Source organism: Gardnerella sp. DNF01198P (genome assembly GCF_049244165.1).
Lineage (GTDB): Bacteria > Actinomycetota > Actinomycetes > Actinomycetales > Bifidobacteriaceae > Bifidobacterium > Bifidobacterium swidsinskii.
The window spans coordinates 865,070-922,740 of the sequence record NZ_CP058382.1; the positions used below are offsets into that span (position 1 = coordinate 865,070).

General features: G+C 38.5%; 59 protein-coding genes and 3 pseudogenes (2 of these 62 running past the window's edge). 51 read left to right on the plus strand and 11 right to left on the minus strand.

The annotated features are described in order from the left end of the window. The 30 genes from HXT44_RS03720 to HXT44_RS03865 all read left to right on the plus strand — a co-directional run. Positions 1-18, plus strand: partial view of an HNH endonuclease gene (locus HXT44_RS03720; RefSeq protein ID WP_029600105.1) — the 3' portion only. 342 nt of this gene lie to the left of the window's left edge; the window shows 18 of its 360 coding nt (coding positions 343-360); the start codon falls outside the window, past its left edge; it ends in the stop codon at positions 16-18. Between the two features lie 160 nt (positions 19-178). Continuing rightward, on the plus strand, positions 179-730 hold the full coding sequence (locus HXT44_RS03725) for a P27 family phage terminase small subunit (RefSeq protein ID WP_415702185.1): 552 nt from the start codon (positions 179-181) through the stop codon (positions 728-730). A gap of 11 nt (positions 731-741) precedes the next feature. After that, positions 742-1,527 carry an S-adenosylmethionine synthetase N-terminal domain-containing protein gene (locus tag HXT44_RS03730; RefSeq protein ID WP_421782497.1) on the plus strand — a complete coding sequence of 262 codons (786 nt, stop codon included), beginning with the start codon at positions 742-744 and terminating at the stop codon, positions 1,525-1,527. Positions 1,528-1,541: 14 nt separating this feature from the next. Continuing rightward, complete coding sequence (locus tag HXT44_RS03735; protein ID WP_421782499.1) at positions 1,542-2,777, plus strand: site-specific DNA-methyltransferase; 1,236 nt, start codon at positions 1,542-1,544, stop codon at positions 2,775-2,777. Between the two features lie 98 nt (positions 2,778-2,875). After that, a complete protein-coding gene (locus HXT44_RS03740; protein ID WP_065189400.1) occupies positions 2,876-3,526 on the plus strand; it encodes a virulence protein in 651 nt (216 codons plus the stop codon). After that, positions 3,510-3,674 carry a hypothetical protein gene (locus tag HXT44_RS03745; protein WP_180946780.1) on the plus strand — a complete coding sequence of 55 codons (165 nt, stop codon included), beginning with the start codon at positions 3,510-3,512 and terminating at the stop codon, positions 3,672-3,674. Before HXT44_RS03740 ends, HXT44_RS03745 begins: the two co-directional genes overlap by 17 nt. Positions 3,675-3,838: 164 nt before the next feature. Further along, positions 3,839-4,123: a transcriptional regulator gene (locus HXT44_RS03750; RefSeq protein WP_421782500.1), complete on the plus strand. Its 285-nt coding sequence runs from the start codon at positions 3,839-3,841 to the stop codon at positions 4,121-4,123. A 133-nt stretch (positions 4,124-4,256) separates the two neighbouring features. Next, the gene (locus HXT44_RS03755) at positions 4,257-4,481 is read left to right on the plus strand and encodes a DUF7678 domain-containing protein (protein ID WP_421782502.1); all 225 of its coding nucleotides are present in this window, start codon (positions 4,257-4,259) and stop codon (positions 4,479-4,481) included. Between the two features lie 121 nt (positions 4,482-4,602). Next, positions 4,603-6,195, plus strand: a complete 1,593-nt coding sequence (locus HXT44_RS03760; RefSeq protein ID WP_421782504.1) for a terminase large subunit — start codon at positions 4,603-4,605, stop codon at positions 6,193-6,195. A 10-nt stretch (positions 6,196-6,205) separates the two neighbouring features. Continuing rightward, positions 6,206-7,495 carry a phage portal protein gene (locus HXT44_RS03765; RefSeq protein ID WP_421782506.1) on the plus strand — a complete coding sequence of 430 codons (1,290 nt, stop codon included), beginning with the start codon at positions 6,206-6,208 and terminating at the stop codon, positions 7,493-7,495. Then, on the plus strand, positions 7,452-8,186 hold the full coding sequence (locus HXT44_RS03770; protein WP_421782508.1) for a head maturation protease, ClpP-related: 735 nt from the start codon (positions 7,452-7,454) through the stop codon (positions 8,184-8,186). Before HXT44_RS03765 ends, HXT44_RS03770 begins: the two co-directional genes overlap by 44 nt. A gap of 2 nt (positions 8,187-8,188) precedes the next feature. After that, positions 8,189-9,373, plus strand: coding sequence for a phage major capsid protein (locus tag HXT44_RS03775; protein WP_421782510.1), 1,185 nt, complete (start codon positions 8,189-8,191; stop codon positions 9,371-9,373). Between the two features lie 30 nt (positions 9,374-9,403). Next, positions 9,404-9,682 carry a head-tail connector protein gene (locus HXT44_RS03780; RefSeq protein WP_112928570.1) on the plus strand — a complete coding sequence of 93 codons (279 nt, stop codon included), beginning with the start codon at positions 9,404-9,406 and terminating at the stop codon, positions 9,680-9,682. Continuing rightward, complete coding sequence (locus tag HXT44_RS03785; protein WP_421780633.1) at positions 9,683-10,015, plus strand: phage head closure protein; 333 nt, start codon at positions 9,683-9,685, stop codon at positions 10,013-10,015. Beyond that, positions 10,012-10,392: an HK97 gp10 family phage protein gene (locus HXT44_RS03790; protein WP_410313070.1), complete on the plus strand. Its 381-nt coding sequence runs from the start codon at positions 10,012-10,014 to the stop codon at positions 10,390-10,392. Before HXT44_RS03785 ends, HXT44_RS03790 begins: the two co-directional genes overlap by 4 nt. Then, on the plus strand, positions 10,385-10,723 hold the full coding sequence (locus tag HXT44_RS03795; protein WP_421782512.1) for a hypothetical protein: 339 nt from the start codon (positions 10,385-10,387) through the stop codon (positions 10,721-10,723). The genes HXT44_RS03790 and HXT44_RS03795 overlap by 8 nt, the downstream gene beginning before the upstream one ends. Next, positions 10,707-11,282 (plus strand): major tail protein, encoded by a 576-nt coding sequence (locus HXT44_RS03800; protein WP_421782514.1) that lies wholly within the window; start codon positions 10,707-10,709, stop codon positions 11,280-11,282. Before HXT44_RS03795 ends, HXT44_RS03800 begins: the two co-directional genes overlap by 17 nt. A 17-nt stretch (positions 11,283-11,299) precedes the next feature. Further along, on the plus strand, positions 11,300-11,665 hold the full coding sequence (locus tag HXT44_RS03805) for a hypothetical protein (RefSeq protein ID WP_004117064.1): 366 nt from the start codon (positions 11,300-11,302) through the stop codon (positions 11,663-11,665). A gap of 249 nt (positions 11,666-11,914) precedes the next feature. Next, positions 11,915-14,482 (plus strand): hypothetical protein, encoded by a 2,568-nt coding sequence (locus tag HXT44_RS03810; protein ID WP_421782516.1) that lies wholly within the window; start codon positions 11,915-11,917, stop codon positions 14,480-14,482. Between the two features lie 11 nt (positions 14,483-14,493). Then, positions 14,494-15,147: a hypothetical protein gene (locus HXT44_RS03815; RefSeq protein ID WP_421783214.1), complete on the plus strand. Its 654-nt coding sequence runs from the start codon at positions 14,494-14,496 to the stop codon at positions 15,145-15,147. A 12-nt stretch (positions 15,148-15,159) separates the two neighbouring features. Then, positions 15,160-17,967, plus strand: coding sequence for a phage tail spike protein (locus HXT44_RS03820; protein ID WP_421783216.1), 2,808 nt, complete (start codon positions 15,160-15,162; stop codon positions 17,965-17,967). A gap of 99 nt (positions 17,968-18,066) precedes the next feature. After that, positions 18,067-18,249 (plus strand): hypothetical protein, encoded by a 183-nt coding sequence (locus HXT44_RS03825; protein ID WP_020758812.1) that lies wholly within the window; start codon positions 18,067-18,069, stop codon positions 18,247-18,249. Further along, entirely contained in the window at positions 18,230-18,583 is a 354-nt protein-coding gene (locus tag HXT44_RS03830; protein ID WP_421782518.1) for a toxin, read from the plus strand. The genes HXT44_RS03825 and HXT44_RS03830 overlap by 20 nt, the downstream gene beginning before the upstream one ends. A 168-nt stretch (positions 18,584-18,751) precedes the next feature. Then, positions 18,752-19,171, plus strand: coding sequence for a phage holin family protein (locus HXT44_RS03835; protein WP_004118368.1), 420 nt, complete (start codon positions 18,752-18,754; stop codon positions 19,169-19,171). Beyond that, positions 19,164-20,084, plus strand: coding sequence for a GH25 family lysozyme (locus HXT44_RS03840; protein ID WP_421782520.1), 921 nt, complete (start codon positions 19,164-19,166; stop codon positions 20,082-20,084). The genes HXT44_RS03835 and HXT44_RS03840 overlap by 8 nt, the downstream gene beginning before the upstream one ends. Before the next feature lie 147 nt (positions 20,085-20,231). Further along, positions 20,232-20,639, plus strand: a complete 408-nt coding sequence (locus HXT44_RS03845) for a LuxR C-terminal-related transcriptional regulator (protein ID WP_421782522.1) — start codon at positions 20,232-20,234, stop codon at positions 20,637-20,639. Then, entirely contained in the window at positions 20,626-20,838 is a 213-nt protein-coding gene (locus tag HXT44_RS03850; protein WP_103084287.1) for an SHOCT domain-containing protein, read from the plus strand. Before HXT44_RS03845 ends, HXT44_RS03850 begins: the two co-directional genes overlap by 14 nt. 61 nt (positions 20,839-20,899) lie before the next feature. Further along, positions 20,900-22,495 carry a recombinase family protein gene (locus tag HXT44_RS03855; RefSeq protein ID WP_421782524.1) on the plus strand — a complete coding sequence of 532 codons (1,596 nt, stop codon included), beginning with the start codon at positions 20,900-20,902 and terminating at the stop codon, positions 22,493-22,495. After that, positions 22,465-22,881, plus strand: a complete 417-nt coding sequence (locus tag HXT44_RS03860; protein WP_421782526.1) for a DNA recombinase — start codon at positions 22,465-22,467, stop codon at positions 22,879-22,881. Before HXT44_RS03855 ends, HXT44_RS03860 begins: the two co-directional genes overlap by 31 nt. Beyond that, on the plus strand, positions 22,878-24,455 hold the full coding sequence (locus tag HXT44_RS03865) for a recombinase family protein (protein ID WP_421782528.1): 1,578 nt from the start codon (positions 22,878-22,880) through the stop codon (positions 24,453-24,455). The genes HXT44_RS03860 and HXT44_RS03865 overlap by 4 nt, the downstream gene beginning before the upstream one ends. Before the next feature lie 511 nt (positions 24,456-24,966). On the opposite strand, the pseudogene HXT44_RS03870 reads toward HXT44_RS03865, so the two are convergent. Continuing rightward, positions 24,967-25,062 (minus strand): annotated as a pseudogene (locus HXT44_RS03870) (type I restriction endonuclease subunit R); the annotation flags it as partial. Positions 25,063-25,353: 291 nt separating this feature from the next. Here HXT44_RS03870 and HXT44_RS03875 point away from each other — a divergent pair. From HXT44_RS03875 to HXT44_RS03910, 8 genes and pseudogenes are all read left to right on the plus strand, one after another. Beyond that, the gene (locus HXT44_RS03875; protein ID WP_421782530.1) at positions 25,354-26,175 is read left to right on the plus strand and encodes an SMODS domain-containing nucleotidyltransferase; all 822 of its coding nucleotides are present in this window, start codon (positions 25,354-25,356) and stop codon (positions 26,173-26,175) included. A gap of 1 nt (position 26,176) precedes the next feature. Beyond that, positions 26,177-26,731: an SLATT domain-containing protein gene (locus HXT44_RS03880; protein WP_421782532.1), complete on the plus strand. Its 555-nt coding sequence runs from the start codon at positions 26,177-26,179 to the stop codon at positions 26,729-26,731. Positions 26,732-26,753: 22 nt separating this feature from the next. Beyond that, complete coding sequence (locus HXT44_RS03885; RefSeq protein ID WP_421782534.1) at positions 26,754-28,217, plus strand: RNA-binding domain-containing protein; 1,464 nt, start codon at positions 26,754-26,756, stop codon at positions 28,215-28,217. 65 nt (positions 28,218-28,282) lie between these two features. Then, positions 28,283-28,405, plus strand: coding sequence for a hypothetical protein (locus tag HXT44_RS03890; protein WP_269199234.1), 123 nt, complete (start codon positions 28,283-28,285; stop codon positions 28,403-28,405). 412 nt (positions 28,406-28,817) lie between these two features. Next, entirely contained in the window at positions 28,818-29,378 is a 561-nt protein-coding gene (locus HXT44_RS03895) for a hypothetical protein (RefSeq protein WP_012914150.1), read from the plus strand. A 9-nt stretch (positions 29,379-29,387) separates the two neighbouring features. Continuing rightward, on the plus strand, positions 29,388-30,314 hold the full coding sequence (locus tag HXT44_RS03900; protein ID WP_174182812.1) for a hypothetical protein: 927 nt from the start codon (positions 29,388-29,390) through the stop codon (positions 30,312-30,314). A gap of 431 nt (positions 30,315-30,745) precedes the next feature. Further along, positions 30,746-30,967 (plus strand): annotated as a pseudogene (locus tag HXT44_RS03905) (recombinase family protein); the annotation flags it as partial. A 203-nt stretch (positions 30,968-31,170) separates the two neighbouring features. Then, on the plus strand, positions 31,171-32,571 hold the full coding sequence (locus tag HXT44_RS03910; RefSeq protein ID WP_102155182.1) for a hypothetical protein: 1,401 nt from the start codon (positions 31,171-31,173) through the stop codon (positions 32,569-32,571). 322 nt (positions 32,572-32,893) lie between these two features. Here HXT44_RS03910 and HXT44_RS03915 read toward each other — a convergent pair whose 3' ends face one another. The 4 genes from HXT44_RS03915 to HXT44_RS03930 all read right to left on the minus strand — a co-directional run bounded on the left by HXT44_RS03915 (position 32,894) and on the right by HXT44_RS03930 (position 38,494). Beyond that, positions 32,894-34,546 (minus strand): recombinase family protein, encoded by a 1,653-nt coding sequence (locus HXT44_RS03915; RefSeq protein ID WP_050567752.1) that lies wholly within the window; start codon positions 34,544-34,546, stop codon positions 32,894-32,896. A 71-nt stretch (positions 34,547-34,617) separates the two neighbouring features. Then, on the minus strand, positions 34,618-34,785 hold the full coding sequence (locus HXT44_RS03920) for a hypothetical protein (protein WP_004121940.1): 168 nt from the start codon (positions 34,783-34,785) through the stop codon (positions 34,618-34,620). 18 nt (positions 34,786-34,803) lie between these two features. Next, positions 34,804-35,751: a phage major capsid protein gene (locus tag HXT44_RS03925; RefSeq protein ID WP_004121942.1), complete on the minus strand. Its 948-nt coding sequence runs from the start codon at positions 35,749-35,751 to the stop codon at positions 34,804-34,806. 418 nt (positions 35,752-36,169) lie between these two features. After that, entirely contained in the window at positions 36,170-38,494 is a 2,325-nt protein-coding gene (locus HXT44_RS03930; protein ID WP_004121944.1) for a phage/plasmid primase, P4 family, read from the minus strand. Positions 38,495-38,805: 311 nt separating this feature from the next. Here HXT44_RS03930 and HXT44_RS03935 point away from each other — a divergent pair, with 311 nt between their 5' ends. Next, positions 38,806-39,018 (plus strand): helix-turn-helix domain-containing protein, encoded by a 213-nt coding sequence (locus tag HXT44_RS03935; RefSeq protein ID WP_004121956.1) that lies wholly within the window; start codon positions 38,806-38,808, stop codon positions 39,016-39,018. Beyond that, the gene (locus tag HXT44_RS03940; protein ID WP_004121959.1) at positions 39,018-39,308 is read left to right on the plus strand and encodes a DUF5960 family protein; all 291 of its coding nucleotides are present in this window, start codon (positions 39,018-39,020) and stop codon (positions 39,306-39,308) included. The genes HXT44_RS03935 and HXT44_RS03940 overlap by 1 nt, the downstream gene beginning before the upstream one ends. Before the next feature lie 117 nt (positions 39,309-39,425). Here the strand turns inward: HXT44_RS03940 and msr(D) are convergent, their stop codons facing one another. The 3 genes from msr(D) to HXT44_RS03955 form a co-directional block, all read right to left on the minus strand. Beyond that, positions 39,426-40,889 carry an ABC-F type ribosomal protection protein Msr(D) gene (gene msr(D) / locus HXT44_RS03945; protein ID WP_000420313.1) on the minus strand — a complete coding sequence of 488 codons (1,464 nt, stop codon included), beginning with the start codon at positions 40,887-40,889 and terminating at the stop codon, positions 39,426-39,428. A 119-nt stretch (positions 40,890-41,008) separates the two neighbouring features. Then, the gene (gene mef(A), locus HXT44_RS03950; RefSeq protein WP_000417519.1) at positions 41,009-42,226 is read right to left on the minus strand and encodes a macrolide efflux MFS transporter Mef(A); all 1,218 of its coding nucleotides are present in this window, start codon (positions 42,224-42,226) and stop codon (positions 41,009-41,011) included. Between the two features lie 385 nt (positions 42,227-42,611). Continuing rightward, positions 42,612-42,782, minus strand: a complete 171-nt coding sequence (locus tag HXT44_RS03955) for a hypothetical protein (RefSeq protein ID WP_000873143.1) — start codon at positions 42,780-42,782, stop codon at positions 42,612-42,614. A 579-nt stretch (positions 42,783-43,361) separates the two neighbouring features. Between HXT44_RS03955 and HXT44_RS03960 the strand changes: the two genes are divergently transcribed. The 3 genes from HXT44_RS03960 to HXT44_RS03970 all read left to right on the plus strand — a co-directional run bounded on the left by HXT44_RS03960 (position 43,362) and on the right by HXT44_RS03970 (position 47,200). After that, positions 43,362-45,308 carry a type I restriction enzyme endonuclease domain-containing protein gene (locus HXT44_RS03960; RefSeq protein WP_225791482.1) on the plus strand — a complete coding sequence of 649 codons (1,947 nt, stop codon included), beginning with the start codon at positions 43,362-43,364 and terminating at the stop codon, positions 45,306-45,308. 92 nt (positions 45,309-45,400) lie between these two features. Continuing rightward, a complete protein-coding gene (locus HXT44_RS03965) occupies positions 45,401-46,297 on the plus strand; it encodes a hypothetical protein (RefSeq protein WP_004122116.1) in 897 nt (298 codons plus the stop codon). A 195-nt stretch (positions 46,298-46,492) separates the two neighbouring features. Further along, a complete protein-coding gene (locus tag HXT44_RS03970) occupies positions 46,493-47,200 on the plus strand; it encodes a hypothetical protein (RefSeq protein WP_217431463.1) in 708 nt (235 codons plus the stop codon). A 99-nt stretch (positions 47,201-47,299) separates the two neighbouring features. Here HXT44_RS03970 and HXT44_RS03975 read toward each other — a convergent pair. Beyond that, positions 47,300-47,596: pseudogene (locus HXT44_RS03975) on the minus strand (hypothetical protein); the annotation flags it as partial. 188 nt (positions 47,597-47,784) lie between these two features. On the opposite strand from HXT44_RS03975, the gene HXT44_RS03980 reads away from it, so the two are divergent. From HXT44_RS03980 to HXT44_RS03995, 4 genes are all read left to right on the plus strand, one after another. Then, complete coding sequence (locus tag HXT44_RS03980; protein WP_012914156.1) at positions 47,785-48,645, plus strand: hypothetical protein; 861 nt, start codon at positions 47,785-47,787, stop codon at positions 48,643-48,645. Positions 48,646-49,102: 457 nt separating this feature from the next. Next, positions 49,103-50,404: a YcxB family protein gene (locus HXT44_RS03985; protein ID WP_421782538.1), complete on the plus strand. Its 1,302-nt coding sequence runs from the start codon at positions 49,103-49,105 to the stop codon at positions 50,402-50,404. 343 nt (positions 50,405-50,747) lie between these two features. Continuing rightward, the gene (locus HXT44_RS03990) at positions 50,748-50,921 is read left to right on the plus strand and encodes a hypothetical protein (protein WP_231130937.1); all 174 of its coding nucleotides are present in this window, start codon (positions 50,748-50,750) and stop codon (positions 50,919-50,921) included. Positions 50,922-51,182: 261 nt separating this feature from the next. Beyond that, positions 51,183-52,520 carry an ATP-binding protein gene (locus HXT44_RS03995; protein ID WP_102155180.1) on the plus strand — a complete coding sequence of 446 codons (1,338 nt, stop codon included), beginning with the start codon at positions 51,183-51,185 and terminating at the stop codon, positions 52,518-52,520. A 267-nt stretch (positions 52,521-52,787) separates the two neighbouring features. Here HXT44_RS03995 and HXT44_RS04000 read toward each other — a convergent pair whose 3' ends face one another. Both HXT44_RS04000 and HXT44_RS04005 read right to left on the minus strand, forming a co-directional pair. Further along, positions 52,788-53,120 carry a type II toxin-antitoxin system RelE/ParE family toxin gene (locus HXT44_RS04000; RefSeq protein WP_012914160.1) on the minus strand — a complete coding sequence of 111 codons (333 nt, stop codon included), beginning with the start codon at positions 53,118-53,120 and terminating at the stop codon, positions 52,788-52,790. Beyond that, positions 53,117-53,431 (minus strand): type II toxin-antitoxin system RelB/DinJ family antitoxin, encoded by a 315-nt coding sequence (locus HXT44_RS04005; RefSeq protein WP_012914161.1) that lies wholly within the window; start codon positions 53,429-53,431, stop codon positions 53,117-53,119. The genes HXT44_RS04000 and HXT44_RS04005 overlap by 4 nt, the downstream gene beginning before the upstream one ends. Before the next feature lie 406 nt (positions 53,432-53,837). On the opposite strand from HXT44_RS04005, the gene HXT44_RS04010 reads away from it, so the two are divergent. The 4 genes from HXT44_RS04010 to HXT44_RS04025 all read left to right on the plus strand — a co-directional run. Beyond that, on the plus strand, positions 53,838-54,596 hold the full coding sequence (locus tag HXT44_RS04010) for a hypothetical protein (protein ID WP_012914162.1): 759 nt from the start codon (positions 53,838-53,840) through the stop codon (positions 54,594-54,596). 271 nt (positions 54,597-54,867) lie between these two features. Further along, entirely contained in the window at positions 54,868-55,950 is a 1,083-nt protein-coding gene (locus HXT44_RS04015) for a hypothetical protein (protein WP_421782541.1), read from the plus strand. 426 nt (positions 55,951-56,376) lie between these two features. Further along, positions 56,377-56,589: a helix-turn-helix domain-containing protein gene (locus HXT44_RS04020; RefSeq protein WP_421782543.1), complete on the plus strand. Its 213-nt coding sequence runs from the start codon at positions 56,377-56,379 to the stop codon at positions 56,587-56,589. Then, positions 56,589-57,671, plus strand: the 5' portion of a protein-coding gene (locus HXT44_RS04025) for an adenine-specific methyltransferase EcoRI family protein (protein WP_421782545.1). 201 nt of this gene lie beyond the right edge of the window; 1,083 of the gene's 1,284 nt are visible here — the first part of the coding sequence; its start codon is at positions 56,589-56,591; the stop codon falls past the right edge of the window. Before HXT44_RS04020 ends, HXT44_RS04025 begins: the two co-directional genes overlap by 1 nt.

Genomic DNA, 57,671 nt, shown 5'->3' on the forward strand with positions numbered 1-57,671 from the left:
CGCTGGCATAACAGATAAAAACCACCCCAGGGGCGGTCAAAATCTCTAAAAACCTATTCCCTGGGGAACGGGCGCAGGGTCTCGCGTGCAAAAACAGCGTATTCAAAAGGGTAATAGGCAAAATCAGACACAAAAATTTTTTAATAGTTAAAACTCGCGTGGGAAGGAGGCGAAAAGTTTGCCTACAAAATCAAATAATATCGGCGGTCGTGGCGGCAGACGCGTAGGTGCCGGGCGTAAAAGGAAAGCAGTTGTTGAAAAAGCGAATGACGGAAACCCCGGTGGCAGGCCTTTAAGCGTTCTTGATATTCCGGAGATTGAAGGCGCTGAAATGCCTCAGCCTCACGAGTTTTTATCCGCCACACAAAAAGACGGTACTCAGCTTCAGGCTAAAGAAATTTTTGAAGAAACATGGAAGTGGCTAAAAGACATTGGTGTGAGCAGTAAAGTGCCATCTCCTCTTATTGAACGGTATGCGATGAGCTGTGCTCGTTGGATTCAATGCGAGGAAGTAACCAGTAAACTCGGGTTTCTTTCCAAGCATCCAACCACGGGAAAACCGATACCATCGCCTTTTATCAACATTGGTATTAACTACATGAATCAGGCGGTCAGGCTTTGGAATGAGATTTTCCAGATTGTGAAAGAAAACTGTTCGACTGAGTTTGATGGTGTTTCACCTCAAAACGATTTAATGGAACGCCTGCTTTTAACACGTAAAAACATTTAGGAGAAAAAATTATGATAGAAAAAGTAAATCCAAGTCACCCGGACAAGATTGCGGATCGTATTGCCGGAGCAATTGTTGATCTGGCTTACAAGATTGATGAGAACCCGAAGATTGCTGTTGAAGTGATGCTCGGGCATGGTAAGTGTGCCGTGTGTATTGAAAGCACGGTGATGTTTAAGTTTAAGGATATTAAAAATATTATCCACCGTTTAAGCCCAGGGAAAGTAAAGATTGATATTACGGTCGTGCCACAGGATAAGCATTTAAGCCAAAACCAAAACGGCATGGTTCGCTGTGGCGATAACGGGATTTTTAAAGGCATGCCACTAACAGGCGAGCAGAAGAAACTCTCGGCTATTGCTCGAAAGGTTTATGAAAAGTATCCGTATGACGGCAAGTATGTTCTTGATGGTGAAAAGCTTATCATCTGCCAATCTCACGCTAAACGAGAAGACTTATTGAAAGACTATCCGAATGCGTTTGTTAATCCTTTAGGCGACTGGACGGGTGGTATCAGCGTGGATACGGGAGCGGTTAACCGAAAACTCGGGTCAGACATGGCTTATGCTGTTACGGGCGGCGGACTTCATGGTAAAGATCTTACGAAAGCTGACGTGTCGGTTAACATTTACGCGTTTTTGAAAGCGCAGGAAACCGGCCGGGTGGTTGAGTTTTCTTGTGCTATCGGGGATGAAATGGTTGATGGTAAACCGTATTCGCAGATTGTGAAAATTGCGAAAGATTATATTGACTCGGTGGGTGGTTTTGAAAAGCTGGCTTGCTGGGGTCTTTTCTAACGGGAGGAAAGCTTATGGAAAAAGAAATGCAGTATTATCTGGCTGACGTAAGTGAGCTTATCCCGTATGTGAGAAACGCTCGCACGCACTCTGAGGCACAAGTATCTCAGATAGCGGCAAGTATTCGCGAGTTTGGTTTTCTATCCCCAATTCTAGTGGCGGAAGATAATACGATTCTCGCAGGCCACGGCAGGCTTGCCGCGGCATTAAAACTGGGTCTTAAAAAAGTTCCGTGCGTGAAAGAAAACCATTTAACTGAAACACAAAAGCGTGCTTATATTATTGCGGATAATAAGCTTTCACTTAACGCAGGCTGGGACAATGAGCTATTAGCTGTTGAATTGTCGGAGATTGAAGGAGCTGATTTTAACCTTGATCTTCTCGGATTTGACGAGGCGGAGCTTTCCAGTATTTTTGATGCTGATAAAGACGTAAACGAAGACGATTTTGATGTTGAAAAAGAATTGGAAGAACCATGCTTTTCTAAAACAGGTGACATATGGACGCTTGGCAGGCATCGTGTTATTTGCGGTGATGCTACTAAGTTAGAAACATATAAGACGCTTCTTGAGAATACTAAAGTGAATCTGGTGGTTACTGATCCGCCTTATAACGTGAACTATGAGGGTTCTGCTGGGAAAATCAAAAACGATAATATGGAGGATGATAAGTTTTACCAGTTTCTTTTCAACTCGTTCGTGAACATGGAGCAGGCGATGGCAGATGATGCATCTATCTACGTGTTTCATGCTGACACGGAGGGATTGAATTTTAGAAAAGCATTCCAGGACGCGGGGTTTTATCTTTCAGGTTGTTGTATTTGGAAGAAACCGTCGCTGGTGTTGGGTAGAAGCCCTTACCAGTGGCAGCATGAACCATGTTTGTATGGGTGGAAGAAAAAAGGTAAACACAAGTGGTACGCGGGTAGGAAAGAAACTTCAGTTTGGGAGTTTGAAAAGCCTAAGAAAAACGCTGATCATCCAACCATGAAACCAATAGCTCTTTTAGCGTATCCGATTAAAAACTCGAGTATGACGAACTCGCTTGTGTTAGATCCGTTTGCTGGAAGTGGTAGCACGCTTATAGCCTGCGAGCAGACTGGTAGAATCTGCTACGCTATCGAGCTTGACGAGAAATATTGTGACGTGATTGTGAAACGTTATATTGAGCAGATTGGAAATGATAAGAGTGTGAAAGTTTTAAGAGGCGGTAAAGAATACTCGTTTACTGAAGTATTTACTAACAAGTAAGACTCGTATTTTATATGAAAAATAGTTTACGACCGCTTGATAAAAACCTTCTTTAGAGTGATTTATATATGTACCCGAAAAAACCTAAAGGAGGCAAAATGGAATTAAAATACGGGTTAAAAGGAAAAGATAGGCAGCCGCTTATTAAAGCTATAGAGGATTCTACAGGAGTAAAGGCTGTTTACTTAAAAACTCCAAGTATGTCTTACAAGATAGGTGTTTTCAACATTAGTAAAGATGGTACGGTCACGTGTAGTAGTGAAGAAAATTTAGATGATTTAAAAAACATGTTAGACGCTGACTATGGTATAAGTCTTCCAGTCTGCGCGTGTGATGGTACGCAATATTTTAGTGTTGAGTTTCCTAAAGATAAGGCTGATGTGGTAAAGCTTAAGAAAATACTTGATAATAAGGGCGATCTTATTAAAAAAGCGTTAGGAGTGAACAGTCTTAATATTAAGGAAGAAGATGATAAGCTTATTTTTCCTTGGTTTGAGCAGGCTAACCAACCAGGCTTGGCATCCTATGCGAAGTTTATAAACAGTCTTTGTAAAATGAGCGTGGAAATTAAACGCGTAAATAATAGTAAGCGTGAGACAGTTAACGATAAGTATGCTTTCAGATGTTTCCTTCTTAGACTCGGGTTTATAGGAGACGAGTTTAAACAAGACAGGAAAATTATGCTTTCCCGTTTAGAAGGCTCCTGCGCTTTTAGAAACGGGGGTGAGCGTAATGCTGTATGCGAGTGAAGACCAGGCGTACGAGTTGAGTGAAGACTGTACTACAGGCTCTTTGGTTGAAGAAATTTTCGCGAATTTAGAGCAAGAGAACGAGGTTTTTGTAAAAGCATGTTTTACTGTAGTAGATGATTTTTGGGTGATTATTATTTCAGCATGATTTTAGAAACATTTTAACGGTTTTTAAGAGTAAAAAAATTAGCGAAAACTGGTGGGGAAAAACGTGTAAATACCCGGTGTTTCTTGGCTTAAAAGCTTGCTATTGCGCGCTTTTAGAGTGATATATAGTATCAGCAAAAAGCACAGAAACAAAGGAGAAACCTTATGAAAAAAGAAATCTTACAAAACCTTACAAACGAAGTTAAAACATGCAGACGCTACGCGCTAAACGCAATCAAAAAAGCTGAAGAAGGGAAAATTAGTTCGGCTATCAGCATGCTCGACATTGCACAAACAGCAAAAACCTGCGCCAGTAAAGCTCACGAGGAGCTTTGGAAGGTAAGCGGAGGAAAACTCAACGATACGGAGTTTGAACTGTTTGCGGATGCTGAAACCTTGGACAAGGATATTCAAAAAGCCTACCAAGCGATTAAACAAGCAAGAAACTAAAAACAGAATTGGCAAAAACCAAAGAAAAATCGTGGAATTACCTGCGATTTTTTCTCATTTATGACTTGCTATTAGGTGCTTTTAGAGTGATATATAGTACTAACAAAAAGCACAGAAACAAAGGAGAAAAACCATGTGGGAACAAGATACGCTTAAAGTAGAAGATCAGGTTGTAAGCTACAGCATGAAGGTTTTTGAAGAGCCAAGCGAATATGGGATTAACCAGGGAAGAATTTCCAAGCTTACTTTGAAAAACAATAACAAGGTTATCGCAAACTACGATAGAGGCTGGGATATTATGCCAACAACAAAGCTTGCAAACGAGGCTTTAGAAATGATCCTTGACGCTAGAAACTAGAAACTGAAGTTTTATTAAAAGTAGCAGGGCTTTTTAGGCCCTGTTTCTCGTAGGAAAGATAAGAAATGATGTGGACGCTGAAGGCGTCTTTTTTTATGCCTAAAGAAAGGAGGAGCTTAAGTTGCAAAAATACGAGGTTACTAAGTTTAAAAAAGAAGATTCAACTTATAGTAAGGATTTAGCGGATTATGCTGTAAGTTTTATTGAATGTTTAACGCATACGAAGGGAACGTGGGCGGGTAAGCCTTTTAAGCTCCTTGACTGGCAGGAGCAGATTATTAGGGACTTGTTTGGCGTGGTTAAACCGAATGGTTACCGTCAGTTTAATACCGCGTATATTGAGATACCTAAGAAGATGGGTAAGAGTGAGCTTGCTGCTGCAGTAGCCTTGCTTTTATGCTGTGGGGATAATGAGGAGCGAGCGGAAGTTTATGGTTGTGCGGCGGACCGTCAGCAGGCAACAATTGTGTTTGATGTGGCGGCGGACATGGTTAGAATGTGTCCGGCTCTTAATCGTAGGGTTAAAATTTTAGCTTCGCAAAAACGTATTATTTTCCTACCAACTAACAGTTTCTACCAGGTCTTGTCGGCTGAAGCTTACTCTAAACACGGGTTTAACATTCACGGTGTTGTGTTTGATGAGCTTCACACGCAGCCTAACCGTAAACTTTTTGACGTGATGACTAAAGGCTCCGGGGATGCTCGCATGCAGCCACTATATTTTCTGATTACCACGGCTGGTACGGATACGCATTCAATCTGCTATGAGACGCATCAGAAAGCAGTGGATATTCTCGAGGGTAGGAAAATTGATCCAACTTTTTACCCAGTGATTTATGGTGCAAAAGATTCGGATGATTGGACTGATCCTAAGGTGTGGAAGAAAGCTAATCCTTCTCTTGGGGTTACGGTGCAAATGGAGAAAGTTAAGGCTGCTTTCGAGTCAGCCAGGCAAAATCCTGGTGAAGAGAATGCTTTCCGTCAGCTTCGTCTTAACCAGTGGGTGAAACAGTCTATTCGTTGGATGCCGATGGAAAAGTGGGATGCTTGCGGTTTTCAGGTGAATGAGGAAGAACTTGAGGGCAGGGTCTGCTACGGGGGTCTTGACCTTTCAAGCACCACCGACCTTACCTCCTTTGTTTTGGTCTTTCCACCAGAAGATGAGTCGGATAAGTTTCGTATCCTACCATATTTTTGGGTGCCTGAAGAAACCTTGAGTTTACGCGTGAAGCGAGATCACGTGCCTTATGACGTGTGGGAAAAACAAGGGTTTATTAAAACTACGGAAGGGAACGTTGTTCACTATGGGTTTATTGAAAAATTCATCGAAACTTTAGGTGAACGTTTCAATATTCGTGAGATTGCTTTCGACCGTTGGGGCGCGGTGCAAATGGTGCAAAACCTTGAAAACATGGGGTTTACCGTGGTCCCGTTCGGACAGGGATTCAAGGATATGAGTCCGCCTACCAAGGAGCTTATGAAGCTTACACTCGAGCAGAAAATCGCACACGCAGGGCATCCGGTGCTTCGCTGGAACATGGACAACATATTTATTAGGACAGATCCTGCAGGAAACATTAAATGCGATAAGGAAAAATCAACCGAGAAAATTGATGGTGCTATCGCAACCATCATGGCACTTGACCGTGCTATCAGATGCGGTAATGCAAATACGGAAAGTGTGTATGACAGTCGAGGAATCCTATTCATGTAAGGAGGTGCGTATGAACATTTTCAGTAAGATTTTTAAGAGCAGAGATAAGCCTGAAAACAAGATGTTAGGCGGCGGTTATCGTTTCTTAATGGGTACGTCCTCGTCCGGTAAGAGGGTGAATGAGCGTTCAGCGATGCAGATGACAGCTGTCTACTCGTGTGTGCGTATCCTGTCTGAAGCGGTGGCGAGTCTGCCGCTTCACGTGTATGAGCGGACGAGTACGGGTACGGCTAAAGCGGTTAAACATCCTTTGTATAAGGTGCTTCATGATGAGCCGAATCTTGAAATGACAAGCTTCGTGTTTAGAGAAACCTTGATGACGCATCTACTGTTATGGGGTAATGCTTACGCGCAGATTATTCGAAACGGTAAAGGCGAGGTTTTGGGCTTATACCCTTTAATGCCTGATCGTATGAGAGTTGACCGGGATGAGAGTGGTCAAATTTTTTACGAGTATACGTTAAATGATAGTGATGTTTTAGCGGGTAAAGAAACGAGTGTGAAACTTAAACCCTTTGACGTGCTTCATATTCCCGGTCTTGGTTTTGACGGTCTTGTTGGCTATTCGCCTATTGCGATGGCAAAAAACGCTATCGGCATGGCGATAGCCACGGAAGAGTACGGTGCATCGTTTTTCGCTAACGGTGCTACACCAAGCGGAATCTTGGAATACCCCGGAACAGTAAAAGATCCTCAAAGTATGAGGGATAGTTGGAATAAGGGGTTCTCGGGTTCTAACTCGCATAAGATAGCGATTTTAGAGGAAGGCATGAAGTATACGCCTATTTCTATTTCGCCTAACGAAGCACAGTTTCTTGAGACTCGTAAGTTTCAGATTAACGAGATCGCTCGTATTTTTAGAGTCCCACCACACATGGTTGGTGATTTGGAAAAATCGAGTTTTTCTAATATTGAGCAGCAGTCGTTGGAGTTTGTGAAATACACGCTGGATCCTTGGGTGGCGCGGTTTGAACAGTCTATTACGAGGCGGCTTTTTACTGATAAGGAGAAAGAAACTTATTATGTGAAGTTTAACGTGGATGGTCTTCTTCGAGGAGACTATCAGAGTCGTATGAATGGTTATGCTACCGCTCGTCAAAACGGTTGGATGAGCGCGAACGATATTAGACAGTTAGAAAACTTGGATAAGATTCCCGCCTGTGAGGGTGGTGACTTGTATTTGATTAACGGTAACATGCTCCCGCTTAACCGTGCGGGAGCGTTCGCAAACAGTAGCGGAAAGGAGGAAAAAGGTAATGAGGAAGTTTTGGCAGTGGAAAAATCAGAAGGTCAACAGTGAGAATAATGAGATTTTTGAGAGGACACTGTTTCTTAACGGTACGATTGCTGAAGAATCATGGTTTGATGATGATATTACACCACAACTTTTTAAAGACGAGTTAAACGCTGGTAGTGGAAATATTACCGTGTGGATTAACTCGCCTGGCGGCGATTGTGTGGCTGCGGCACAAATCTATAACATGCTCATGGATTACAAGGGTTGTGTGACGGTCAAGATTGATGGGATTGCGGCGTCTGCTGCATCGGTTATTGCGATGGCTGGCACAAAGGTTTATATGAGCCCGGTGTCAATGCTTATGATTCATAATCCTATGACTGTTGCTTTTGGCAACAGAAACGAAATGGAAAAAGCAATATCAATGCTTGATGAGGTAAAAGAGTCCATTATTAACGCTTACGAGATTAAAACAGGGCTTAACCGTGTGAAACTGTCGCATTTAATGGATTCGGAAACGTGGATGGATGCTAACAAGGCGGTAGAACTCGGGTTCGCGGACGGTGTTTTAACTAGAGGTGAAACCACTGATATTGGCATACCACAAGTTTCAACATTGTATTCGAAAGCAAGCGTGCAAAACACGTTATTGGAAAAAATATCTAAAGCCTGCCGGATAAGCGGTAAGGAAACAAACAATATTAGTGCAGACGATCTTATGGATCGTCTTTTTTTAATCAAAAATTGGAGGTAAACATGATGAACACTATTTCAAACATGGTTGAGAAACGTAACAAGGCCTGGCAGGGTGCAAAAGCTTTCCTTGAGTCTAAACGTGACAAGGACGGGCTTATTTCAGAAGAAGACGCGAAAACCTATGATGAGATGGAAGCGAAAGTGAAAGCTTACAGTATGGAAATTGAACGCTTGGAACAGATGGAAAAAATGGATAAGGAGCTTTCAAAACCAACATCTGAGGCGATTGTTGCAAAACCTATGAAAACAGGTGTGAACCTTGAAAAACAAGGTCGTGCGCGTGACGAGTATAAGCAGGCAATGCTTACAGCTCTTAGAAGTAATTTTAAACGAGTCGATAACGTGTTGCAGGAAGGCGTGGACGCTGACGGCGGGTATCTTGTGCCGGAAGAATACGATAATCGTCTGATTGAAACGTTGAAAGAAGAAAACATTATTCGCTCTCTTGCTACCACGATTACCACTAGTGGAGAGCATAAGATTAATGTTGCGATGAGTGATCCTGCAGCAGCTTGGATTGAAGAAGGCGCAAGCCTTAACTTTGGGGATTCCAAGTTCGCGCAAATCCTGCTTGACGCTCATAAGCTTCACGTTGCAGTAAAAGTTACTGAAGAACTCTTGCATGATAATGCGTTTAACCTCGAGAATCATCTTCTCACATCCTTCGGCATGGCGCTGGCTAACGCTGAGGAAGACGCTTTTCTTAACGGGGATGGCGTTGGAAAACCAACTGGTATTTTCAACAAGAAAGACGGCGGCACGTTCCTTAAAGAAACTACCAGTATTAAAACTGATGATCTGATTGATCTTATTCACGCTTTGAGGCGACCATACCGTAAAAACGCGAGTTTTATTATGAACGATAAAACAGTCGCGAGCATACGAAAACTTAAAGACAATAATGGCGCGTACGTTTGGCAGCCTTCATACCAGGATGATGAGCCGAACAGGATTCTCGGATACCCGGTATACACGTCTGCTTACGCGCCTGAAAACATGGTGGCTTTTGGAGACTACTCGTACTACAACATTGGTGATCGTGGTTCACGCTCGTTTAAAGAGCTTACCGAGCTTTTCGCTGGAAACGGCATGATAGGTTTCGTTGCTAAAGAGCGTGTAGACGGCAAACTCGTGCTTAAAGAAGCAGTACAGATTCTGCCTGTTAAAACAAGCGTAGCAGCTTAAAAGACGGTTAAAAGTTAAGGAGGGGTGTTGATGATAGTTACAGTTGAGGAAGCAAAAAACTATCTTAGGGTGGATAGTCGAGAAGATGATGAGCTTATCAACACCCTTATTCATTCTGCTGAAAAACTCTGCCAGGGAGTAGCTCGTAAAAACGATACTAGTTTGATTAGTGAAAACTTTGACGAGTATCGGCTCGCAGTCTTATACGCTACAGGCTACTTGTATGAGCATCGGGAAGAAGCCGACCACCACGCGCTTATGCTCACTTTACGTTCGATGCTTTTTACTGTTAGAAAAACGGGGTTTTAAATGAGAATAAGTTTATTAAACGAGCGTATTGTGCTGCTTAAAAACAGTGTTGAAGTTGATGAGGTTGGTAATCATAAGATTAAGTGGAGTAAATATTACGAGTGTTACGCCACGGTGAGTGCTGAAAGTCCAATGGAGCAGACTTCTGCGGGAAACGTGTGGGATGAGTCAAAAATAGATTTTACTATCCGCTATTCGAAAGAAACCGCTGCAATATCATCCACCAGGTATCGTGTTATTTTCCGTGATACGGTTTATGAGATTTTAGGTGTTGACCACATGAATTATAAGAAGAAAAGCCTGAAACTTCACTGTAAGAGGTGTAAAAAGTGAGCAAAGTAAGTATTGGCAGCCTCTCTAAAGAAGTTATTAGAGAGCTTAAAACTTACGCGAAAGTTACAACCGGGAAAGTAAAAGAAGCAGTAAAAACCGCTGGTAAAACAGCAAAAGAAGAAATTAACATGACAGCTCCTAAACGAACTGGAGCGTATGCGAAAAGTTGGGCGGTTAAAACATTAAACGAAACAGGCAGCAGGCTAGTTCTCGTAGTGCATTCTAGAAACAAGTATCAGCTTACACACTTGTTAGAGTACGGTCATGCTAAACGAGGCGGCGGACGCGTGGAAGCAAGAGCACACATTGCTGAGGCTGAAAGTAAAGCAGTACGAAGTTTTGAAAAAGAAATAGAGGAGGCGGTTAAAAATGGGTAATCTTTTAAACATTATGAGGGAGATAGGTTTTCCTTTTGCTTACCATCATTTTGCTGAGGGAGAATCCCCTAATCCGCCTTTCCTCCTGTTTTTAACGCCTGCGAGCAGTAATTTTTCTGCAGACGGGAAAACGTATTTTAAAGCAAACGAAGTTCATATTGAACTATACGCAGACTATAAGAATCCCGTGCTGGAAGAACAAGTTGAGGCCGTGCTTGATAGGCACGGCATTTTTTATAACAAAACAGAAGCGTTCATAGAGTCGGAACAGCTTTATGAAACACTCTACATTTTTGAAATGGAGGTAACAATAAATGGGAAACAAGGTTAAATACAATCTTAAAAACGTGTACGCGGCAAAACTTAAAAAAGACGCAGGCGGAAGTTTTAACTATGATACGCCTAAACCTATTCCTGGAGCTGTGAGCATAAGCCTTGATGCGGAAGGTGAATCCTCACCGTTTTACACTGACGGGATTGTCTACTTCAGGTCGACTGCGAACAACGGTTACAGTGGCGACTTGGAAATGGCTCTTATACCTGAATGGTTTAGAACGGAAATATTAAAAGAAAAACTTGATAAAAACGGTGTGCTGGTAGAAAAAGCAACTACCGGTGAAGCGGAAAAGTTCGCGCTTCTTTTTGAGTTTGACGGTGACGTGAACGCTATCAGACACGTTTTATATAACTGTTCAGCAACACGACCGTCTATCGAGTCAGAAACTAAGGAAGACACTATAGAACCGGGTACGGAAACTTTGTCGCTTACGGCTGATCCTAGAGAAGATGGTTTGGTGAAATCTAGGAGTGGTGACACTACTTCAAAAGAAACCTATGAGAAATGGTATAAGAGCGTGTACGTTCCGCAAGTTAACTCGGAAATCAAATAAGTTTTAAAGGAGTAAAAGTGTTAGAAAAAACAGTAAAAGTAAATGGTAAAGACGTGAAGTTTCGTTCTTCCGCCACTATTCCAAGACTGTATCGTATCAAATTCAAGCGTGATATTTTCAAAGACCTATCAAAATTAGAGCAGTCTTTCAAAAACAACGAGGGTGTTTTTGAAATAGCAGATCTTGAAATTTTTGAAAACGTAGCCTATATCATGGCTTATCACGCGGATAATAGTATTCCAGCAAGTATTGATGAGTGGCTTGACGAGTTTGAAATGTTTTCTATCTACGAGATTCTTCCTGAAATTCTAGAACTTTGGGGAGCAAACTTGGAAACTGAAGTAAAATCTAAAAAAAATTTAAAGCAACAACACGGCAAATGACAACCGCGTTGTTTCTTCTTAGATGCACCGAAATTGGGATTAGTATTTTAGAACTGGATCTTTTAACCATCGGCATGATTTTAGACATGTGGACGGAGAAAGCAAACGATAATGTGAAATACGATAAGCTCGCAAGCCAAACAGAATTCGACAGGTTCTAGACGAGAACCAAACATTCTCACATTGCGGTATTAAACAGAAAATCTGAATTTTTTCACGCGTAAATTAAGAGTCAAAGGAGGTGAAGTTATGGCAAGCAGGATTAAAGGTATTACTGTTGAAATTGGTGGGGATACTACAGGCTTAGATAAGTCTTTACAACAGGTTAATTCGACTATTCGCTCAACCGAGCAGTCGCTTCGCGATGTTAATAGGCTTTTGAAACTTGATCCGACAAGCACGCAGCTTCTAAGCCAAAAGCAGGCTTTTTTGCAGAAAGAAATCCAAGAAACGTCTAATAAGCTTAACGTTTTGAAACAGGCGGATAAGCAGGCTAAAGTACAGTTGGAAAACGGGGAGCTTGGTAGAGACAAGTATGATGCGTTGCAGCGTGAGATTGTTGAAACAGAAAATAATCTTGATAGTTTAAAAGAAAAATTAAAACAGGTAGGTAGTGTTAGTTTAACCAAGCTTAGTAGCCAGTTTGATAGTACGAGCAAAAAGATAAAGAAACTAGGAGATGGTATGTCATCTCTTGGTCAAAGTTTAAGCACGAAAGTTACGCTGCCGATTGCTGCTATTGGTACTGCTGGTTTTACTGCTGCAGCAGACTTACAGGATGCTATGGGTGCGACAGAGCAGATTTACGGTAAGTCTGCTAACAAGATGCTTAAATGGTCAGGAAGTTTGAAATCCTATTATGGTATTGCTCAAGGTCAAGCTTTAGAGTATGCGAATACTATGGGCGCGATGTTGAAAAATATTGGTGGGAAAAGTGATGCTGAAGCAGCCGAGATGAGTCAGAAGCTGGTTGCTCTTGCAGGCGACTTGTCTGCTATGTTTGGTGGCACAACCGAGTCTGCTGTTCTTGCTTTAACAGGCGCGCTTAAAGGTAATAATGCGATGCTTGACAATTATGGTATGGGTGTTAACGAGGCGACTATTAAAGCTAAAGCTCTTGCCATGGGTTTGCATGATGGTAGAGGCGCGATGAGCTTGCAAGCGAAACAGGCTGCTACTTTGGCTCTTATTATGGAGCAGACTGCTGACGCTCAAGGGCAGGCTGGGCGTGAAGCCGCGGGCGCTTCGGGTTCTATGAAGATTCTAAAAACAGAGTTGCAGAATATTGCTGCGACTATTGGTAATGTTTTACTTCCCGTCATAACACCATTAATGCAGAAAATTTCAGCATGGCTTTCTAAATTTAAACAGCTTTCTCCAGAAAGCCAAAAACTTATAGTGACACTTGGGTTGATTGCTGCGGCAGTTGGCCCTTTTTTAGTGGTTCTTGGAACGTGTATTTCTAAAATAGGTGTTGCTATACAAGGGTTTTCTAAACTAGCTTTGTTTATAGGTAAAATGTTCGCAAGTTTTACTTCCGGCTCTAGTATTCTTGAAGGGTTAGGTGCTGTTTTAGGTGGAGTATCTGCGCCAATACTCGCGGTTGTTGCGGTTATTGGTGTTCTGGTAGCAGCTTTTGTAACCTTATGGAACACTAACGAAGAGTTTAGAAACAGTGTTATTGCTGTTTGGGAGAAAATTAAGGAAACTTTCACCGGTTTTGTTAATGGTGTTAAAGAAAAACTGTCAAGCCTTGGTATTGATTTTACGAGTATTGTTGAAGGGCTTAAAACAGTGTGGAATGGTTTGTGTGCTATTCTAGCTCCACTGTTTGAAGGCGCTTTAAATTTAAGTTTTACTAGTTTCAAAACTGTTCTTGATTTAATCACAGGCGTTTTAGACGTTTTTATAGGATTGTTTACCGGTAACTGGTCTCAGCTTTGCAATGGTGTAAAAGAAATTTTTACTGCTGTTTGGAACGCGGTTAAAAACACGTTCATAACAGTATTTAACACGTTAAAAAACGTTTTTAACGTGTTTTTGTCTTTCTTTGGCACTAGTTGGAACAAACTGTGGTCGAGTGTGAAAAACTTTTTCATGAATGTTTGGAATAGTATCGTATCGTTTTTCACTAACGTTTTAAACGGTATTAAAAACACGGCAACAAGTGTTTGGAATGGTATTAAAACTGCGATCATGAGCGTGGTAAACGGTATTAAAACAAGCATTTCAACAGTGTTTAATTCAGTAGCGAACATGGTTAAGTCTGTGTTTAACGGTATTAAAAACACGGTTGTGTCAGTTTGGAATGGTATTAAAAACGCTATCATCACTCCGATAGAAGCGGCGAAAAACAAGGTTAAAGCAGTAATCGACGCTATAACAGGGTTTTTCTCTGGCATAAAACTTAGTCTTCCTCATATTAAACTGCCTCATTTTAGTATTAAAGGACAATTCTCTCTTACGCCACCGTCTGTACCGTATCTTGCTATCGACTGGTATAAGAAAGCAATGAACAAGCCGATGCTGTTAAACGGGGCGACTATTTTCGGTGAGAAAAACGGGCGTATGCTTGGCGGCGGTGAAAAAGGCCCGGAAGTGATTATGGGGTTGAATAGTTTAGAAAACATGACCGTTGGAGCAAACACGCAAATGCTTAGTGTTATGAACCAGATTCTAGCGATTATGGACGCGTATTTTCCACAGTTTTCTAACCAGAGTATTGTGCTCGACACTGGCGAACTAGTGGGTGGTATCGCGCACAGGATGGACAGTGAGCTTTTTAAGCTTCAAACAAGAAAAGCAAGGGGGTGGTAAAAGTGTATGGGATGCTAATAAACGGGTTGCATAGTTTTAACGATCTAGGGCTGGTTGCTACAAGCCGTCCACGCATTCAACTTCCAGAACCTAAATTAGAGTATTTGCAAATACCAGGCAGACAGGAAAGTATTGATATTAGTGAAAGTCTTGCCGGTGAAGTGTTATACGAGATGCGTGAAGGCTGTTTTGAATTCATTGTCGCAAACAAAAACAAGTGGAATGAAACATGCCATAGTGTTAAAACGTTAATCCACGGCAAGAGTGTGAAACTGTCTCTTGATGATGAACCATTGTTCTACTATCAGGGTCGAGTGTGGGTTAGTGATTTTAAATCGGATAAAAACTATTCAACTCTCACACTCAACTATAAGCTGCAACCATATAAGTATAGTGTAGATGATTCGGATGGTGTTCACACAATATGGGGTGTGCAAGTAGATGATAAGCGTGAAATAACACTCGTTCACGATTTTGACATGACACTGATTCCAGAATTTAACAACCTGTCATCTAACAGTATGCTACTGGATTCTAATGGTAAAAAGTATGAGATTAAAACAGGTGTTAACCGTTTCCCACAGCTTCGTTCAAAAATAAACATGAGTTTAACATTCGTTGGAAACGGGATGGTAAATATTTCCTATAAAAGGGGGTGGTTGTGAGTGTACAGGATCATGCTTGATGATAATACGATTTACTATCCAAATGATGACAAAGCGGTACTTGATGATATCACGTTAAATTTGGAGCTTAATACTGCAGGAACGTTAACGTTTACTTGCCCGAGTCAAAACCCTTGCTACGAGCTTATTAAAAACCGGAAATCAATAGTAAGCGTGTGGCGTGACGATGAGGAGATTTTCTTCGGCGAGGTTAGAGAACAAGTAAAAGACTTATATGGTAGTAAGAAAGTAACTTGCGTAGGGTTGTTAACTTACTTAGCTGATAGTATTCAACCTCAGAAAGAATACCATGATCAGAGTTCCTACCAGCTTTTAGAAAAACTTTTACAAGCTCATAACAGTCAGGTAGATGATTATAAGAAAATAAGAATTGGTTTCGTCACAGTATCTGACTCGAATGATTCACTCTACAGGTTTACTAATTTCGAGACAACGCTTGAAGCGATTATGGGAAAAATGGTTGAAAAGCTTGGCGGATATTTGCGTCTTAGAAAAGAAGACGGGAAACTTTACTTAGATTACCTGCGTTTGGAGGAAATGGGTAAAGCTACAAGCCAGCATATTAGTTTCGGCTTGAACCTGCTTGAATACGCGGAAAACCTTTCAGCAGAGGATGTTACTACAGCGGTTATTCCTCTCGGCAAAGAGTTGGAAAACGAGAATAGTGAAAACGAGGTTCTTAAAAAGCATGTTGATATTACTTCAATAAACAATGGGAAAAACTATATAGTATCTCGTGAAGCGCAAAAAACATTCGGCTGGGTTTGTAAAGTTGTTAATTTCAATAATGTGACAGTTCCAACTAATCTTATGCGCAAAGCTACTAAATGGTTACAGGATAACCAGTTTGAGCATGTAGAAATAAGCCTTAGCGCGGTTGACTTATCCGAGTTAGGTTTACATTATGCGACGATTAAGTGTGGGGATAGGGTTCGTTGTCTCGCTCCACAATTTGGCATGGATCGTGTGTTTCCTGTAGTAAAACAGACTATACCGATTCAAAAACCAGGCGAAGTTAGAATCGTGCTTGCGAGCAGGATTTCTAAAGGGTATGTGCAAAACGTGTCGCATGCTGTTCAAACGTTAAAAGAAGAAGCGGTTGAAACTAGAAAAATTGATAATGAGCGTGTTAAAGCTGCGATAGATAATATTAAAGCGCAAATGAGATATTCTCAAAGCGGCTATAAGATAAGCGAATACGATAGTAAAGGCATGTGGGTTCGTGACCTTTACATGGATACGCCTGATAAGAACACTGCTACAAAAGTTTTACAGGTTAATATGAATGGTATTGCTGGAAGCCATAACGGTTTTTCAGGCCCTTACAGTACTGCGATGACTCTTGACGGCATGGTGTATGGTGACAGGATTATCGGGCATTCGATTGACGCGGAAAAACTTTCAGTTTCTTACACTTCGCAGGTAGAAAAGCAGATTAGTAAAGCAAAAAACGAGGCTATAAAAGACACTGGTAGGAGGCTTGAAAACTATTACACGATAAGTGAAATCAACACGAAACTGAATGTTACAGACGGTAAGATTGAGGCTGGTGTTGAAAGCGTTAACCATAGTCTTAAACAGAAAAACGGTAACTATTACGGTTCGTATACTCCAAGCCATTTTAACGCTCCTATGAGCTTGTGGCTGACTGATAGTGAAAAAATGCAGCATGTTGGTGATTTTTTCTACGACACGTCAACCGGCTACGCTTACAGGCTTATTGTTAAGCAGGAAAGTTTAGCCGTAAAATTTAATGAGAAGTCGCATACGGAATCAGCTTTTGACGATTTTGTAGACATTTTTTACAAGTATGAGGATAAAATTTACGCTATACCGGGTTTAACTGGTGAAAAAATTTCTGGTGCAACAGTGTTTGTTCCATCAGGCGAGTTTTGGCTACATTTTAGAACTAACTGGTCTCCGTTTGACAATTATGGTTTTAAGATTGATAGCATTAAAAAAGAGTATTCAGGAGAAATTTCAGGATACGTGTCTAAACTGCCTGAAGATATTAACATTATTGAGGTTGAAGGTGAAAATTATCCTGAGTCTGAACACCCGTATAAAGGTGGAACAAGCAAACTGTGGCATTACGTTTCAGCTGACAGCATAAGTAGTTTTAGAACGTTCGCTTGGGCAAGAGTTAAAGATAAAGACATTGAGGCTGCTAAATTCACGGCTGATAAGGCTATTTCTAAACTAACCATAGTAGAAGATTCCATATCTTCAATGGTTAAAAAAGGTGATTTTGGTAGTTTCATGCAGCAAAACTATAACAGTTTCCTTCTCGGGTTTAACCATTCGAGTAAATACGTGCAAATAACACCCGGGCAGATAGAGCTTTACGATGGTGAAGTTGACGAGGATCATAAAAGAGCTGTTTTTGATAAAAATGGGAACAACTTCTACCGTAACGGCGTGTATATTGGCTATGTTGGAACCGGCGAGTGGGAAGAAGATAATTCTCACAAGGGTCTAGTTTTTCATCTTACTAGCGACGGAAAGTATATGGCTTTCGCGCAGCGTAAATCAGCTGATGAAGAAACATACGCTACTATGCTGTGTTTTTCACGTTCACAAAGCATTTATAAAGAGTATGGTATTCACGCTGGATGCAACTTTTACATGCATGGTAACAAGATTATAGATCCTGTTTGGCAAGACGGTGCAGGAGTAGACGCGGATATTAACTATGTGCAGATTATTGAAATGAACCAGGATGGTAAAGCTGCAAAATGGGGTTCTAACGCTCACATGGTGTTTAAAAACGGGATACTCATGAAAGTTAAATACTATTAAAAAACGCGGAAGTGAAGCGCGGAAGTAAACGTTGATGGAAGCGCGGAAGTGAAGCGTTGAGGAGAATTTGTTATAGGGAGAATAAAGGGAGAATTTGTTATGGAGAAACTAATTATTCCCACAAACAAAATAGTGGCTAATAAAGGCACGCGCTCAAAAGACGTGACAGAAAGTATTACAACCCCTGTAGTTGATAATACGAAAATTTTATGCGAAATCAGCCACAAGCTGGATATTATTCTAAAAAGATTGGAGGAGAGTAGTGGTAAAACCGACAATTAGCTACGCGGTAGCTGTGCAAAAATATAAGGCTGAGTTAAACGAAAAAATAGTCGAGTTGAATAAGCAAATACCAATACCTACTTACATGATAGAAGGCATTGTTGCAAGCGTATTATCTGATATGCGTTCGGCGGTGATCGCGGAAAACTCGATGGAATATGAAGCGTATGTGAAACAGTTAGAAGACTATTTTAATTCTAGAGAACGCGAACTTAACGACGAGATTTTGAAAATAAAAGCCGAAAAAGACGAAAAAGATGAAAAAGATGAAGCGGCTGGGAAAGGTGTAAAAGGTGGAATGGTTGGGAAAAGTGTAAAAGGTGGTAAGGAGTAGTCATGTGTTGAAAAATAATATCAGTTGAAATGCTGAAATGTTGAAATGTTGAAATGCTAGGGCAGGTGTGGTTTAAACCATGCCTGCCCTTTTTTATTACTTTCTACTTTTTGTTTTTTGTTTTTATAAGAGTACTGGCAAATGTTAGGAAAACTTGTAAGGAGAATTATGAGAGGATTTTGGAATATTGCTCAACTGGCTTTCACACTGGTAGGCGGCTGGCTGGGATACTTTTTAGGCGGATGCGACGGGCTGATCCTCGCGCTCGTTTTATTTGTGGTTGCGGATTATATTACAGGCGTGATGTGTGCTGTTACGGATAAGAAACTGTCTAGCAGCATTGGTTTTAAGGGCATTTTTAGAAAGGTGCTCATTTTTATGCTTGTTGGTATAGCAAACATTATAGATTTTCATGTTTTGAAGCAAGGAAGCGTGATTAGAACCGCGGTAATTTTCTTCTACCTATCTAACGAAGGATTATCTTTAACCGAAAACGCGGCTCACCTGGGGCTTCCCGTGCCTGAGAAATTAAAAAACGTTTTAGAACAATTACACGACAAGAACAGGAAGGACAATACTCATGAGTAAAAGAGGAATAGATGTGTCAGAATGGCAGGGTGACATTGATTTCAACGCGGTGAAAGCATCCGGTGTTGAGTTTGTGATCATTCGAGCAGGATACGGTATCGGATGCAAAGACAAGTGGTTTGAACAGAACTATCGTAAAGCAAAAACATGCGGTCTTGATGTTGGAGCCTACTGGTATTCGTACGCAAACTCTGGTTTTGAGGCGGCTGAGGAGGCTCAAAGCTGTGTGAACATGCTTTCAGGTAAGAGTTTTGAGTATCCTGTTTACTTTGATTTGGAAGAGAAAAGCCAGCTTAACCGTGGGCGAGCTTTCTGCGATTCGCTGATTACCAGTTTTTGCAGCAAACTGGAAACTTACGGGTATTATGCAGGCTTTTACACCTCGCTTTCAGTAGCTAATAATCTTGTGTCCGCTCATGTTAGAAACCGTTACGCTTTGTGGATCGCACAGTGGAACACGCACTGCAGTTATCAAGGCTCATATGGTCTTTGGCAATACTCGTCAAACGGCAGCGTTCCCGGAGTAGCCGGCAGAGTTGACATGGACTATGCTTACAAGGATTATCCAAGCATTATTAAAAACGCTGGATTAAACGGATATAAAAACGGTGGTTCATACACTGCTCCTCAAACATCAAGTATTGATGATGTGGCGCGAGAAGTTATTAACGGCGCTTGGGGTAACGGAAATGAGCGTAAACAGCGTTTAACTCAAGCCGGATACGATTATGCGAGCGTGCAAAATAAAGTTAATAAGCTTCTTGGTGTTAAAGCCTGTAGAAAGTCAGTTGATGAGCTTGCCCGTGAAGTAATCCGAGGCACTTGGGGTAACGGTAGCATGCGAAAACAGCGTCTAACTCAAGCCGGATACGATTATGATACGGTACAAAAACGAGTAAACGAACTCTTGTAAAACAGTTTGAAACATGTAAAGCCCGAGGCTTGTTCCTACATTGGAGCAATCCTCGGGCTTTTTTTATTTTTTAAGGTTAAATTATCAAGCCAAGAGGTTAAAAAACACTGTTTTTTCTTTGCCTGTGATGTAAGGAGGCACAGGCAAATGAATATAAAAGAAAAACAGCAAGTAATGAAACTTCGTAGTGAAGGGTTTGGCTATACGAAAATAGCTAAACAGTTAAATCTTTCAGTTGATACGGTTAAAAGCTACTGTAAGCGCAACAATCTTGGCGGCGTAAATGTTGGCAATAGCGTTCAATTATGTGATTTATGCGCTAAGCCTGTTAAACAGAATGCTGGTCGTAAAGTTAAACGTTTCTGCTCTGACGCGTGTAGAAACACGTGGTGGAGTAAGCATACACAGTTGGTAAAAAGACAGGCAAACTATGAGTGTGCTTGTCTTAACTGCAAAAATTCTTTTATCTCTTACGGTAATAAGACTCGAAAATACTGCTGCCACGCCTGCTATATAGAACATCGTTTTGGAGGTGAGCATCATGCAAATAAGTAATGATGTTCACGGGCTAAAGGATGTTAAAGCTAGAGCTTGGACAAAAGAGAGTATGCAGGCGGATTTTCGTTTTGAAATAGCCGAAAAACTTACCGCTTCACTCTTTAAAAAAGGGCTTATCAGCGAGCAAGAAAAAGAAAAAATAAGCCGTCTTAACAGGGAAAAATTTCACCCGTTTTACAAGGAATTATTGGGCTAAAAGCTTGATAAACACTGCTTTTAGAGTGATGAATAGTATTAGCTGAAAGTGAGGGGAAATAGTGAAAGAAATAATAAAAATAGACTCTACAATGCGAAAAACTGGTTTTGAGAAAAAGACGCGGGTTGCAGCGTATGCGAGAGTTTCTAGTGATAGTGATGAGCAGCTCCTCAGTCTAGAAGTGCAAAAGGAGCATTACGAAAACTATATTAAGTCTAATCCATGCTGGGAGTATGCGGGACTTTACTTTGACGAGGGTATTAGCGGCACGAAAATCGGTAAGCGTGAAAGTCTTAAACAACTGCTTAAAGACTGTCAGAGCGGTCAGATAGACAGGATTATTACAAAGTCTATTAGTAGGCTTGCAAGAAACACGGTTGACTGTCTTGAAATAGTTAGAAAACTTACCGGTCTTGGTATTTATTTGTATTTTGAGAAAGAAAACATTGATACCGAGCATATGAGTTCGGAGCTTATGCTTTCTATTCTGAGTTCTATTGCGCAAAGCGAGTCAAGATCCATCTCGGAAAACAGCATGTGGTCAATTCAAAAAAGGTTCGAAAATGGAAGCTTCATCATTTCCTGCCCTGCGTATGGGTATAAAAACGAGAATAAGAAAATGATTATAGTTCCAGAGCAAGCCAGGGTAGTAAAAGAAATTTTCAACATGGCTCTTTCCGGCATGGGCGGAAAAGCAATAGCACGAGTATTGACCGATAAAAAGATTCCAACTAAAAAGGGCGGAAGCTGGACTTCAAGTACCGTGAACGCTGTTTTGACTAATAAAACATACACAGGGGATGTGATTTTTCAGAAAACATACACGGATGATAGTTTTAACCGTCATAAAAACTGTGGTGAGAAAAAACAGTATGTTATTGAAAACCATCATGAGGCTATCATCAGTCATGAAACTTTTAATCTTGTAAAAGAGATTATCGCGTGGAGAAGAAATGAAAATAACATAGTATGTGGTAGTGGTAAGTACAATAAGCTTTATGCGTTTTCAGGTAAAATTCGTTGTGGTGAGTGTGGAAGCAAGTGTAAAAGACGAATAATTTATCAACATAATAAGGCGTATGGTATATGGGTTTGTATAACGCATCTTGAAGATATTCATGCTTGTTCACAAAAGTCTGTTATGGAAAGTTATCTTAAAATTTCCTTCCTGCAAATGCTTAACAAGTTCAAAGCAGCATCTGCTCAAATATTAACGCCTTTCATAAAAAGCTTAAGAAACGTGAATAGTAAAGACGGTTTGAACAAAGTTATCGAACTCGAAGAAAAAATAGCTAAATTGCAAGAACAAGAGCAAGTACTCAGTAAGCTTTTAGCCGGTGGCTACATTGAGATGGATTCCTACTATCTAGAAAGCAATCAGCTTAAAACGGAAATAGATACTTGTCTTAAGGAAAAACTTAAGCTTTCTAACAGTTTAAACGGTAACTTAACGCACTTAAACGAGGCGCAAAAACTTCAACGGTTCGTAAGCGTCACAGAAGTATTTAGCGAGTTTAAGGACGAGGATTTTCTAGATTTTGTAGACGATGTCGTAGTTAAAAGCAGAACAGAATTTATTTTTCATTTGAAATGCGGATTGGAATTAGAAGAAGAGGTGAAAGAAACATGGCACGCATCCCATATGGTTACAGAATAGTAGACGGTAAAGCGGTTATAGATGAAGTAAAAGCTCAAGAAGTAAGAGAGTTTTTTCGTTTCTATCTTGAATTTAAAAATATTTCTCAAGCTGCTAAAAAATCAGGTATAAAAAGGGATTGGCCAGTCACGGGCAAAATTCTTAGCAAGAAATTGTATTTAGGAACAGAGTTTTATCCTCAGATTATCGATGAGGATATGTTTAGACAAGTGCAACAAATAAGGCATGAGAATGCTATCAGGAATCATCGTTATAAAGAGCCTAAGCCAATAAAGGAAATTCGGCTTATTACAAGCTACCAGTTAGAAAAGGTAGAAAAGAAATACGATGATCCTTATCGGCAAGCAGTATACGCGTACAGTCAAATCAAGGGAGGTGTAAAATGAGTGCCAACGTTACAATTATTCCACCAAGAAAAATAGCGGGGAATACGGTAGATAAGCATAAAGATAAGCCGAGGTTAAGAGTAGTAGCGTATTGTCGTGTCAGTACTGACAGTGAAGAACAGGCAACAAGTTATGACACGCAAGTTCAGCATTATACGGATTATATTTCAAGAAATCCTCTCTGGGAGTTTGCTGGCATTTACGCTGATGACGGTATTTCAGGAACTAGCACGAAAAAACGTGTCGGTTTCAACGACATGATCCACGATTGCATGAGTGGCAAAGTAGACATGGTTATCACTAAGTCGATTAGCCGTTTTGCGAGAAACACTATCGACTGTTTAAAGTTTGTTAGACAGTTGAAAGACAAAAACATTCCGATCATTTTTGAAAAAGAAAACATCAACACCATGGAAGCAAGCGGAGAACTATTGCTTACTATCATGGCTTCTTTAGCTCAACAGGAATCCGCGTCGCTTTCTCAGAATGTGAAGCTTGGACTTAAGTTCCGCTACCAGGAAGGCAAAGTGCAAATCAACCATAACTGGTTTTTAGGATACACAAAAGACGATGAAGGGAATCTCGTAATTCTTGAAAAGGAAGCAAAAGTCGTAAGAAGGATTTATAGAGAATATTTAGAAGGAGCAAGCCTTAGAGATATAGCGGAGGGCCTTGAAAAAGACGGCATTAAAAACGGTGCCGGGCATTTAAAATGGAATTTATCTAATATTAAAGGCATCTTGCAAAACGAAAAATATATTGGTGATGCTCTTTTACAAAAAACCATCACGACAGATTTTATTAACCATGTTCGTATAAAAAATGATGGAACAGAACCACAGTATTATGTAAAAGATAGCCACACGCCTATTATTCCAAGAGATATTTTCTTTAAAGTTCAAGAAGAAATGGTAAGACGAGCCAACATGTTTAGCGGTGAGGAGAACAAAAAAAGAAGAGTTTATTCCAGCAAGTACGCTTTATCCAGCCTATGTGTTTGTTCTAAATGCGGGGATATTTACAGAAGAATTGCTTGGAACAATCGAGGAGTGCATTCTGTTGTCTGGCGTTGTTGCACCAGAGTGAAAAACGGTCCTAGTGCTTGCGATGCTCCGACAGTACAAGAGAACGAACTGCAGTCTGCTACAGTGAAAGCCATAAACAAGGTGTTTAGTATACCGGATGAAGTATTGGATACGTTGAATAACAATATTAGAGAAATTATCGCGGGCAACAACTTAAGTGAGATTGAAACGGTTGATAAAAAAATTGCAGACAAACAAGCGATACTACTAACCTTGCTTAAAGCTAAAAAAGACTACACGAAAATAGCTGATGAGATTGATGAGCTTAAAGGTAAGAAACAGCAGCTTCTTATAGAAAAAGCAGGTCAAGAAGATGCTAAAAGACGAATCAGAGAAATGGAAGATTTTCTGAAAAATGAACGTCACGATATTAGTGAGTATGATGAGAAGCTGGTAAGAAAGTACATCAAGAAAATAAAAGTTTACGAGGATAGGTTCAACGTAACTTTTAAATCAGAGATTAGTGTGGATGTTGAAAGGGCATCGTAAAAGCCAAAAGAATGTGAGCATTTGAAATGTTACAAAAGTCAGCCTAGGGGGAATCCTCTCTAGGCTGTTTTTATGCTAAACTCAAGCTATTAAGCAAACGTAAACCTTTTAACGATAGCCTTTTCCTATCGTTAAAAAGTGCACCCACTATCCATAGTGTGCACTCAAAAAAGTGTAGCTATACTTGGAGTTCTCTCAATCCACGTCGAGAGTGTTGTATTGATGTCAAAGGCTGATTAGGTGGGTGCAAATTTGCCCTTGTGTAGCAGGGGTTAGCGAGGGTTATCGTTAAAAGGTTTAGCGTATGGCGGCTTTAAGCTGGGTTCTCGCGGTTTTTGAGCGTGATTTTGCTGTTTGAGGAAACATATCAACGCTCTAGGGTCGAGTGCACAGGATGGATAACGTTAAAAAGTGCACCCACTTTGCACCCACCCTGCACCCACCTTGTGGAGTGGGAAAATAAGGTTTAGGCTAATTATCGAAGTGGTTCAATTACGATAATTATGCAAAACTATAGATCTGTTCTATCAGTCCACAGCTCACACTGAGTCATTACTGTTTGAACAGCATCTTCCATACCTTCAGGAGGATAGTGGTGCTCCTTAAGAAACATAAATAACCGACGGAGGGCATGGATGACGCTGTTGCTACTGTAATGCTTCAGTGTGACCTCTGGACGGACAACAATGATATGGAGCATCGGGTAGTTAACTATAGTGAGGTACTGAAAGAGAGTAATAATCAGGAATTGATTATGGTTGCCGAAGACAGAGGAGCTTATGACAATAATAAGTGCTGATACAGCTGATATAACGAAAAGAAGATGTTGTGGTTTCTGGCGGCTTTCGAATAGAGTTTCCTGATAATCAAAAGGCAAAAATGAAATGGAGAAATAATTATGAGTTCAAACGTAATAAGACATGATAACATTATCCCTTTAGTAACGCGTCAAAGCATAGCAAGCAGATATCATACGGTTACGAAAGCTATAAATCAAGAGTTTTGGAATTCAACGAGTGAAACCACACATAGTCTCTATGTTGGTTCTTATGGAAGAAACACAGCAATAAATACAAGCGACATAGATATACTTGTTGAAATTCCGGAAGCTGAATATAATCGGTACTCATATTCTAAATGGAATGGGCAATCTCGACTTTTACAGGCTGTGAAGAACGCGATTGAAACTTCCTATTCAAGAAGCGATATTAGGGCAGATGGTCAGGTTGTTAAAATTGCCTTTTCTGATGGGATGAAATTTGAAGTGTTACCAGCGTTTCCGCAGACAAGTTTGGGTGGTAGTGTTTCATACAAATATCCAGATACGAATATGGGAGGAAACTGGAGAACAACAGATCCTAAGTCTGAGCAAAAAGCAATAAAGGGAAAGAACAGCTCATCTAATGGGTTATTGTGTGCTACTTGTAAGCACATAAGAACGATCAGAGATGATTCTTATTCGAGCTATCATCTGTCAGGAATTTTAATTGATTCCTTTGTATATGTTGCGATGGGAGAATGGCATTTTACGGATGGAGATAGCAATTCCTCAAGCCAACCAATATCGTATGAACAGGCATTACTTAATTATTATAATCATATTCCATGCAACGGAATATCTGCGTCAAGTCTATATGCTCCCGGAAGTGGAATGTCGATTGATACTACAAAGGGATGGGATGTCCTCGGCAAGATCCTAAATAAAATGGTATCGGAGTAAAATGGAAAGTGATAAAAGCTATAGGGCACGATTAAAAAATCAAATAAAGGATGCTTGTGGAAAAGTTATATACACATATACTGCGCATCACAAATTAGCTGATCGACTTGAGAAAGAAAATAAGTATGTGAAGAATGCACAGATTATATTGACCACACTTTCTTCTTGCGGATTTTTTGCCAGCATTATAACAAACAAGGTCATATCGACATGGGTAGGTGGAATTACTGCTGTATTGTCTTTGTGCCTAAATCTATATGCCAAGGAATATAAGATTCAAAATGAAGTAAGCCAGCATCGAAATGCAGCAAATGTGTTGTGGGGTATTCGAGAAGAGTATGTTTCCTTATTAGTTGATTTTGAAGTGCTTGACGATAGTGAGATACAAAAAAAGAGAGATGCTCTTTGTAATAAAGTTTCAGAAGTCAATAATAATTATCCTGCAACTGATGAGAGAAGCTACAGGGCTGCGCAGAAGGCTTTGCAAAAGGAAGAAGAACAGACTTTTAAGGAGAACGAGGTTGATTCCATTTTGCCTAATGGAATTGATAAGTGAATAATCGAAAGGGGTGAGTTATATGATACTCCCTGAAAATTTGATGAATTTGATTCGTCAGGGCGAGGGGCTGACAGTCGAATTCAAAAAATCAACAACAGATATTACGAAGGATGTCTATGATACCGTTTGTTCTTTTTCTAATCGGGATGGCGGTCATATTTTCTTTGGTGTGAAGGATAACGGGACGATTCTCGGTGTTGATAAAGACTGCGTTGAGCAGATGAAGAAAAATTTTGTTACTACGATTAACAATGAGAGAAAAATGTATCCGCCACTCTATTTGACTACAGAGGAATATGAGATCGATGGGCGTATTGTTCTTTATGTCTATGTCCCGGTTGGAAAAACCGTTTACCGCAATGCGGGCAGAATATTTGATCGCAATAATGAGTCGGACATCGATATTACAGATAATGCGGACATGGTTTTCAACCTTTATGCTCGTAAGCAAAGTACCTATTTTGTGAATAAGGTCTACCCTGCCATCCCGGTTTCAAGCCTTCGCCATGATCTTATGAATCGGGCAAGGAGAATGACGAGAGTGAATACTGAGCACCATCCGTGGGTTGACATGACGGATGAGGAGATGCTCAGAAGCTGTGGGCTTATACTTGAGGATCCGGAAACGAACAAAGAAGGTATAACACTTGCGGCAGTCTTGCTCTTTGGTACGGATAACCGTATCATGTCCGTGTTACCTCAGCATAAGACAGACGCTATTTTCAGAGTGTTCAATGTTGATCGTTATGATGACAGGGACGTGGTGATTACAAACCTGATTGAAAGTTATGATCGTTTGATGGAATTTGGAAAGAAGCATCTGAATGATGTTTTTACATTGGATGGTGTCCAGCGGATAAGCGCCAGAGATAAAATCCTGCGTGAGATTATCTCCAATTTGTTGATGCACCGTGATTTTTCCAGTGGATATGTACCGAAGCTTGTCATTGAACGGGATAAGATTACAACAGAGAATGCGAACCTTGCGCATGGGCACGGAAACTTGAATCTGAAAACATTCAGGCCATTTGCAAAGAATCCGCCGATAGCAAAAGTGTTTCGTGAGATAGGTCTTGCTGACGAACTGGGAAGCGGTATGCGCAACAGCTATAAATACACGAAGATGTATTCTGGTGGAGAGCCTGTCTTTACAGAGGCAGATGTTTTTACGACAGTGATTCCTCTTTCTGAGGCGGCAACGGCTACAGTCGGGCCGACCGAAGAACTTGATCCAAGGGAACAAGATAGGGAACAAGATAGGGAGCAAGTAAAGGAGCAAGTTACGATACAAGCTCTCCTTCAATTTTGTATCGTTCCTCGTAGTCGGAAAGAAATGCAAGAATTTATGGGTCTGACCGGTAGAAGAAACTTTTCTGAAAAATATATCAAGCCTTTGCTTAGTGCAGGAAAAATAGAAATGACGATACCAGATAAGCCAAACAGCAGGAACCAGAAATATAAAAAAGTAAACATTGAAGATTAAAAAGCGACCATTGGAGACAGAAACCATATATCGAATAGAGGAAAACGGACATTCAATGTATAGTTTTGGTTTCACAAATAGGTATGCCGAGACGATGGGATTTCGGACTTATTTCCTCAGAGCGAAGTCTTGAGGCGGTTGGTAAATCTGTGCGTTTGCATATTATTAGGCAGGAACATGGTCTTTGACCTGTTTCCGAGAACGTATGAGGGCAAAAATCAGTGTGTTTCCGGGCAAAAATGCGCTTTGACCAATTCCAGCTAATGAGCACGAATCTGGCTACACACTCGACACCAAGATGAAGCAGTCGAGTCATACAGAAAATCAGTAGCGCTTCTTTGCAAATCTCACTGAATCGCAATAGCGTTTTGATGATTTCTACTGTGCCTGCAGCCTGTTGTAGCGTTTTCGTTCTGACATTTATTTGTGTTCATAAAGGTGAGTGTAAGACTAAATAATCTTGTTAGAAAGAAAAATTTGTTTTAGTTTGCAATATTTAATAAAATACTCTCATTGGTGTAGCATACGCAAATAACAGTACCCGACGCGCATCTTAACAATGCGGATCAATTCGGGTTTTCTGATTTTTGAGGAGAGAGAATGATGCGTAAAGCAATGAAAATGTTATCTGTACCGATTGTTAGTGTCTCACTAGTATTGTGTTCAGCTGAAGTGTCTTCCGCTAACACATTGACAGAGCGCGGTAACTTCACATATGCTGCTGGTAGCCTATCTTCTACTACAACTATGACAGATGCAGACTTGGATGCGTTGATCCGTGCATTTGAATCAGTGCCTGCTGATTTGCAGTATGCTAATCCACGTACAACTTCAAATTATGAAGCACGCTTAAATGCAGCATTGCATGGCTTAACGTTTAAGTCACTGATGCGTAGGAATAGGGTTTCTATGTTTGGACATTACGCACCGATGGTTAATTGGGTCGGATGTGCATTAGCGATAGCTTCATTTGTATTTCAATATGGTGTGCCTATTGCTAAGGCACTTGGTTGGCTGAAGCGAGCGAAGCAAATATATAGAACTGTGTCGGCTATCTGGAAAGCGCGAGGAGAGCTTAAAGCTCATCTTGGTTCTGATGGAGCTAAGTTTTTGGAAATGATTCTCGGTATCGAGCCAATTACTCGTAATTGCCTTTCCTAGGGTTAGATGATGGGTGAGACGAATGTAAGGCCAGTGCTTTTCAAGCATGCTTTTTGGGATAATGTGATTATAGAAACTGTTGCTGGCATTTGCACTCTTATTATTTCGCTTCTTGTACAACAGTTCGTAGGGCACCGCGTACTAGGTTGGGAAACTGTGGTCATACTCGCGTTGAGTGTTGTGGTGTTTTCGCTGCTAAGTACAGCGTATCTGCAGTGGGACAGGCATCGTAGACCAGATGACAGGTCTGGTGATTTGCTCATCGGAATCATCGATTTTGTGCTCAGGCTGCTGGTGACCTCTGGTATTGCTTCATTGCTTGTTTCCAATACTACGCTGCTAAGCATTATTATTGGCGCAGCGATTACTAGTGTGTTGCTGTTTGTTTTTGAAAAGCCTTGGCAGCCAGGTATGACGGATGCGCAATTACAGGAAGCTTCAAAGAAATCGGTTGAGCTTGGCGTTCAAATGCTTGAAGAAGAGCGCGTAAAGCGCGCCGAGGCGAGAAACATGATTGCATTACAGCATGCGAGCGCAGGTAAAACAGGCACTCCTAGAAGTACGTCTTTAACATTCTCCTCGTTAATCGTTGCGAATATGCTGATGGAAGCAGTATGCGATGTTGTCACATTTTTGCTTGCATTGATACTGCAATGGTGGATGCTTTGTACTATCGATGGCTGGCGCACGCTACTCGTCATATTCTTGGGCAATATGCTATTTTCTTGCGCGGCGGCTGCGGTTATGGTTCTGATGGGCGCATTGAAGGCTGATCAACAGAAATGCCTAACAAAAAGTTGGCCTTTCTTGGTTATTGTTGTACTGCTTCGACTGCTGATCTTTGGTGTTCTCGCTTGGCTTCTTACGCCGAGTTTGGCATGGGTAAGCGTAGTTGTTGGTATTGTGCTTACCGATATTGTTCTCGTTATCAAGTAGCACCCATGGAGAAGAACTGCAGTAGACGCATAAGATTTTATAAGACTGTTTTCTTCTCTTTTGAGCAAAAAACTCTACGCACGTCAAAAGCGTTGTATTGATGTCAAGGTCTGATTAGGTGGGTGCAAATTTGCCTTTGTGTAGCAGGGCTTAGCGAGAGTTATCGTTAAAGGGTTTAGCCTGTGGTGGATTTAAGCTGGCTTTGCTCGGTTTTTGAACGTATTTTGGCTGTTTGAGGGAAGATATCAACGTTCTAGGGTCGAGTGCACAGGATGTTAACGTTAAAAAGTGCACCCAGGGTGGTTTATGCAGAAGTAACTATAAAAGTAATTACAATAGAAGTCCAAAAAAGTCCTAGTTTTTGCTGTAAGAATTCCCGTGAAAGGGACAGCATATGAACGTTACTAATTAATTCTATATATTTAGTAGATATTTATGCAGATGAAGGTATTTCTGGGACTAACATGAAGAATCGGCGAGAGTTTAATCGAATGATTGAAGAGTGTAAAGCAAGGTATATAAATCTAGTGATTACTAAATCTATTTCACGCTTGGCCAGAAATACTTTAGATTGCTTACAATACGCTCGTGAGCTAAAGGCTAAACAAGTTGCTATTTACTTTGAAAAGGAAAACATCAATACGATGGATGCTAGTTGATGAAGTACGAGCAAAAGATGCTAGTTTAGAGTTAAAGCTGAAAACAGGGCAAGTTATCAATATTAAAAAGTAAGAGAGTCATAGACCTATGTAGGATTGCCTTCTTACATAGTTCTGTGTATCTCTTTTTTGTATAGTATAAGTGATGAGCATGTATAATATATAACAAATTAAAAGTTGGTCGGGGGGTACAAATATTGACTAATTATTTTTTGAATAATGTGATACAAATAAAAAAATATGAGGATTATTATAAACATAATTTTGATATCGATAAAATTAAGCAGGATATTTGCACAAACAAAATAGATATGAATTTAGTAGATTTATTCAGATTTCGAATTTTTTTAGATTCTTGTGTGATGTTGTTTAACAAAGAAAAATTAGAAAAAGATTATTTAAAAGATACTTTTGATCCTAAAAATTATATTGCTAGTATTAAGAATAAATATGGAGAAACGATTAAAGAAATTGAAGACAGATTTAAAATAACTGTTGATGACACGTTTTATTATGAGTTTAATGAATCAGAATTAAAATATAAACCTAAGTCATTATGGGATAGTAGAAAAATTTTAAGAAATTCATTTGCACATATGCAGTACGGATGTTTTATGAGTTATGGAGAGAACGGCCCAATTCCATATTATTTTGCATTCAATAAAGATAAGGGGATTTTAAAAAGCAAGGGATTGGTTATAGAACCACTTTGTCATGAATTAATAGGAAAACTATACTTAAATCAAATGACAAAATCTATTGCCTACAAACATACCTATATTAAATTAAGTGAAGAACTTTCATATTTTATGGAAGTTAAATATAAAGGAAAGCGAAAATATACTCTTGATAATCAGCTACATCCTATGAATAATAAGGTCTTTTCGAGTGGAGAATTTCAAGCTTTAAAAGAATTTTTAGTTAATAATGAGGATTGCTTTGAAATTACTAAAACGGAAATTACAAAAAAAGAATTAACGAAGTATTGTGAAATGTTACATAAATATCTAGGTAAAGATATTACAAAGAATGAGCTAGGATATTTTGTCAAAAGCATCTATGATATAGAAACCGAATTTTCAAATTTTTTAACTCACCTAATTCAGTTGAATGATAGAATCATAGATTATAAAATTGCTATAGATTCAAAAAAAGCTAAGATGATCGATCGAATATTGAAAAGTATTGATGAATTAAAAGAAGACAGTGATTCATGGATAGAATTCCGATGGTTCTTTAAAATTATATATATTATTAATTTTTCATTGAGGTTGGAAGATACTGACCTAGAATCGATAAAATATTCTGTTTTAAACGTAGATGACTTTGAATATGATAGTTCACAAATGGCATTGTTTGTTAAAAAGAAAATATCAGATGGTACTATTAGAAGTAGGGATGAAAAGTTTGGAAACACTATATATATTCTACATAAGATAAGAAATGCAATAGCACATGGTAGAATAAAATTAGAAGTTATTGATAATAAAGTATATTATGTATTTGAAGATTGTTATTATAAAAGAACTGAATTAATAAAAATTGCTGTGGAAAACATGAATCAATTTATAAATAATGTGAATGCGTTAATAAAATAGCAACATGTTTAAGTTGTGTAAATGATGAGTTTAAATGTAGAAAAATAGTATCAGTAATTTGTGGCATCTAAACCACCTACACAACATATCAAATTCAATCCATAGTTATAACCCGACACACGTGGAGTGTGTTTGCCTAATGTCCAAGGCGTAATGTCGAGACGCGTGGAGAGTGTAGTATTGATGTCAAAGGCTAGTATCGAAACGAGTTTGAGTGTACAAGATTGATGTAAAAAATGCACCCCCTTAGGGGCATTCACTTAGGGATTTAATTCCTAAAAAATTATCGGCGTAATCGGTATTACTACCGGCTACGCCGATTTTACTTATGGAGTGGAATATCAACTGCACCTATGTAATTCCACTGTATCCATATGGTTTGTTTCTTGGTTCTTGTACCTGCTACCTTTTCAGATTTTTCAACATAAATCTTATCTACAAAGGTTCGAATGATCTCTGCATTAAGTTCTTGTATATCTGTGTATTGTCGTACTAATTTCAAGAAAGAATCCACGTTGAGACATTCCTCTTGCGCTTTAGAAATAAAGGCTTCAAGGGATTCAATCTTGCTTTTCAGTTCAGCTTGTTCCTTGTCGTAGGACTCAGACATGCTCTTAAATCGTTCATCAGAAATTTTACCGTCTAAGTTGTCTTCATAGAGATGCTGAACAATTGTGTCAAGTTTGCTAATTCTTGCTTTTGCTTGCTCGAGTTCCCTATTAGAGGACTTTAACTTTTGGGTTAGTTCTTTCTCGCTTTTCTTCATCACAAGTCCCACGAACTCTTCTTCGTGCTGTTTGGCAAATGAAGTAATCATTCGTAGCTCGTGAAGCAGTATTGCTTCGATCTGAATATTTCTAATTTGATGTGATGAGCATTTGCCTTTTTGCTTACGATATGTAGCACAGACAAAGTATTCTTTATCATGGCTCCAACCTTTTCCTCGAACCTGATAAAGCTTGTTACCACAATCCGCACAAAATAGCATTCCCGATAACACCGGCATCTCTCCAAGATTGGTACGCACTCGTCTACCATCTCTTATACGTTGAACAATATCAAAAGTTTCCTGGTCAATAATTGCTTCGTGTGTGTTTTTGAAAATTAGCCAGTCTTCTTTGGGATTCAATAATGTTTTCTTGCACTTGTACGATTTCTTTCTTGTTTTGAAATTGACCGTATGCCCAAGATATTCTTGCTTTTCAAGCATATTAGAGATAGTTTTTTGATTCCAGACTCCCTTAATCTCCGATTTCGCGGAAGGAATTTTAATACCAAGAGAGAAAAAATGCTCAGAAGGTGTTGGAATATTCCTTTTGATTAGCTCATTGGCAATCTGGCTAGGCCCATACCCATTAACGCAGAGTCTAAAGATTTCACGCACTACACTGGCAGCTTCTTCATCTACAATCCAATGATTTTTATCTTCAGGATCCTTAAGATATCCGTAAGGAGGATTGATGCAGAGCGGCTTCCCACTTTGTCCTTTTGCTTTAAACACAGCTTTTATTTTTCTGCTTGTGTCTTTAGCATAAAACTCATTGAAGATGTTGATGAAAGGTGTCATGTCGTTGTCTGACTGATTATTGCTATCTACGCCGTTATTTATTGCAATAAAGCGAATATCAGCGTTAGGGAATACCATCTCTGTATACATACCAACTTGCAGATAATCTCTACCCAAGCGTGACATGTCCTTGACGATAATGGTTCCAATCTTTCCTTCGTCAATGAGAGCAGTTAATTTAAGCCAATCAGGTCGCTGGAAATTAGTACCCGAGTAGCCATCGTCTACAAAGAACATAAGATTGTTGAAATGATTATCCTCGGCATACTTTTTCAGCATGCTCTTTTGATTGATAATGGAATTGCTGTCACCTTGTAATTCATCGTCTTTGGATAAACGGCAGTAAAGTGCCGTTATCTTGCCTACATTATCTAGAGTATAAGAAGGCTGTCTATTTAGTTTATTCATCTGTTTTTCCTCCTTTCCGACAGCCTTCAAGCGGTCAGTATATATTCCCGTATAACTCAGAATTTATCAAGTTATTTAGCTTCTATTACATGGTTTAAATTGCTTAAAATAAGGTGTTTGATTAGGTCTTTGACACCTTTCTGAGCACTCTTGCTTTCAAGAGAGTTAACCGTAAATTCAGTATTTCCGATTCTTAACACTTCGGTTTTTACCGGTGTATCCTTAATTTGTTCATCCATGCATTTTGACCTCCTTGTTTAAGAAAGTTGCAATACTTTAATTGCTTCAGGATGTACCAGTTTCCCATCCAAATACTCAAAAGAGAGGTAACCTATCTGGTCTATAAGAGAAAATATTTCGTTTAGAACCTTGATGGTTGGGTTATGGCGTTCGATAATCCAATAGTTGGAAAAATCACCAAAGGCGATAACTTTTGCTCCCTTTTGCGAAGAAGGCATGGCATTGTCAATGACCACAGGTCTGCCCATTAAGTTGCCATCAAAATCAGGTAGGATGTATGCTCCGGTAGTGTCCTTTAAGGTTTGAAGATAAAGAGCAGTTTCATCATTCATAAGCCACGTGGCATTTTCTCGATACTTACTATCTAGCGAGAAGAATAAATGTTTGATGGTATCTGCGGAAATCTCTTTTGCTTGCACAGCAACCTCAGCACCTGATGTATCTGATAAAATTCCTGTCGGCTTAGTTATCCCATCGCCATTTATAAAAGCTTCCGACTCACTCAATGTAAATTGCTTTGTCAGTTCGCTTGTGATGAACTCTTCGATATCAAAGTCAAGATCAGCTGTAAAATCCGTACCCAAACGAATAAGGTTAACTAGGGTATAATCCGTTACATCAATACGCTTAAAGCCATCTTTAATAGGCATATGCGTAATGATATTCGCATCATAATCTTTCATCCATTTAGTGAACGGTGTACCTTCATAGATGAACAATTTGCTTGATTGCGAGTGTGCTTTTACCACTGTACACAGTTTTCTAAGATTACTTTTGTTTGCAAGTTTTGCTTCGAGTTTTGCTAGAGAAGAAGTCGGCAAATCATAGGCACCTGTATGAATGTGGCGCAGTTTTCCTGCAATATTGTTCGCATTACCATTTGCGTCGCGCAGTACGTTCCAAAACGTGTTGTGGTAGTCCTGACTTGCTAGTTTCATTTCTTTTTCAATATCTCTGTTAATCATAATTGTTAGTTCCTTTCATTACTGTTTTCTGCAATTACTGCAGTAATTTGCTTGATTTTGCCCATTTACCCTTTTGAATTCGCTGTTTTTGCACGCAAGACCCTGCGCCCGTTCCCGAAGGGGTACTCTTTAGAGATTTGACCCCCCCTAGGGGGTTAGGTTCAGAAAGTAGTATGCGAATAAATTTCTAACAGCACAGTACCTAGGCAGGTTTTCTTTCTTCAATGTTGTCAAAAAGCTGAAATCATTTCAGTATTTTGATTTGTGCATGATAGTATTTCTTCTTCATGTTCAACACAGGTTTGCGATACGAATTACGCAATCATAGGCACCACCTCCTTAAACGTGGCATGATGTGGCAGTTAAATTTCGTTATTGCCTTATAGGGTTATATGGGGATATAGGTTATTAACTGCCACTAGTTGCCACTTAAAAAATCGCTAAACTCACTTTTAAGCCTGTAGCCTTTAAGAAGCGTGGTTTTTTCTCCGCCTGTCTTGGGACGCTTTCTTACAACCTCGGCAAATTTTCTTAATTCCTGATTGAAGTTTCTGCTGTTCTCAGAAAAACAGCCGTTATCAATGCACCACTTCTTGTAGTGGTCGTATACAACTGCCGTTCGAATCTCAGAGCTCTGGTCTTTAACGAGTACATCTTCAGCAAACTGTGCCATCTTGTCACTGTCGTGGGCATAACTAAAAATGGCATCAAGAACGCTATTAGGCGGCTTAAAGCCTTCATCTCGGAGGTGGGTAAAGCCTTCAAGAAGCCAGTTTAAAATGGCACTTTGCACCTCTTTTTTAGAAAACTCCGCCTTTAAGGTTTTATCCTGTTCCCACGCTTCAAAATGCCTGTTAAAGGGAATAATCTGCATGCGGTCGCTACTAAACACTGTCATATCGCTGATGACGGGCAGATAATTGGTGTTCACGTACAGTTTGAACTGTGGTTTAAAGTCAAAACTGTTCTCATGCAGGAATCGAGCGTTTAAGGTATCACTTCCCGTCATGTATTTAACTTGGGCTGAATTAAGGAATAGTCCTCGGCTCGGCTCAGATATATTGGCAAAGCGAACACCGGCAAGGCGTGCTACATCCTCGGTCGGCTGTGAGCTATTAGGGTTCTTCTTTAGAGCAATGGTTTCCGCGCGTACCGCTTTTCCGTAATCGCCCATCACAGACAGAACGCTTTCCATGAGTGTGCCTTTACCGTTTCTTGTGCTTTCTCCAAAAAGAAAGAACATGCACTCATAGCGTGTATCACCGCTTAACGCATAGCCTAATGACTTTTGAAGATACAAGGCTTTCTCACAATCTCCGCTCATAATTTCATCGACAAACTGGCGAAAACGTTCACTTCTTGCCTTCGGGTCATAAAACACAGGTGATACTTTGGTAATAAGATCTGTTGCTAAGTGCTTGCGAAATACACCGTGCTGAAGGTCTAAAGTTCCGTTTTGGCAGTTAAATAGATAAATGTTCTTATCGAACGCTTCCATCGAAATGGGGTAAACGCTTTGAGCTTCCTTGATATAAATCTCACGGTTACGACGGCTGCTCCATTTGTTCCAATACTCAACAAGCATGGAACGGGTTCTCTCGTCTTTAATGACACCAGCATAACGTATAAGAGAAAGAGCTAAATCCTTGCATAGTTCCATCGTTTTAAGCGTTCCAATATCGCAAGTCCAACGTACACCATCGAAGATGAACCACATTTTGCGCTCCGGTACATAGTGCAGAATGTTTTGGAAAATATCAGCAAACAATCTGCCATTACCTAAATCACCGTTGCGATATCGTATATTTTCATCAGGCTTTAGTTCCTGTAATTTAGATAAGAGATCATCAAAGTCTTCCTCAGCACTTGCATTATGGAAAGGCTCATAGAAGGTATGACATTTAGAAACAGCTTTCTGAATGGTTGTGTTGCCATAAGTATCCGCGCCACGGTGTTCATCCCACTTAGGACGGAATAAAGCAGACTTACGAAAAAGTCGGTCTATTTGCTCCTTGTTACCGCCACAGTAAAAGGCAAGAATAGACACAAGCGCGGCATCTGCTTCGCTATGAGAAGGGTAAGCCGAAATGTCACCATGCCAAAGTGCTGTAAATTTAGCTCCATTTATGGCGTTGCCAGCTTTTTCAATAACAGATGTATCGCTTAAATATGACCTTGTACACGCGTTATTTTCTTTTTCATGAGTGTTTATGTTTCGCTTCATGTACGTGTCTAAAAGCCACATGATGGCTTCATCGTCTTCTAAAAGCTCGCCTTCCTGATACACGTCGCCCGTAACTGTTAGATAGCGATTCGTAGCTAGAGCGCTGTAAACCTCAATATCCCCATGCTTGATGTAATAAGACTTTTTATCGTATGCGCCGTTAAACAGAAGCAAGATATGAAAGCCATGCTTACTTGGGCTGTATTCGATATAAGCGTGCTTGAAATGGGCAATAATCTCTTTTGCCCAGTCTTTAATGATGCCATTATCGATGCAGTGGTCTAAATCGATGCCTAAGAGGTTATCAACAAGCTTTATACCAATTCCGTCGTATTGGTCTTTTACTTTCATGGCATCATCAAGCGAGGTGAAATCGCTTAAGTTGTCTGTAGCTGCTTTCTTTCCCGTTATGGGGTTATAAGGCGGCTTAGTGAGCCTACCGTTTTCTTGCTGCTCGTACTTCCATGAACAAAAGATATTCTTGTTCTTTAGTGCTTTTGGCAGTTTCTCTAGATCCATATTTGATCCTCCTTTTCTAGAAGGCTTATCCCTTCTACATCACAGGCAAAAGAAAAAGCCGACTTTTTAACCTGTCTTAAAAAGTTTTTTTGGTCTTCTACTTGGTAGCCATGAAAGAGGGTGTAATCTGACGGTTTTAGAAAAAATTTTTGACAATAAAAATCTCCTAAGCATTCATTAGGCATTTGCCTTGAATGAATAGCAAAGGAGACTTTTTTAATCTGCTATATTCCGGAGTGGCTAGCTCTTTATATCGTTGATATACTCACAGAATCGTGATAATATTTAACTATTAAAATAAGGAGGGAATTATGGCTGTTAGTTATAAAAAACTATTACATCGCATGATTGAAGAAGATATTTCCAATCAGGACTTAATGAGAATGAGCAATATTTCCGCCAACATTATTACGAAACTACGCACTGGGCAATATATATCACTGGAAAAAGTGGAAGGTATCTGCACAGCTTTACACTGCACGCCCAACGATATTTTGGAATTTATAGCGGAGGATGAAAAGTAATGGCTAATAATCAAAAACTGGAACTTACGTGGCTTGGTAAGGATAAAGAAATCAAAATAGAGCCTAGGATTCTAGTTGAGGATAAAGAAAAATCAAACTGCAAAAATGATCCTAATACAGAAAACATGCTCATACATGGAGATAACCTACTCGCACTAAAAGCGTTAGAAAACAAATATGCAGGTAACCGCGATCACTTCTTCATATTTGAAGTAAGTACCGTAGATGAGAATCCGCTAATCTATCATTATACATATAAGAAAACTACAATATATTTAGCAGAAAAATAGGAGCAGTTCAATTGACTGTTCCTATTTTTAATATTCATAAAATCTAAAGTCTTTATACTCTTTAACAATGGAGTCGCCAACCAGAACAGACTATACTGACCAGCGACTACCTTAAATTTAATGTTTCAGATTTATTTTCTTATCTCTAATTTCATAAACTACATCTGCTACATTTTCGAGTAATCGTTTATCGTGGGTGATAAACACGATAGTTCCGGTGTACTCCTTCATTAGTATTTCCAAAGCCTCTAAACTTGGTATGTCAAGGAAGTTACTGGGTTCATCCATTATTAGGATGTTATATCTACCCATGAGCATTTTAGCAAGCAACAATTTTATAATTTCTCCACCGCTTAAAACAGATAAACTTTTTCCAATATCGTTCTGTTTGAACCCCATAGATGCTAGCACTGAACGAATTTCTGATATATTGTAGTCACAATCCTTCTGCATAAACTCCATAACATTCTGATTACTGTTGTACTTGTAACCATTCTGTGCAAAGTAACCTATTTTTGCCTTAGGCGAAATAGAAATTCCTTCTTCATGGTTTAAGATCATTTGGATTAAAGTTGTTTTTCCGATTCCATTACCACCAGTTAACGCCACTTTTGCTCCTAACGGAATTTGAAAAGATGCATTTTCAAACAGAGCCTTATCCCCAAATACTTTATTAATTTCTGCACCGACTATAGGGTATGGATTATGGAGCTCCAATGCTTTACTTTGCCTGAAACGAATTCTGCGAATGCCTTCCGGAGCTTCTACTTTTCCTAAGGCCGCAATCCTGTGCTCTAGGGTTTTAGCAGCATTATACATCTTTTTTTCCTTACTTCCTATTGATTTTTGATGAGCTAAACGCCCTCCGTCTTCAGTACTTTTTTTCTTTGAAGAACCTTTTGCCTTCTGTTCTATTTTACGAGCCTGTTTTCGCTTTTCCTCCGCAGCCCTTTCCAATCGGGCACGTTCCGCAATAAATTGTTCGTATTCTGCAGCTTGGCTCTTACGTTCTTCCTCTTTCTGACGAAGATAATCAGAATAGTTTCCCCAATACTCAGTGATTTTGCCATCTTTCAGTTCCCATATTTTATCTACTATTTCATCAAGAAAATAGCGGTCATGGCTAATAACTAACAGTGCACCTGTAAAATATTTTAGCTGTCCTATTAGAAAATCAATTCCTTCACGGTCTAAATGGCTCGTAGGTTCATCCGCTAAAATACCATGAACCTGTGCCGATAAGGCCTGTGCTATTTTAAGCCTTGTTTCTTCACCACCGCTCATAGTCTGTATATTTAATTGCTCAACACCTAGCTTGCCTACAAGTGCAAAATCTTTTTCCTCCTGCAGAGTTACTTCGTCCAACTGGGGAATATAGGCAAGTTCACCCAGACGATTCATTTTACATCCTGGGGGAGTTAATTCTCCTAAAAGTACCCTGAGTAAAGTGCTTTTTCCAGCACCATTTGCTCCTACTAAACCAATACGGTCATAATCATATACTTCTAATTCATTTATATCTAAAACATCGCGTCCTTTGAATTCCACACGAATGTCTTTTGCTTTTAATATTAATTCCATAACATTTCCTCCTGTCTATAATCGCATGCTTTCATTTGCTTGTATGCAGGGAAAACCCTGCGATTTTAGCAGGAAGAGTTACATGAAAATAAGATACATAAATATTCCTCCAATATTGTTTATTTTAAATCTAATTTTCTAACCTCAGTTATCATTTGGCAAACTATAGCAATGCCAATAATTAAAATACCTGATAGTAAAAACCAATGATTTACACCGATTTTATCAGCAAAGAATCCAGAAAGAATTAACCCAATTGGCATAGCAAGTGACATGATACTTCCGATCAAAGAAAATACACGTCCTAAATATTCAGGCTTAATTTTCTCCTGAAAAAGAGCTGTTTGCACACCGCTATAAAATGGCACCGAAAGCCCCATTATTGCACAGCAAACTACGAATATTACAAATCCATTTGGAGGAAGTATTCCCGAAACGGCTAAACTGGTCCCCATTATAAAAAATGAACTTGTTATTAGTAATACATGCTTTTCGAAGCCCCCTAATCTTCCTAATAATAAGCCTCCTGCTAGCATCCCAAATGCAAAGGAAATTTCCGTAATAGAAATATGCACAGGCGTTCCATTAAAGTGTTCCATGCTTATTAAAGGAAATAGTGCATTGATTGGCATATAAACAAAAGTATATAGTGTTCCTAAGAGTAATAAGGCAAACAATCCTTTGTTTTGTCTCAGAACCACAACTCCTTCTTTCATCTCCCTTATGAAATTTGGTTCTAAACTTTGCACTTGATTACCCAGCTTAGGTATACGTACAATTGCTACCGTAATAGATGCAATCACAGCACCCAATACGTCGATGGCAATAATAGCATTTAAATCCCAAACGGAGTATAAGAGTGCTGCAACTGCCGGACTAACAATATAGCTTATAGACTGCAAAGACTGACTATAGCCTGCGCATTTCGTTAGCTGTTCTTCTGGTACTAAAAGTGGTGTAACCGCATTGAGTGCTGGGGTATGAAAAGCTGTTCCAATGCTACGGATAAACAATACTATCATAATCATCCAGACAGGTAGCTCCATACAGAATGCAACAATAGCAAGCACTGCACCAGCTGCTGCGATAATTAAATCGGCACCAATCATTATCTTCTTCCTATCATGACGATCCACTAGCACACCAATGGCAGGTCCCAAAATCGCATAGGGTAAAAAACCTACTAATGAAGCCATAGACAAGACCATCGCAGATCCTGTTTTTTCTGTAAGGTAAAAAATAATCGCCATTTGCAGGATGGCACTAGTGATTAATGATACTGCTTGCCCTGCCCATATTGCATAAAATTTTCGTTTCCAATTGTTGTATTTTTCCATTTATATTATCTCCTGCATATTATTTTGCTTGAATTTCTATTTTGAATAGCATTCTAGGCAATAAAAAATGCAGGCCAAACCCCACAATGTGGCTTTTGGTCTGCATACATACAATTTGGAAACATTCATATTAAAGACATAGTTAAATAAAGGTATAGTTAAATAACCAATATCCTCACCGTAACTAATGAATGCTCAATATCGTATAAATAAGCACAACAAAAAAGCCTATCATCGGGTATAGATTCTGCTTTTTTTATTGCCAGCTTATCTTAAACGCATTGAGGCTGTCATAGTTTCGGTTCCTCCTACATCTTTGTTTATATCAATTTATAGTATAACACAACAAGATGATATGTTCAATATAAAAGTTATGGAATGAGACTCATACTTCCAATTCGATGCCAGATTTAAAGGATATGACGAAGTTTTCTTCATAGACTGTAACGCTCTGGATTATCTTCCTTAGTAGCAAGCGATTAGCTTTCACAAAATCTTCTGTTTGTAGTTTTAAAAATTCATCAGGATTTTCTAACTCAACCTCAAAATATTTCATTTTACATTCCCTCATTTCATTTATTGATAAATTGAGTTTGCAAAAAAGAGTGGACAATTTTTGTCTACTCTTAACCTTTAAAATAGTTTTTTTTAATCGATTTGAAGTTGCCTAAATTATTACTTATTCGGTAAAATGAAGTATTGCTTTCAACAGATTTCCTTCAACTACACTTCACTTGATTCAAACAAGGTGGGTACATTTCTATTCCCACAAACTCCTTGTCAATGGAAACAAACACGTACCCACAGGGTAAATGGAAATAGAAACTGATAATTTCTAGCTATCACTTCTACTCATTCCAAAAATTTTCTCACTCTGATACTTACCCACCATAAAGCAAAAAGCCTTGCAATCAAGGCTTTCATTATCCCTTTCGTTCAAAGGTTTCTAAGCTTTTACGAGCAGAGCGACACACTCAGCGGTTCGCTATCTCCGTTCTGTCTGCGTGCTAGCACTTGTCAATCACGGACAGCTATCGCATGGGCGGAAGTAAATGCTAATCTTCGTCGTTTTACTCCTTGACTAGCAAACTTACCGCCTCAACATGCTACGTTTGTAGGTTTCACAGGAACTCCTATTGCCGAAACATATCAGACCTTTGGTCAGGAAATTGATAGATACACTATGGATCAGGCGGTCGCAGATGGACTAACTGTTTCTATTAAGTATCATCCTCGTATTGCCAAGGTGTTACTTGATAAGACCAAAGCTAAAGAAATTGAAAATTACTATAAAAAGTGTGCCGATGATGGTGCAACGTATGATGATATTGAAGCCAGTAAACGTGCAATGAGTTCTATGGAAGTTATCCTTGGCGAGCCTTCTCGCTTGGAGAGGCTTGCTATAGATATTCATGACCATTATATTTCATCTTGTGATAGTGACCCAGATAGAATTCAGAAAGCAATGATTGTCTGCTCTAGCAGAAAAATTGCATATTCACTTCTTTTGAAATTCAAGGATAAATATCCGGAATGGTTTGAAGAAAAGAAAACTCCTGACGGAGTTACTGCAACAGATGAAGAACTTAAAGAATTAAAGCCTATGCCATTTATGGCTATGGTATCGAGTGTTGGAAGTAATGATGAAGCTGAGATGTATAACTATCTTGGTGGAGTTAAAAATGATAAACGTTGCGAAGAACTGGATGCAGCCTTTAAACAGGAAAAGTCTAATTTCCATATTGTTATCGTAGTTGATATGTGGATTACGGGATTTGATGTTCCGTCACTTACATATTTATATAACGATAAGCCTTTGAAGAAGCACTTGCTGATTCAAACTATCAGTCGTGTAAACAGAAAATATCCCGGCAAAGAATATGGTATGGTTATCGACTATATTGGCATTCGCGATAATATGCGTGAGGCCATGAAGGTTTACGGTGGTGATACATCAGTTGCTCCCACATCGGATGACGTTGAGCAGGCTACCTCTGCATTCAGGGAGGAGATTGAAATACTTAAAGCACTGTTTACAGATTATGACTTAGCTCCATTCCTTAATACGAAATGTGACCCTGTTGAAAGATATAAATTACTTTCCAAAGCGGCTGAGTATGTCTTTACATCAGCACAGGTCTTGCAGACAGAAGGAAACGGAAAAACTAATCAGGTCTCATTTAAGACATATTTCTTAAAGTCTGTTAAGAGAATGAGAAGTGCTTTTGATATTTGCCAACCTTCTGGAAATCTGGGCGAAGAAGAATCTGCGCTTGCACAGTGCTTTATGGCTATAGCAGGCTTCGTTCGTAAAATGAGTGGAACCAGCGATGTTGATGCTGAAACTATGAATCTTGTGGTATCAAAGATGGTTGAAGAGGCATTAAAATACAATAAGGTAGAAAGTGTTCTTGAAAGTGGCGAGGAAGAAGATATCTTCTCTCCTGAATACTTTGAAAAATTATCAGATGTAGAAATGCCTGCTACAAAGTTAGAATTACTTATCAAAATGCTCCGTAAGCAAATAAAGGAATATGGCAGGGTTAACCAATTAGCAGCGAAATCTTTCCAAGAAATGATTGAAAAGACTATTGATGAGTACCATGAAAGACGTAAGCACCTTACTGCTGAAGAAGCCGGGGCAACACAGGAAGCTGCCTCAGAAGATATTATTAAGGCTGCAACTGAACAAGCTTTAGTGATACTTCGTCAGATGAACGAAAATCGTGAGAGTTTCCGTAAAATAGGATTAACCTTTGAAGAAAAGGCATTCTATGATATTTTGATTGCTCTTCGTGACCAGTATAAGTTTGAATATGGCATTGACAAAGAAGTTAACGGTGTTGTGATAAACGATAAATGCAAGACACTTGCTAAAAAAGTTAAGGAAATAATAGATACCGAGTCTTCATTTGTGGACTGGCTCAACAATCAGAATGTGCGTAATCAGTTAAAATTGAAGATAAAGATTTGTTTGGTTAAGAACGGCTATCCGCCACAGTATAGTCCTGAAGTGTTCACAAAGGTGATGGAGCAGGTAGAAAATTTTGAGGAGCATTCTGAAACAACTTCAGAAAGTTAGATTATTCCTTTTCCTTATTGCTTCTATGTGAAGAACTATGATGTTTGCTGAGAATAGTGCCCTATATGGTAGAAAGAAGGATGGTGAATAACATGGGAAGTATTGTTTTAGAATTACAGAATGAAATTGTGTCATCAAATTGCGATGTTGTTAATATATTACGCAAAGCACATTTGATTGCATCAAAATTAAAGCTTGCTGATTTTGATCAATGGATTCAACACGAATTAAATGGTTATCCTGACCCAGAATCTTGCCCTGAGTATAGAAAGGTTCGTGGAAGTTTAAAAACTTTCAATCCTTATCGCGGTTGGATTCCAACCTCAATACAGGATAATGAATACGAAAAAAAGATTTGTGAAAGAAAGTTAGTAAATTCAATTTCTGAAATCATTTCTTTATGTCAGTCCTCAGGAAATGTATTAACTTTAGATTTTTCAGGCGAACAACTTGCATTGTTTGATAAAATGGCTGATTCGCTACTTCCAATGGATTATGCATTACATGTACCTACAACTGCAGTTAAAGACATTGAAGAAAAAGTCAAAAATACTATTTTAGAATGGACATTGAAATTAGAATCGGAAGGTATTGTAGGGGAAAATATGGTTTTCTCTGAGACTGAAAAAGAATCCGCAGTGAACATGCCGCAAACCGTGAATAATTATTACGGGAATACAAGTGTGATCAATTCGCCATCCGATAATGTACAGATAGTGTCTGGAAGTGAGAATACAGTTACATTTTCCTATGATAAAGTTAAGGATGTAGTTGATGCCGTTGAAAAAAGTATTAGTGAATCTGATTTATCAAAAGAGGATATAGAAACCGCAACAGAATTATTAGCTGACATCAAATTAAAAATTGAAGAAGAGAAGAAACCGCATATTTTAAAATCAGCATTGGTTGGACTAAAAGACTTTTTAATTAATACAGGTGCCAGCGTTACTGCAGTGTTAATACAAGCTCAAATACAAGGTTTGTTCTAAAAATCTCAAATACTATTTCGGTATCTGAGTATAAGAAAACGGCCACACAGAGTATCTCTACTCTTGTATGGTCGTTTTATTTCTTATGTTCCCGCTTAAAGGCTTTCAGTTGGTTTTCTTTTAATCCCTTACTGAACACTCCTTTTGCACCTGGCTTTGTATGTGGATTTTACACAGAAGGAAAGAGAGTTTATTATGGGTAACAATAGTTCGAACGAAGAGTTAAATACTGAAATAAAAAATGCTGGAAAAGCATATTCTGAGATAGAAACATTGAATAAGTATTTAAGTAAATTTAAAACAATTCAAAATCAAATTAACATGCCTACTAGAGGTAGAGGTAAATTCAAAAATTTATATTGGTGGGCAATAAATCTAGAAAATGAAGTGGATATTTACAGTAAATATAACAAAATTTTTTTAATGCCATATACTTTTGGACTTACAGAAGATGATTTAAATACAAATACAAGTACGGATATAATAGATTTGAAAAATTATGAAGAAAATGATGAGTTGGTTGATGAAGAAGGTAATAATTTATTTGATTGCATAAGTAAACAAAAAAATTATAAAAAAGCTAAAATACATTCTAACAATTATAACGTAGATATAACTACAGGTAATTTTCACCCACATGATGCTTTGAAGGGAGTAATAAAAGAAACAGAAATTAAACAAATCATGCTAGTAAGAAATACCTTAAGTAAAAATCAAACTCACTACGGAGTTTTATGCGAAAAAAACAATTGCACTGAAGGCGAAGAAAAAAATTTCATAGTTTTAAGAGATGAAGCCAATAAATTCTACTACATTCCTAAAAAATGCATAAAACTAGTAAAAGAAAACGAAGAACTTGGAAAAACACTTATTGATTTTTTAAATTCCATAGGAGTTGAATAAATAATATTATTTAGAACTAAGAAATAGTTATCAGATGTAAATGTGATGTGCCCCCCAAAAAAAGTTAGACTTTTGTGTTTGAAAAAATAGGGGGGGGTATTTTTCATATTCGTGTATAACACGTTTTATAAGAGCGTCTTTGCCAGGGCCTGGTTCAATCATTGATAAGAAATGACGGGATGAAATTGTGGCTAGCAGATCAATTAGATATCGCACGCTTTCATCAGGTCCAAGAATAGTATCTTCTTTACCAATATGTTTAAGGATGTAATGCTTGTAGTATTTAGCCGTACTATTAGGTTTCCAACCATTTTCTTTTAGTTCATTGTATAATTTGTCAAGATCTAAAGTAATGGTGACCTTCGTAGGTAAATTAATGTTTTCATTTTTATCCATGAATTTGTACCTCCTATTGCTGATAACATACTTCAATGTAGAAACAAAGGCAACAAGTAGGTATGTGGAAGGCGCGAGTGGATGGGAAAATGATTGAGGGGTTGCTAAAATGTTGGAAGTATTAAAGGTATATGATATAACATTCACAATTCACAATTCACAAAGATTATTAAGTAGGTGCAATCATTATGGAATTATATGACGGTAAAAAAGAATTTATCTCATTGTATATAAAAAATAGATTCAATAAAGAAGAGCTTGAAAAGTCTTCGAGTTTATTATGGGCAGCTTATTGTAAAACTAATAAAGAAAAGAATAACATAATAGATGTAGATGTATCGAAGTGGGCTATCGATCAATATTTGGAAAAATATTCTTATTTAAAAAATGGTAAGTGTAAAAAACAATATGAAGGTAAGAGTAAACACAAATTTGAAATAGTAAAAGATGGCATAGTGTATCACGGGGATACAATGACTTCATTTGGTAATTTTATAAGAAAGTATTTTGTGTTAACTGAAGGACTTAAAGGTATGCGTAGTGTTGGCAAGATTAGATGCGCGGACAAAATCATTGCGGGTTCAAAATTGCCAAAAAGGATGGAGGATTTTTCAAAGTTAGCACATTCGAAGGGCAATTTAATTCCAGTTCCTTTGTATTTTAATAGAGAGAGGAGTGGAGAATATGCCGATTCTGATTATTGGGATATAGTCATGTATTGTATTTTTAAATGGTGTCATTCATATGATGACAAATATCTTTTTGAATTGCTTAACAGATATAATGGAAATGATCATATGGCTGAGTCTGTATTTAGATTCAAGAAATGGATGGATAATTTTAACAATAATTGGAAGGAATTTGTTCGTTTAAATTACTTAGGTGCATTTGTTGATCAACAAAGTAATTCTTGGTATCCAAAAGAATTTTGGACAAATCATTTTGCGTTTAATAGAAAAATTGATGAATTATCATCTGATGAGTTTTATAAAGCTGTAGATTTAATTTGCAATTGTATTGAAGATCGTAACAAGAATCTATCTATTTGATGAGAAAAGTTTATAGAAACGGTTTTTGAGGTTTATTTTCTTAAGGTAGATTGTTTTATAAGACCTTGAGTGATGCGAACTTAAGGTGAGTTGAATGATTAACTGGAAAATGGTATTACCGAGGTTTCTGATAAGAATAAAGTAAATCTTGGTTGCATAATATTGTGTGCAAAACAGATGGATGTGCTCACTGCGTTGTGCACTGTTCAATGTGTAGAATTATGTGATAAAAAACACTAAAATATGTATAATTATGTGATTAAATGCACCAAAACATGTGATACACGATAAAAGATAACGCAAAATATAACAGAACAGCAGTGAAACTAAGCGTAGAAACAGCCGAGCGTTAATACGGCTGCAATATCTAATAGTGTAATGCAAGATGAAAGGTGAGTAATCATGAAAAGGCTGATTATACAGATAAACTTATAGAACTTGCGCTGAAGGAGAATAATTGAGAAAGAAAGATAATCTACAAGGGGGAAGAGAGAAAGAGAAAGAAAAGCAGGAACATACTCCCACAGATGAGAAAAATCCTCTATATTGTGAATCACATGAGCAAATATGTGAAAACCTTCGCAGTGCAAATAAGGAATTATCCAAGTATAAGGTTTTGCAGCCGAGTGCGGAAATCTTTTCCATCTTAATGATTATTGGAACTGTTTTTATGGCATCCAATAAGCTACAGCTTTTTGGATGGATCACCTATTGTTTTGCAATTCTGCTTCTTGTTGTAGTTTCTCTTATTTGGGTTATTGGTGTTATTTGGCAGCGCAATCTACACAGCCGTTTTAGTAGTGCAAATGTAGAGCGTAATAAATCTTTTCTTAGCTATGGCAAGCAACGGTGGAAGGGTAGAATCTCGCTAATTCTTTGTTGCTTTTTTGTGTTAAGTGGTATTCTAACTGCATTCTTTGGAATAACTGCGGTACGTCTTCCAAATCAGTGGCTTTTGCAGACTTGGGTATATGTTATATGCGCGGCAATGCCAGTTGTTTGGATGATTACGATTGCTCTTGTATGTGTCTTCTATAATCTCTATCTTATTTCGCGTGTACGGAAGATAGGTATAAGAATTATACTTCGTTGTCTACATGTTCTGCTTTGTGTATTGATTATCTTAGGTCTTGGATTTTTTGACGTTTTGTTTATTGTTGGCAGATATTCTGTGAAACAAAATGATAATGGTACATACACAGAGCACGTGGACGATATGTATGCTCCTTTTGAGTATTATCTTTATAAGTCTGAAGGCCCGTTTTTCCTTAAGTATCTTCGACCAATGAAAGATTCAACTGATACTGATCCAAAAATAAGTGAATCTGAGTGGTATAGCAGAATTGATCGTAATAACAGGAAAGATACAAGATTAAAAGATACAAGATTAAAGGTTGAAGAGCCAGATAAAAATTACGATTTGCATGATTCCGCTGAGCATGATTTAGAATCAAAGAAGGAAAGAAATGCAGCGCTTAAGATATTTGATAAGTATTTTGCGGCGAAAGGCTTTGCGTTCAAGGAGAACTATACCGCCAAGGGAGATATGTACTTTGTTCTGAGTGAAAGCCGTTCGGACATTACTTATCTGCAGTATAACAGGGACTCTCAGGATGGAAAATGTGGTCTTTATATTCTGTTTAAGGCTTCAAAATCTTCAAATGGAAGCTGGTCGCCGAGTGATGCTCATATGCAGAGCACCTACACGTATGAATATAGCACTGGAGTAATTGCAGAGAGCAGTAGGGCATATTGGTAGTGGGGCAGAGTGGTTATATGTAGGAATATAAGACTATCGGAAGATTGCCAGATAGTAGCATCCATAGTTGTGTACTCTAGTTGCTTATGTTTTGGAGAACAAAACGGTGTAAAAATTGTAAAAAAGTTCTCTACATTATTTGATTTCTCATGGCAGGGGCTTGTTGGTTATTCCAGAAAATAAGGTTCCTGAGTTTAAGAAGTTGCTTGTTGAGTATTATGAGTGTGAAGATTTGCATGTGATTGCTTCGTTTATGAGGGAATGTTGTTGGAGGCGTTAAACGCGCGCGATGATATTGGTTCTTCTGTTTCTGTAAATCTTGCTGTTTATGAAAGAGTATAGTTTGCTAGTGAATGAAGAGATTAGCGTTGATAATAGTTTTAGTATTGCTTGTAAGTATGTTAAAAGTTTAGGCTTGCAGTCTGTGACGAATGCGTTTGCTTGCGTTCGTGAAGATGATTGGAAAGCACGGTATGTGAAATACATGTTATCGAGTCATAAAGGGCAAGATATTTAGTGCGTGTGAAGTAATTTTTGCTGCGTGTTTTTACGTGTTTTTATGCTCAGCATTGCTCAATGCGTATAATTATGTGATAAAAAACACTAAAATACGTATAATAATGTGATTAAATGCGCCAAAACGTATATAATAATGTGATATACGATAAAAGATACCGCAAAATATAACAGAACAACAGTGCAACTCGCGTAGAAATAGTCAAGCGTTAATACGGTTGCAATATTTAATAGCGTAGCGTCAAGTGAAAGGTGAGTAGTCATGAAAAGGCTGATTATGAGTAAACTTTTAGCATGGAAGAACTCACCGTATCGTAAACCATTGATATTAAAAGGCGTGCGTCAAGTTGGTAAAACTTGGATACTAAAAGAATTTGGTAAGCTTTACTACAAAAATATTGCTTATTTTAACTTCGATGAAAACAAAGAATATAAGCAATTCTTTGAAACCACTAAAAACGTGGAGCGAATTTTACAAAATCTAATGCTTGCAAGTGGTCAAAAAATCGAAGCAGAAAACACGTTGATTATATTTGATGAGGTTCAGGATTGCCCAGAAGTAATAAACTCGATGAAATATTTTTGTGAAAACGCTCCGCAATATCATGTTGCTTGCGCTGGATCGTTGCTTGGAATAACACTTGCAAAACCATCTTCATTCCCAGTTGGAAAAGTTAATTTTATGCAAATAAACCCAATGAATTTCACTGAGTTTTTACTTGCTAATGGAGATGAAAATCTAGCGAAGTATATTAAACAAATCGATAAAATAGAGCAGATTCCAGACGCATTTTTTAACCCTCTATGCGAGAAATTAAAAATGTATTATGTTACAGGGGGAATGCCTGAGTCAGTTTTAATGTGGGCTAAAGCGCGAGATGTAAACGCAATGCAAGAAACGTTGTTTGAGATCATAACAGCTTATGAACGAGATTTTGCGAAACATCCTAGTGTTAGTGAGTTTCCTAAAATATCAATGATTTGGAATTCTATTCCGTCTCAACTTGCGCGTGAAAACAAAAAATTCTTGTATAAAGTTGTTAAAAATGGTGCGCGAGCAAGAGAATATGAAGATGCTTTGCAATGGTTGGTGTCAGCACAATTGGTGTATAAAATTTATAGAAATACTGCGTCGAGTTTACCTATTGCTGCTTATGATGATGTATCTGCTTTTAAGATTTATTTGGCAGATGTTGGTTTGTTAAGGCGATTATCTCAACTTGCTCCGACTGCGTTTGCGGAAGGCAATAGACTGTTTACTGAGTTTAAGGGTGCTTTAACAGAAAATTATGTTTTGCAAGCGCTGCTTACTCAATTTGAAGTGATGCCTAGATACTGGTCTCAAACGAATCCGCCGTATGAAGTGGATTTTCTTATTCAACGAGAAAATGATATTTTCCCTATTGAAGTTAAATCTGAAGCAAATATTAATAGTAGAAGTTTGAAAAAGTTTAAAGAATTATTCCCTAATCAAACGAAATTACGTATACGCTTCTCGCTGAATAATCTCAAACTAGACGATGATATGTTGAATATTCCGTTATTTATGGCTGATTACACGGATAAGCTTATAGAACTTGCTCTGAAAGAGAACGATTGATAAAGAAAGATAATTAAGAAAAGGAACGATTAGAAGACATAGAAATAAACTAGTGCAAAAGTTAAAAAGAGTGTCAAATCCTACGAAACGTTACGACCAGCCTGGGGGGGGCTTCTAGGCTGGTTTCATTCCCAAAAATCAAGCTATTAAGCCAATCTTAAACCTTTTTGCGATATTTTCCTATCGTTAAAAGGTGCACCCAATATCCATAGTGTGCACTAAAAAGTGTGAATACGTTGCCAGTACTTTTCTATCCCAAATCGCGCATTAATTGTTTGAGTCGTTAACAATGTTTTCAATATTTCTGCCTGAGTAGAAGATACGAATAACTGTTACAGTCATTTGGTTTTCGTCTACTTGGTAAAAAACTGTGTAGTTATCGACTGAAACTCTGCGTATTCCCATAGAATGCCACGGCTCCCACTCTACAAGCTGATAGCGCATAGGCATAGTGTTAAGAGAACGGATAGCATTCTTAATGCGGTTGACTTGTTTTTCAGCTGTTTTTGGAACTTGTAATGTAAAGCGAATGTATTCGTATAGTTCTGTAAGATCAAGGAACGCTTGCGGAGAATAAATGACGCTATAGGTTGTGCTCATACGCCGTATTCCTTAGCGAAGAATTGTTCTACTTCATCTGCACTATATTGTTTGCCAGTCGAAAGTGAATCGATGCCTTTTTGTAATTCTGCATCCAGTTCGGCTCGAGTTAAATTACCTAAAGCAAGCGGTTTTTCTTGTGTATTAGTCGGCAGACGAAGTTCAAATGGCATGCCTTTTTGTAAAACGATTTGACTATAAAGCATTTGGATTGCTGAAGATGGAGTTATTCCAAGCTGGTTCAATATGCTTTCAGCGTTTTCTTTAAGATTTGTATCTATTCTTGCATATACAGCGTTTGTGTTTGTCATTGTGTTCGCATCCTTTCTGACCTTATTTTACAAAATAGTTGCAAGCATACGCAAGCAGATGAAAGCAAAAGTTTAACTACTATTCAGATTATAGCTTTCCGTTGTTGGTTTAGGTGTTTTTTGTTGGATGTGAATTAGGCGCATTGACGAACAAATAACGCGCTTTTGGGGGTCATGTGATTACAGAAACTGTTTGCTTTCTGTGTTATACGTTTCGCAAGCATCACGCTACTTGAGCCTTTTGTTAACACGTTAAAAATTGCAGTGGGATAATACAAAAGGATTACATATCAGTTTTCTGCATCAACAAATTCGTACGTACGCTGATTCTATTAAATACGTACGCTGATTCTATTAAAATAGTTTCATAATCTGTACGCACTTTTAATGAGGAGAGTGTTTAGTTATGGGATATTCAGTTACACAACGCATTAAGAGCATTAAACAACCTTATGGTGGATATTTGCCACGAAAAGAATTTGTTGAAGAATCATTAGGCGAAGGAATAGAAGACTTATACGATAAAGAGAACATTCACCCAAGTTTAGTTGGTATAGTAGTTGACTACATGACTCGTTTAATGTCTGGATCGAGTGCAATAGACGCGTTTAAAATTTCCTTATTGGGCGCAATGATTATAAACGAACACGATAATGCATCGAAACTTATGTCTGGCATTAAAGGACTTGGCGATGAAGATATAGTTAACGCCGTCAAACTTGTTGGATTCGACGTATGCTTTAGATATGGTCCTATTGGCTACAGGCCTTTTGACGAAATCAATCCCGATGAGCACACAATCCAGAACATCAGAGTTATGGTTCAGCGCTCGCTTCATTTTCTTGAGTGTTATGGCCCGAAGGTGCTTGATGGTTTTACGCTAGAGGGCGGTTACACTGATACGGTAAGTGCTGGCGATGGTGATTTTATAACAGCAGATACTTTGTGGGATTTTAAAGTTTCTAAAGAAAAGCTGGATAAGGATCAGACTCTTCAACTGCTTATGTATTGGCGTATGGGTTTGCGTTCTATTCATCCAGAGTTTCAGAATATTAAGTACTTGGGTATTTATAATCCGCGCATGAATAAGGTTTATCGAATTGCTGTTGAAAACATATCCGAGGAAGTTATACGCGAAGTTGAGAAAGATGTGATTGGATATTAGGATTAGGCGGTTTTGCATACAAAGTATGTCAAGTAGGAAACATATTGCGCAATGAGCTTAACGAGAGGAGCATTACGCACGAAACTACTTCTAATATTTAGTGTTTTATGCGTGGGAGTCCTTTGTTTATATCAATAGTCTTTAACTGAATGTTTTGTGGTTTGAGCTAAAAGGTGGTTTTGTGATACAGTTTCATTGATACAAATATGGTGAGAATAAAGAAGTTCTAGTTCATAGCCGGCAAGTGTTCTTGCGTTAAGGAGTGCTTTAAATGTCGCAGAATAACGAAATGTCAGAATTGACTAAGTCAGGGTTATTGGATATTTTCGTGAGCGAAGAAGATAAAACTGGAAATGACATTTTAGCAATGTCTGATTTTTTTGATGTCATAGATAGAATTAAGCGTGATGTGGAAGTGAATACACTGTGGGAAAAGATTGATAATGTTGGAAACGTTGTTGGTTTAGTATCAAATGCTCTTAAGATTGGCTTTGATGTTTCTAATGCAAATATGCTTGTTGCAGATTTTTCGCATTTTGGTGAAGATATTATTAACGGTCTTAAAAATGGTACGTATAGTATTCAAGAATCAAAAAAGTGTGTTGGCAATTTTTGTTCTAACATTGTTAATGCAAAAGGACGTATTGTTAGGTCTATTACACTAAGAAAAGCAATTGATTCAACACAAATTTTTTCTAATGTTCCAATGCTGTGTATACAACTATCTCTTCAGCACATATCTTCACAAATAGCTGATGTAAGTAGAAAAATTGATATGATGATTGAAGACGCTCGTAGCGAAAGCTTGATTGATAAGTTTATGAATGCGAGAGACAAGATTAAGTTAGCATCTAATGCGTCATCAGAAGAACAAGAAGAATATCTAAAAGAAGCAGACACATATTTAATGGAAGGTCTTAACTCTTTGTATTCGAATATATATAACCGAGTCAAAGACTTAGATAAGATTAATAAAAAAAGAGTATGTGGAAGTATTAATGATGTAGATTCAATACTTTCTTATATTACTGAAGATATGAAAATAATACCGAAATATCTTGGGCTAAGAACATATCTGTTTCATTATCGTGGAAAGTTTGAGGATATAAAGTCTATTTTCGAGCATTATTCAGGTTTTCTACGTAAATTAAATGAAGCAAGAATTTATAGCGGTAATAAATATACTGCTTTTGAATTAATTCACGAATATTACCAGTACAATGAGGAAAATATTAATTTTTGGCTTGAAGAGCCAAAACAGATAATTAATTCAGTTGATTCATATAAGGCTCTATTGGCTAATAAGAGTAGAGATATCTTGTGTTTAGAGGCGGAGCGTTTAGAAAATGAGTAAAGAATGCGAAAAGCGTCGTTGTAAGCTTTGTAAGAAATTGCTTATATGTGAGAAACATTTATGTAAAAGATGTTACTTAGATGCAAAAAATAAGTTTTGTTTCGCTGCTGGTACTGCTGTTATTGCTTGTCTATCAGTTTTTAGTAAAAATGCATATGACAATAAAAACAAAAATTCTAGCAAATGTGACAATTCTAATGAAGACTGATTTATTTGCGTAAATTTATAGCTCTTTGTTACTTATTTATCTTTGATAATTCAATTATCAGCAATGATCTAAATCGATACCTAAGAGATTATCAACAAGATTTATCACAACCCACGTCATATTTGTCTTTCACTTTCACAGCAACAGCTAGTTCTTTATATCGTTGATATACTCACAGAATCGTGATAATGTTTAATTATTAAAATAAGGAGGGGGTTTTGGCTGTTAGTTATAAAAAACTATTACATCGCATGATTGAAGAAGATATTTCCAATCAGGACTTAATGAGAATGACCAATATTTCCGCCAACATTATTACGAAACTACGCACTGGGCAATATATATCACTGGAAAAAGTGGAAGGCATCTGCACGGCTTTACACTGCACGCCCAACGATATTTTGGAATTTATGGCGGAGGATGAAAAGTAATGGCTGATAATTCAAGCTTAGGCGCTGCTAGAAACGCAAAGAACGACGAGTTTTATACCCAATATAGTGATATAGAAGCAGAAATGAATGCCTATATTGAATATAATCCTGAGGTATTCAAAGATAAAACTATTCTTCTACCCTGTGATGATCCAGAATGGTCAAACTTCACTAAATATTTTGCGTCAAATTTCACAAGACTTGGCATAAAAAAACTTATTTCAACCTCCTACGCACAAGGAGCAGCAAATAAACAGCCTACAATATTTGAACTCATGTCGCCCTTGTATAACCCACAGCAGCATGATACACACGGTAAACTTTTCACGTTAACTCGTGACACAGATGGTAATGGAACAGTTGATACTGACGACATCGAATTTACTGGATATCTTGAAGGCGATGGCGATTTTAGAAGTAGTGAAGTAAAGAAGCTTCGTGACGAGGCAGATATTATTATTACCAACCCACCTTTTTCACTGTTTAGAGAATTTTTAGCATGGATTTTGGAAGCAGATAAACAGTTTGTAATTTTAGGGAATATGAATGCAATCACATATAAAGAAGTTTTTCCTTATTTGCAAGACAATGCTATATGGCTTGGATATAAATCATTAAATCAAGACATGTACTTCAATGTAACAGACGACTATAAAAGCTGGCTTACTCATAACAAGAAGGAGGGATCTGCTTATAAGATAGTAAATGGAATTGTTATGGGGAGATTAGCTTCTGCATGTTGGTTCACCAATATTGACCATGGAAAGCGTCACGAGAACCTGATACTTGACACAATGGAGCATAATCTTAAATTCAACAAAAAATTGAAGAAAAAGCTTGAAAAAGACTACGGAAAACTCGAGTACCCTCATTACGACAATTATGATGCTATTGAAGTTCCGTTTACAGAATGTATTCCATCAGATTATGACGGTGTGATGGGTGTGCCTATTACATTTATGGACAAATATAACCCAGATCAGTTCGATATCGTAGCGTTTAGAAAAGGTGAAGACGGCAAAGACCTAGTCTTCACAAGAGAGAGAGAGAGAGAGTACAACCGTACTTTCGAATCCTTGTAC

Bases quoted from the DNA above. Each gene is read 5' to 3' on its own strand.
- HXT44_RS03895 (WP_012914150.1), top strand. From the start codon at position 28,818: ATGATGCGTAAAGCAATGAAAATGTTATCTGTACCGATTGTTAGTGTC.
- HXT44_RS03780 (WP_112928570.1), top strand. From the start codon at position 9,404: ATGATAGTTACAGTTGAGGAAGCAAAAAACTATCTTAGGGTGGATAGT.
- HXT44_RS03865 (WP_421782528.1), top strand. From the start codon at position 22,878: ATGAGTGCCAACGTTACAATTATTCCACCAAGAAAAATAGCGGGGAAT.
- HXT44_RS03860 (WP_421782526.1), top strand. From the start codon at position 22,465: ATGGCACGCATCCCATATGGTTACAGAATAGTAGACGGTAAAGCGGTT.
- HXT44_RS03815 (WP_421783214.1), top strand. From the start codon at position 14,494: ATGCTAATAAACGGGTTGCATAGTTTTAACGATCTAGGGCTGGTTGCT.
- HXT44_RS03900 (WP_174182812.1), top strand. From the start codon at position 29,388: ATGGGTGAGACGAATGTAAGGCCAGTGCTTTTCAAGCATGCTTTTTGG.
- HXT44_RS03795 (WP_421782512.1), top strand. From the start codon at position 10,385: ATGGGTAATCTTTTAAACATTATGAGGGAGATAGGTTTTCCTTTTGCT.
- HXT44_RS03735 (WP_421782499.1), top strand. From the start codon at position 1,542: ATGGAAAAAGAAATGCAGTATTATCTGGCTGACGTAAGTGAGCTTATC.
- HXT44_RS04010 (WP_012914162.1), top strand. From the start codon at position 53,838: ATGGGATATTCAGTTACACAACGCATTAAGAGCATTAAACAACCTTAT.
- HXT44_RS03980 (WP_012914156.1), top strand. From the start codon at position 47,785: ATGGAATTATATGACGGTAAAAAAGAATTTATCTCATTGTATATAAAA.
- HXT44_RS03915 (WP_050567752.1), bottom strand. From the start codon at position 34,546: ATGAATAAACTAAATAGACAGCCTTCTTATACTCTAGATAATGTAGGC.
- HXT44_RS03835 (WP_004118368.1), top strand. From the start codon at position 18,752: ATGAGAGGATTTTGGAATATTGCTCAACTGGCTTTCACACTGGTAGGC.
- HXT44_RS03955 (WP_000873143.1), bottom strand. From the start codon at position 42,782: ATGAAATATTTTGAGGTTGAGTTAGAAAATCCTGATGAATTTTTAAAA.
- HXT44_RS03880 (WP_421782532.1), top strand. From the start codon at position 26,177: ATGGAAAGTGATAAAAGCTATAGGGCACGATTAAAAAATCAAATAAAG.
- HXT44_RS03940 (WP_004121959.1), top strand. From the start codon at position 39,018: ATGGCTAATAATCAAAAACTGGAACTTACGTGGCTTGGTAAGGATAAA.
- HXT44_RS03970 (WP_217431463.1), top strand. From the start codon at position 46,493: ATGGGTAACAATAGTTCGAACGAAGAGTTAAATACTGAAATAAAAAAT.
- HXT44_RS04000 (WP_012914160.1), bottom strand. From the start codon at position 53,120: ATGAGCACAACCTATAGCGTCATTTATTCTCCGCAAGCGTTCCTTGAT.
- HXT44_RS03965 (WP_004122116.1), top strand. From the start codon at position 45,401: ATGGGAAGTATTGTTTTAGAATTACAGAATGAAATTGTGTCATCAAAT.
- HXT44_RS03925 (WP_004121942.1), bottom strand. From the start codon at position 35,751: ATGATTAACAGAGATATTGAAAAAGAAATGAAACTAGCAAGTCAGGAC.
- HXT44_RS03800 (WP_421782514.1), top strand. From the start codon at position 10,707: ATGGGAAACAAGGTTAAATACAATCTTAAAAACGTGTACGCGGCAAAA.
- HXT44_RS03810 (WP_421782516.1), top strand. From the start codon at position 11,915: ATGGCAAGCAGGATTAAAGGTATTACTGTTGAAATTGGTGGGGATACT.
- HXT44_RS03850 (WP_103084287.1), top strand. From the start codon at position 20,626: ATGCAAATAAGTAATGATGTTCACGGGCTAAAGGATGTTAAAGCTAGA.
- HXT44_RS03740 (WP_065189400.1), top strand. From the start codon at position 2,876: ATGGAATTAAAATACGGGTTAAAAGGAAAAGATAGGCAGCCGCTTATT.
- HXT44_RS03785 (WP_421780633.1), top strand. From the start codon at position 9,683: ATGAGAATAAGTTTATTAAACGAGCGTATTGTGCTGCTTAAAAACAGT.
- HXT44_RS03775 (WP_421782510.1), top strand. From the start codon at position 8,189: ATGATGAACACTATTTCAAACATGGTTGAGAAACGTAACAAGGCCTGG.
- HXT44_RS04005 (WP_012914161.1), bottom strand. From the start codon at position 53,431: ATGACAAACACAAACGCTGTATATGCAAGAATAGATACAAATCTTAAA.
- HXT44_RS03745 (WP_180946780.1), top strand. From the start codon at position 3,510: ATGCTGTATGCGAGTGAAGACCAGGCGTACGAGTTGAGTGAAGACTGT.
- HXT44_RS04015 (WP_421782541.1), top strand. From the start codon at position 54,868: ATGTCGCAGAATAACGAAATGTCAGAATTGACTAAGTCAGGGTTATTG.
- HXT44_RS03995 (WP_102155180.1), top strand. From the start codon at position 51,183: ATGAAAAGGCTGATTATGAGTAAACTTTTAGCATGGAAGAACTCACCG.
- HXT44_RS03770 (WP_421782508.1), top strand. From the start codon at position 7,452: ATGAGGAAGTTTTGGCAGTGGAAAAATCAGAAGGTCAACAGTGAGAAT.
- HXT44_RS03765 (WP_421782506.1), top strand. From the start codon at position 6,206: ATGAACATTTTCAGTAAGATTTTTAAGAGCAGAGATAAGCCTGAAAAC.
- HXT44_RS03755 (WP_421782502.1), top strand. From the start codon at position 4,257: ATGTGGGAACAAGATACGCTTAAAGTAGAAGATCAGGTTGTAAGCTAC.
- HXT44_RS03840 (WP_421782520.1), top strand. From the start codon at position 19,164: ATGAGTAAAAGAGGAATAGATGTGTCAGAATGGCAGGGTGACATTGAT.
- HXT44_RS03845 (WP_421782522.1), top strand. From the start codon at position 20,232: ATGAATATAAAAGAAAAACAGCAAGTAATGAAACTTCGTAGTGAAGGG.
- HXT44_RS03935 (WP_004121956.1), top strand. From the start codon at position 38,806: ATGGCTGTTAGTTATAAAAAACTATTACATCGCATGATTGAAGAAGAT.
- HXT44_RS03885 (WP_421782534.1), top strand. From the start codon at position 26,754: ATGATACTCCCTGAAAATTTGATGAATTTGATTCGTCAGGGCGAGGGG.
- HXT44_RS03750 (WP_421782500.1), top strand. From the start codon at position 3,839: ATGAAAAAAGAAATCTTACAAAACCTTACAAACGAAGTTAAAACATGC.
- HXT44_RS03930 (WP_004121944.1), bottom strand. From the start codon at position 38,494: ATGGATCTAGAGAAACTGCCAAAAGCACTAAAGAACAAGAATATCTTT.
- HXT44_RS03875 (WP_421782530.1), top strand. From the start codon at position 25,354: ATGAGTTCAAACGTAATAAGACATGATAACATTATCCCTTTAGTAACG.
- HXT44_RS03920 (WP_004121940.1), bottom strand. From the start codon at position 34,785: ATGGATGAACAAATTAAGGATACACCGGTAAAAACCGAAGTGTTAAGA.
- HXT44_RS03730 (WP_421782497.1), top strand. From the start codon at position 742: ATGATAGAAAAAGTAAATCCAAGTCACCCGGACAAGATTGCGGATCGT.
- HXT44_RS03825 (WP_020758812.1), top strand. From the start codon at position 18,067: ATGGAGAAACTAATTATTCCCACAAACAAAATAGTGGCTAATAAAGGC.
- HXT44_RS03820 (WP_421783216.1), top strand. From the start codon at position 15,160: ATGCTTGATGATAATACGATTTACTATCCAAATGATGACAAAGCGGTA.